The sequence below is a fragment of the Fibrobacter sp. UBA7003 genome, from assembly GCA_002449765.1.
Taxonomy (GTDB): Bacteria; Fibrobacterota; Fibrobacteria; order Fibrobacterales; family Fibrobacteraceae; genus Fibrobacter.
Genome location: DJXN01000004.1, coordinates 1 through 42,855, shown reverse-complemented (window position 1 = coordinate 42,855; position 42,855 = coordinate 1). Strand labels below are relative to the sequence as shown.

The window sequence follows — 42,855 nt, the reverse complement described above, 5'->3', positions numbered from 1 at the left end:
AGGCCCTGCTTCTTGGCGTAGTAGGCCTGAGCGATGGCGGAGTTCAGCTTGTGGGAGCCCGAGGTGTTGTTGCCTTCGAACTTGTAGTAGATGTGTGCCGGAGTGCCGAGGGCCTGTTCGAGGAAGTAGGCGCGGACGAGCGGGGAGGGGCGGTACATCTTGTAGAACGTGAGAATGTCTTCGGGAATTTCGAAGAAGCGGGTGTCGTTGTCGAGTTCCTGCTTGATGAGTTCGTCGCAGAACACGGGCTGAAGGTCTTCGAAAGTCACCGGCTTGCCGGTACCGGGGTTCAGGAGCGGAGCGGGCTTCTTCTTCATGTCGGCACGGACATTGTACCATGCCTTCGGGAGTTCGTTTTCTTCAAGATAAGTCTTGACCGGACCGTCGAGCTTGAGAGAGTTTCTCATTTTTTATTCCTTTCTTTGTTGTAGTTTGCGTCAGTTCCAGGTTCTTTGTCGGGTTTCCAAAATCTTTGCAAAAAAATTGGCTCCCTTTGAGGAGCCTGCGTCTTTTGAAAACCGTACCAAAAATACCAGGCTCCGATTATTGGGCCTGCCACCACCAGAAGTTGATGCTTGCTACGAATTTCATGATAACAAATATACCATTGGACGGCAGCCATGGCAAGGGATGCTTTAGAAAATGTACCAAAAAATGCCGTTTTTTTGTAAAATAATGTTGCCTTTTGCCTTAAAAGACATTATTTTTCAGGATACAAAAAAGAGGTCAGTATGCGCGTTTTTGTCACGGGCGGTACAGGTTTTATCGGACACTATGTAGTCAAGGCTCTTCTCGACAAGGGCCACGAGGTCGTCATCGCAACAAGGCATCCCAACAAGGTTCCTTCGCTGCGCAGCCATTCCGGTGTGAGTTTTGTCGAGGCTTCCCTTACGGATTTCGACAAGATGGGCGAAGGCCTCAAGGGGTGCGACGCCTGTATCCATATTGCGCTTGGGTGGGGCGAAACTCCGAGCACCATGCTCATGAACGATACGCGCGCGACCGTCATGCTTCTGGAAATGGCCGCCAAGGCCGGTTGCAAGAAGTTCATCCAGACGAGCAGCACTGCCGCAATGGGCCGTATGCGCCCGTCCATGCGCGAAGTGACGAGCAATTTGCCGATGGACCTCTACGGTGCGACAAAGGCTGCAGGCGAGGCTTTCGTGCTCGGTTTCCGTCATGGCTATGGCACGAATTTCCCCGAAGTGACAATGCAGAGGAACATCATCCGTCCGGGCTACACTTTCGGGAATCCCGCTTTCCCTGATGGCTGCTCGCAGCCCGACCGCCGCTTCTTCGAGATGGCGCAGGCGGTAAAGGAAGACCGCGACATCCATATCGTCAAGAACGACGGCACGCAGTTCATCCACGCGAGCCAGCAGGCGCAGCTCTACCTCAAGGTTCTCGAGTCGGACAAGAACGAGGAAATTTTCCTCGGGCTCGGTTCCGTCTGGATCAGCTGGAGGGAAATTGCGGAAATGATGCTTTCGCTCCGTCCGGAAAGCAAGACGAAAATTGTCGAGCAGGACCTCGGCTGGGGCGACGAGCCGATGCTCTTCGACGTGCAAAAGATAAAGGACCAGTTCGGCCTTGTCTTTGACGGGCACGACTTCATGATGGACCACGTGAAGTGGACGTTTAGCCAGGTTTAGTTTTTAACTTATCCGCAGCGTGTCTTGGTTGCGTCTGTCCCGATGTAGTCGGGGTAGTCGTTGTCGAAGCATGCCGCGCAGTAGTTCTCGCCTTCGCCGGTGCATTCCTTCATGCCTTCGACACTCAGGTAGCCTAGGCTTTCGACTCCGAGCATCTTCGCAATTTCTTCGGGCGTCATTGAACTTGCGGCAAGTTCTCCCTGGCTCGGGAAATCCATGCCGAAGAAGCAGGGGTGTGCGACGGGGGGCGATGCGATGCGGATGTGGACTTCGAGAGCGCCCGCGTCACGCAGCATGCGGGAGAGAATCTTGAGAGTCGTCCCGCGAACGATGGAATCTTCCACCACGCACACGCGCTTGTTCTTGAGCACACCCTCTATGGGGTTGAACTTGAGCTTGACCTTCTGCTCGCGCACGTTCTGCGTGGGATCGATGAAGGTGCGGCCCACGTAGTGGTTACGCAAGAGGCCGATTTCGAAACGGATGCCGCTTGCCTGCGAGTAGCCGAGTGCGGCCGTCGTCGCGCTGTCGGGCACGGAAATCACGATGTCCGCGTCGACGGGGCATTCCTTCGCAAGCTGCTTGCCCATCTTGCGCCGGATCTTGTCGCAGCTCTGTTCAAAGATCTTGGAATCCGGACGGCTGAAGTAGATGTATTCGAAGATGCAGTGGGCGAGACGGTCCTTGTGCGTGAACCTTTCGGAATGCAGCCCGTTCTGCGTGATGGTGAGGAACTCGCCCGGCTGGATATCGCGGATGTAGTGGGCGCCGAGCAAGTCGAAAGCGCAGGTCTCGGACGCGACGCACCAGGACTTGCCCATGCGGGCGATGGACAGGGGGCGGAACCCGAAACCGTCGCGGGCCACGTACATCGTGTCCTTGCTGATGAATACGAGGCAGAAGCTGCCGGTAAACTTGGTGATGGCCTTCTTGATGGCGTCTCCGAGGTCGTTGGCCTCGGTGCGCGCGATTTCATGCAGGAGGATTTCGGAGTCGGATGTCGTCTGGAAAATGTGCCCTTCGGCTTCCATCTCGGCGCGGAGCTCGTTCGCGTTCGTGATGTTGCCGTTATGGGCGACCGCGATTTGCCCCCACTTGCAGCTCACGAGGATCGGCTGCGCGTTTGCGAGCGTGGATGCTCCCGTGGTACTGTAGCGCACATGCCCGATGCCTGCGAATCCCTGCAGCTCGTCGACATTGTGTTCCCTCAGGAGTGTTGAAACCAGACCCATGGATTTGCGGACGCGGACCTTGTCCCCGTCGGTGACTGCGAACCCAGCGCTTTCCTGGCCACGGTGCTGCAGTGCGTAAAGACCCATGGTGACATTGCGGACGACATTTTCGCCATTGTAAATGCCGATGACTCCGCATTCTTCGTGCAATTCTTCGAGCATAACGCCTCTTCGGAATGTTTTGCTTCCCTTACCTCGGGGTCGTAGCCCACCCATGCGGGTGCAAGCGGGGAAGCGGCCGCGGAAAAATATAGGAATCGGTCGTGGTGCGGAGCAGGTAAAAAAATGACGAAATTTTTTGCAAATTCGCCAGATTCGGCCGATTTCTTTACACTTTTTTTCTAAATGCGGAAAGTGTATTACAGAATATGTAATGTGGTTTATGCGGGAAAATGCTTCTGTCGAAATTCTACAGGCTGCAGATGAGCGCAATGAGGCCTGCGAACATTGCCACCTTCGTGAGCGACTGTGCCCGGCGGTAGTTCTTGCGGTGGGCACTGAATAGGATTACGGCGAATATCGGTGTGAGCGCAATTCCCGTGATAATCAGGAACAGCGGCGGGTAGTTGTGTCCGAACACCTTGTCCATGTAGAATACCGGGAGCGGGAGCGAAATCCAGGTGAAGAGGATGATTGCTCCGGCAAGTTTCCGTGCTGTCGCCGAGCCCGCGATAAGCGGGAACGTCATGATGCCCGCCTTCAGGTCGCCTGTTTCGTCTTCCAGGTCCTTGTAGATTTCACGCGCGGTCGTGAGCAGGAATGCGAACGGAATCGCTGGGATAATCGCCCAGATGTGTTCATGTGCGTAGTCGTTTCCTGGTAGGATGAGATTGGATAGAATGAGATAATCCATCAGGGCGTAGAGCAGGGGTGTCGTGCACAGGAACGCGACTGTCATGTTTTTCAAAAGCGGGATATGCTTGAGCCACTTGTTGTAGGCTATCAGGAGCACCCCGAGTAAAAAGAAGAAGCCGAGCGGAAGGTATTCAAACGGAGAGGAAGAGTTTGAATCGCCAAGTCCGCAGAGGAGCATCAGTACGAACAAGGCAATCCAGGTTATGCGTGCGGCCTTTACCGAAACTTTCCCGGTTACGAGCGGCCTTTCGGGGCGGTTCAACTTGTCGCTTTCCAGGTCCAGGATGTCGTTCTGGATGTTCGCAAACCCGATGGCGAATGCGAACCCGAACGCTTCCACTATAACGGTAGACCAGCCAATCCAATCAAAGTCGGAATTGCAGTCGTCGGGTAAGAAAAGCGAATTGGGAAACCCGAGCAGCATATACCCGACCACGAGCGTGATTATCGCAATCACGATGTTTTTGGGGCGGGTCATCTTGAGGAGTTCGGCAAACATCGGCTACAAATATAAAAAAAGAAAAATCCGGCTTTGAACCGGATTTTTTAGTAGCGGGGGCAGGACTTGAACGCTGCGACCTTCGGGTTATGAGCCCGACGAGCTACCAACTGCTCCACCCCGCGTCGAGGTTGGCTCCATATATAGAAATTTGAGCCTGTTCTGTCAAGGGGACGGGTGCGTTTTTCGCCTAAATAAGCGAAAAAACGCATTTTACACGAATTTCTTGAGAATGTGCTTGCTCGAGACGAAGTAGTCGATTCCGCTGATGATGGTGATGGCGGTGATGATTCCCATGACTATTTTCGGGAAGATGTCCCAGATGTCACCCAGGCCGGGGACGAACGCTCTCACCGGGTCGATGGCGCCGAGGAGGATCGCCACGATGCCGATTCCCTGGAGCGCGGTCTTCCATTTGCCGCTCCTGCGTGCTGGCATGATGAGGCCTTCGCTTGCGGCGAGCGTACGGAGCGTCTCCACGCTGGATTCACGGAAGTAGATGAGCGCCACCATCCAAACGGGGGCGTATCCCGTGGCGATGAAGCACATGAATATCGTCATGTTGGAAATCTTGTCGCTGAACGGGTCGAGGTACTTGCCGAGCGTGCTCACTTCGCCCATGGCGCGGGCGAGTTTCCCGTCCAGAAAATCGGTGAGCATGAACCCAAGAACCATCGCAAGCGCAAGCACCTTGAAAACAAGGCTGTTGTTGCTGTAGTCGAGGTCGTTGTCGTAGAAGAAAACCCAGAGGAAGAACGGGGTCAGCACGATGCGGCTCATCGTGAGCTGGCTTGCAATCGAAAGGGGCTTGCGGTGTGCAGGGTCGCGGTAGTACCAATAGGCGTAGGCGACGGTGGAGGCCGCAATCAGCAGGATGGTCGCCACCATGCAAATTTGTTGGTAATCTTCGAGATTCAACAGATAAACGGCCATCGTTATGGTGGTGGCGATGCTTGCCATCTTGCTCCAACGCTTCTTGCGGGGGAGGGACTTGCCTTCGCGCAGAACTCCGAGCGAGAAGAGCGTGTGGGCGATGAGCCTTGCAAGCAGGACGGCGCAGCCGACGCCCAGGAGCTTTTCGGCATGCTCGTTCTGCATCAAATCTCGCACGAAGATGCTTGTCATCACGGCAAACGACAGGAATCCGTCGATGACATTCAGCCATAGCCTGTAGTAAGGTTTCTCGATTTCCTGGCTACGCAGCTGGTAGAGATTCACCCAGCCCATGATGAGGGCAATCGCGACAAAGGCACAGGCTGTTTTCGCCATGCCGTTCCAGATGAAAAAGATGACGCATACGAAGACCAGCGCCCTGAGGACGCTCCAGACGCGCGAACGGAGTCGAACATCGGATGGCTTTTCGTTCATTGGTTATTCTCCAAAAGTTGTCTTGCGTGTTCCCGAACTGTTTCGGAGTCGCCGCCAAGCATGCGCACCAGCTCTTCGATTCGTCCCTCGCGGTCTAGTTCCCTGACCGACGTGAAGGTTCGACCTTCGATTTCGTCCTTGCTCACTGCTAGCTGGTTCTTGGCCCGGCTTGCCACCTGATGCAGGTGTGTGATGGTAAGGACCTGGTGGTGCTTCCCGAGGCTTCGGAGGGCATCGCCGATGGTGTTGCCGACTTCTCCGCTTATTCCGGAATCCACTTCGTCAAAAATTAGCAAAGGAACCTTGTCGAGGTCGGCCATGACGCTCTTGATTGCAAGTAAAACGCGGCTAAGTTCGCCTCCCGACACGGCCTTCTGCAGACTCTTCTCGCCTTCGCCCGGGTTCGGAGCCAGCATGAACTCGATTTTTTCGGTCCCGTTCGGGCTAAGCGGTTGGGACTCGATGTGGGTCTTGAATACGGCTTTGGGCATCCCGAGGTTCTGGATGGTGGTCTGCACGGCGGAATCGAAACGGCATGCGGCTTCGGCTCGCTTGGCGCTAAGCTCCTTGGCGAGATTCTCCAGTTCGGCGAGGATTTTCTTTTCTTCTTTCGCGAGCTCGGCGAGGTCGGAATCCAGGTTTTCGAGGCTCTCCAGTTCGCTTTTGCGCTTGGCCGTTAGTTCGATGAGGCCCGCTACGTCCGTGCGGTATTTGCGCTTCAGCTTCTGGATGTTTGCAATCCTGGAGTTTGCGCGGTCGATTTCGGCGGGGGAGAGCGATTTTGCGGGAGAGAGCCTGAGCAGGTCCTTGCAAACGCTTTCGAACGGGTCGGCCACCTCGGCGAGCGAGTTCAGGTGTTCCTCGTAATGCGGAATTTTCGAGGCGAGGAATCGCATCCGGGCCTGGAGAATCTGCACCTGGTCGAGGAGCCCGTTGTCACCGCTGAGAATGCCCTGAATCTCATCGAGAATGCGCCTTTCCGCTTCTCCCTTGCTTGCTACGCTCACCTTTTCTTCGAGTTCCTCCTCTTCGCCTTCGCGCAGTGCCGCTTTCGAAAGCTCGTCAAACTGGAATTTGAGAAAGTCCTTCTGGGCGGCGAGGTCTTTGGCATGTTCTTCTGTTTCGCGGATGCGTGCAAGGATATCGTTCCATTTGGCCCATGTTTCGCTATATGCTTCAAGCAGTTTGCCGTTCCCCGCATAGTCGTCGAGCATCTGCGTATGGGTGCGCGTGTCGCGGAGCAACAGCTGCTCGCTCTGCCCGTGCATCTGGATGAGGTGTTCGCCGATTTCCTGCAGGTCGGCCTGGTTGACGACGTTTCCGTTGACGCGCGTGCGGCCCTTGCCGTTCTCGAGAATTTCGCGGCGGATGATGAGTTCGTCGTCGCTGTCGATTCCGAGGTTCTCGATGATTTCTTTGACCTTCGGTTCCTGGCTGATGTCAAAAATGCCTTCGATGACGGCCTTGCTTTCGCCGGCGCGGACCATCGAAGCCTGGGCCTTGTCGCCGCAGACCATGCGGAGAGCCTTGAGCAAAACGGACTTGCCTGCGCCAGTTTCGCCGGTAATGGCGGTAAAGCCGTTGCGGAACGGGACTTCGGCGTGGCTGATAAGCGTGAAACCGCTGATGGATAGTTGCTTTAACATACGTTTACTAAACTAGAAAAAATGCGGTGTCGAAAAATGACATCCCGTCGCAGGGCGTGAAGGCTATTTTTCGAATTCGATGACGCTCCGGTAGATGGGCCTGCCTTCTTTCCGGTATTTGCGCTCGAAGCCGGTTGTGATTCCTTCGGTGGGTTCTGCGGTGTTGCGCTCAATGACCTTGCAGGTGGGGAAGGCGTCGAAGGTCTCGAGTGCAATCTCGTTGTATTCCTTGTGGTCGGTTCCCCAGTAGAACAGACGCTTGCCGGGCTTGAGGCAGCGCGCGACCTCGGTCAAAAAGTCGGGACGCAGCAGGCGGTTCTTGTGGTGGCGTTCCTTGGGCCACGGGTCGGGGAAATACATGTGGAACGCATCGACGGTGCAGTCCTTGACGGCATCGCGCAAGAAATAAAATACGTCTCCTCGCAGCATGGCTGCATTGCCCTGTGCGATGACTCCGCGCTTTTCCATGCGCTCGATGGCAAATGCGGCCCAGGTGTAGTCCCATTCGCTTCCCATGATGAAGTAGTCTGGATGCTTTTGGGCATAGTCTGTCATGAAGTTGCCCTTGCCGCTTCCGATTTCGACTTCGATGTGCCCGTTTTCGTTAGGGAACATGTCCTTCCAGTTGAAGTCGAGCTTGTGGGGGAGGCCGTCTGCGGTCTTGATGGGCTTGCGGTCGCCGTTCGTGCGGAAAACGTAGTGCCAGAGCCCCTTGAGTTCGGGGTCCTCGTTTAAATCGCGGTAGAATTCGGGAATGACGACTTCCCTTTCGCGTTTCTGTCCTTCGTTCCCGCTGGTTTCCATCTTTTCCTGATTATCATCCATCGTTTTCTGTAGCCTTTGTCTTGAACCTTAAATGAATGCGACGACTCTATCCCGGAACCTTTCCGGAATTTCTTTTTCTAGGGTTTCTAGGATATGCTTTTCGGAATACTTCATTGAAAAATGAGTGAGCACGATCTGTTTGCACTTGACTTCGTCTCCCTGTTCGTTCAGGGCTTTTACGATGTTGTTCAGGTGCGTGTGGCCTTTTTTGTGGGCCATGGATTCTTCGTCCTTGTCGAGGAAGGTGCATTCGGTGACGAGGACCTTGGACTTGAATACCTGCGGGTTGTCTCGGAGAGTGTCGCCCATGCAGTCGCCCGTGAAACTCAAGAGGGGGTCGAACACTTCGCGAGTGATTTCAACACCGTTCTTGCGCAGTTCGATAATTTCCGCTGCGGATTTTCCCAGGAACTCGTCCTTCAATTTTTTCTTGTGCAGGTAAAGAGTCGCTCCCATCGCGGGAATGGAATGCCTCACTTCGAAAGCTTCCAGCACGAGATCCTTGCGGTAGCGCAGCGCAATGCGTTCGTGAGCCTTGACCGGGACAATCTCGGGATAGCGGAATTTCTGTTCGCCGACGCCTTCGAACATGGCCTCCGCCTTGATCCACGCTTTCGCTCCTTCGCTGATTTCTTCGGGCAGGTAGTAGACGCTGTCGCGTTCTACACCCATCATCTTGCGTAGGCTGTTGTGGCGCATGAGGCAGCGGGCATGGTCTCCGTGTGCATGCGTGAGGAACACGTGGTCTAGCGGAATGGCGGTAAGGGGGCATTCGCCCATGTCGACGCAGAAATCCAGTTCCGGGAACTGAAGGTAGGTCGCAAGACCCGAAATCGAGAAACCCTGGATAGAGGAACAGGCCGCCTGTAGGTGGTTCTGCCTTAGCGCGTTGTGTATGTTCTTGTTTGTACTTGTCACGATTTTACCGAGTGCAAATCTAGAAAAAAAGCCTCCGCACTATCGGTGCGGAAGCTGGTGATAAACCGTTTTCGCGTTCGGGCTAAAGTCCCCTGGAGGCTTTGTCCGCTGCGATAATATTCTCGAAATCCTCGCAGCTCATGCGTTCGATGTTATTACCCATAGCCCTGTTACGGGTTCTCGCATTGCCCTTCAGTTCGGGGATGCGGAAGCAGAATTCATGCGTACCGCCGAGATCGGTCGGGATTCCCATCTTGAAGATTCGGGTCCTCTCCTTCGATTCCCTGTTGTAGATTTCGTGGTAGTCGTAGTTGTTCTTGATTCTTTCGAGGCGCTTTTCCTGGTTGAAGAGGATCTCGTTTACGATAGGGCCGTCCAGGTAGAGCGGAAGCGAGTTCTGGAAGCGGAGTTCAAGCTTGTTGCCTGTTTTTACAATGGATGTCTCGCTCGGCTTGATGAGGTAGCGCTGTTGCGGGATGTTCTTGTAAGCCTTGTTGTGGGCCTTGCGGACACCGCACATTTCGCGCATGTCCGGGTTCGCTACAAAGTCGATGTCACGGCAGATGGGCGGGAGGTTGGTCGGAACCTCGAGGTCGTCGCCGTTGGACGAACCGGCACAGCCGGAAAAGAATGTCAGGGAAGCGAGAATCGCAGTAAGCTTGATGGCGAAAAATTTCGATTTCATGCTTCAAATATAATTTTTCTAATCAAAAAAACGTCTGTTTTATTTTTTTTCATGAAAAAAAAGCGTTTTTTTCGTTTGTCTGGGGGAAAACGCTTTTTGTGAAAATGAAAATTTACAAAGAAAGACTCGTTTTTTGGGGGCTAATCTGTTTTTTTCCGGAGTGTCATTTTTTCGACCAAATAAAAAATTATCTTTATCTAGGATTGATTTGGGTATAGACGGTACAAGATGAATATATATAGTTGGAATGTGAACGGAATCCGCTCGGCGATAAAGAAGGGGTTTGAAAATTGGTTCAATGCGACCAGCCCTGATATCCTCTGCCTGCAGGAAGTCCGTGCAGACGAAGACCAGGTTCCCGATTCTATTCGCAATCGCGAGGGCTACTTCTCTTACTGGAATCCCTGCCGTCGCAAGAAGGGGTACAGTGGAGTGGCCATATTCACGCAGATTGAACCCGATTCCGTGAATTACGGTTTCGATATTGAGGAGTTTGACGAAGAAGGCCGCGTGCTCCAGCTTGTCTTTCCGGACTGGGTGCTCAACAGCATCTATTTCCCGAACGGAGGGTCCGGCGAGGATCGTCTGGACTACAAGCTCCGCTTTTATGACGCTTTTCTCGAAAACAGCAGGCGCTGGATTGCCGATGGCAAGCACGTGGTCACGGTTGGCGACTACAACACCTGCCATAAGGAAATCGATATCGCGCGCCCGAAAGAAAATGAAAACGTGAGCGGCTTCTTGCCAATCGAACGCGCCTGGATGGACAAGTACGTGGAAAACGGATTTGTCGATTCGTTCCGCAAACTTCACCCCGACGAACGCGACCGCTACTCCTGGTGGTCGAACCGCTTTGGAGCCCGAGCTCGCAACGTGGGATGGCGTATCGATTACGCCTTCGTGGACGAAGGCCTCGCCCCGAACATTGTAAATGCAGACATCCATTCTGAAGTGCAGGGCTCGGACCATTGCCCCATCAGCATAGAACTGGAACCGCCGTTCGCGCCGATCCCGATAAAGCCCACATCTGTAGACGCAGAAATCTAATAGAAAAAGTCGCCCTTTTGAGCGACTTTTCTTAACTTGTCTGTACCGACTACGAGTGCAGGTATTCCACGATGGCGTCGTGAATCGTAGTGAACACTTCGCGAAGTTCCTCTTCGTCTTCTTCCAGGAGCGTCACGCGGAAGCCCTTGAGGTCTGTGCAGAAGCTCGTGCTCGGCACCACGCAGATGCCCTTCGCACCCAGCAGGTAGTACACGAAGCGGTAGTCGAGGTTCGTCGTCTTGCTGCACCATTCTTCCACCTTCTTCTTGATAATCGGGTTGTCGATCTTGAGCGTCTGGTGGCTGTTGAGCGTGCCTTCGCGGAAGATGATGGTGTTGTAGAACGCGCCGTAGGTCGGGTTGAAGTACAGTTCCGGAATGTCGGAAAGGATTTCGTTGATGATGGCACTGCGGCGGCCAATCTTCTCGTTCAGCGCAGTGCGGTGTTCGGCAAAGCGCGGGTCGCCGAGAACACGCGGGATAGTCATCTGCGGGAGCGTGGTCGAGCAGACTTCCACCATCTTCGCGTTGTCGATGGCGCGGCAGAAGGCGTCGAACTGTTCGTCCTTGTCGCGGTTGTAGTATTCAGCCCAGCCGCAACGAGCGCCCGGCCACGGGTATTCTTTGGAAATGCCCTTGAGCGCGATGCCCGGAACGTCACCGATGTATTCGGCGAGAGCGTAGGCGTGGGCTCCATTGTACGTAATCTTGTTGTAGATTTCGTCGCAGATGATGAACAGGTTGTAGCGCTTCGCGATATCCACGATTTTCTTGAGGATGTCGAGCGGGTAGACCATGCCGGTCGGGTTGTCCGGATTCAAAATCAATATGCCTGCGATGCTCGGGTTGTACTTCACCTTGTTTTCCAGTTCTTCCAGGTCCGGATACCAGTGATTTTCGGGCTGGAGGCTGTAGGTGATGGGGGCCGTGTGGGCATGTGCCGCTTCGGCGGAACTGTGGGTGGAGTAGGCCGGGGCAGGTCCGATGATGCGGGTGTTCATCGAGAGCAGGCCGTAGATGGTGGCGATGGCGTCACCGAGGCCGTTGAAGAACAGGATGTCGTCGACGTTGATCTGTGCACCGCCGAGCTTGTTGTTCTCTTTTACCAGGAATTCGCGGGTCTCGAGCATGCCCTTGGAGGGGCAGTAGCCGTAGCTGCGGTTCGTCTTGACGAGGTCGACCACGATTTCCTTGATCCAGTCGGGCAACTGGCACTTCTTTTCGATGGGGTCGCCGATATTTTCCCAGTGGATGGGGAGGCCGAGTGCCTTGAGCTGGTTTGCCTTTTTAACGATCTCGCGGATTTCGTAAGAGAGTTCCTTGGCACCTTCGCTCAAAAGTCTTCTGCGCATTTTATGCTCCTGTATAGGTATCGAAAATTCTTTTTGCGCTGTAATTATAGCATAAAATTATTCAAGAATTTCCGTTGTTCCTTGTGGTTAGTGGTTAAAAAGGGGGTAAATAAAAAAAGCAGCCATTTTCGGGGCTGCCCTTGAAACTTGCTATCTGGATTTTGGCGTTATGCCTTGCAGACTTTGGTTTCTCTGGACAGCCCCATAATAGCTCGGGCTGCTGCCGGGCTTGCTGCCATTGCCGCTGATGCGGTGTTCTGTCCAAAGAATTTGTTCACGGTTCTAAATATAATTCGGGTGGTGTCATCTGTCAAGATTTTTTGCGGCTATATCTGAAAATTGTATCTATCCCGTTGCCGACACGTTAAATTTGTTATTATTGTCAAACATCTATGAAGGCGAAAGGATTGTTCAAGTATATCGCGCTGTTGCCGGTTTTGTTGCTGCTTGGCAGTTGCGGTCTGCTTCCGTGTGGCGATATCGAGGTTGAAAAGGACTTGACCCAGGTGACAAGCCGTACGACTTCAATCGCCTTTATGGATAGCCTGAAACAGGAGGCTTCTTCCGATAAAAAGTGGGCGAAACTCGTATATTCGGCCGAAGTCCTTAATGTTTACGAGGTAGGAGTCCACGGGATTAGCCTTGAACTGGATCTCATCGCTTGCCCGTCGGCGGCCGTATGCGAAAAGGGCGTGGCAAATACCGAAATACTCTCTACGCTCTTTGTGGACTTGTACAACTGTGACAGCTTTGACTGCAAGAACGTGACGAATATCGTCATCCATGACGACTCGTATGGGAACATAAGGGCCTTGGGCAAGGATGAATTCGAAATTGCCGATGGTGACGAGTTTAAGTACGAAACCTTTGGCGATGACTGCGTGCTGACCAAGATTCGTAACTTCAATTTGCGCATAGACGCCGAAGACGTGAAGATTGACTGGGACGTGAAAAACGGCTACATGACGTGCGAAAAGGTAAATCGTTGTAACGAGTCGGGTGGCGGGTCGCCGGGCTTGCCGGGGTTGGACTGATGAAACGTTTTTTGGCTTTTTTCTTTTTGCTGCTTCTGGTTGCTTGCGGAGACGATTCGAGTGTCCGTGAGGTAAATGGCTTTGATGAGGTTGAATCTGAATGGCGCAAAATAGAGGCTTCGCTGGAAGATCTCCTGGTGAAGGGGAAATTTGTCCTGGCAAAAGACTTGATGCCTGTTGGCATTGCTCTGGCCGTGTTGGACGATACGCTGGGCGTCGTGAAGGAAATCGAAGGAAATGTATTCGATTATGGTTGTGATCGTTATGATTTTCCGCGCCGTGATTACGAAACCTCGTATGTCAGGTTCACCTACTCCTGCGAGACAAGTTCGGGCGATACGGTAGAGTTTGTCGAATATGTGGACCTTAGATGGTATGATTGGCCGGACCTGGATATTTGGAGCGCATTTTTGCGGTATAGGGTAGAACACCTGGTTGTCAAGGAGCATTATCCGCTGTTTCTGGCGAAACGCCAGGCATCCAAGAACCTGCTTGATTATTTGTCGGTCGAGTATGAGGATTTCCCGTACGACTGGGGTGAAAAACGGTTCAAAGAGGACTTCTGGTTAAGCAGTTCCCTTTTGCCTCGGGTGACTGTGGAGAATTTTGACGAACAGGCAAGGGAATTTTCAGATAAATTTGCCAATGAAGATTCTGCAGGGGGTGTTGAATGACCCACGGAACGATATACGACCCCATCCGCAGGAAGGATGTCCCCGACACGCCCGAAGAGCACGTGCGCCAGGCGACTGTCCAATTTTTGCTGAACGAAATCAAGGTGCCGGCCCACTTGATTACAGTGGAGTTCGGGCTGTGTGCCATAGACCCGAAGACGGATGACCGCGTGGACATCATCGTCAGCAATTTTCGCGAAGGAGCTGCGCTAGACAAGCCGTGGCTGCTGGTGGAATGCAAGGCTCCCGGCGAATACACCTGGGAGGCGTTGCAGGTGCAGCTCAACCGCTACCTGAAGGTGTTGACCCCGAAGTTCGTGATGCTTGCTCTCGGGGATGCGGTCCGGTATTTTGAACGTGACGATGCGACTGGCCGATTCAAAAAGATAGAGAAACTTCCCGATTTTAAATAAATTATCCATTTCACTAGGGAAATTTTTTGTAAAAATCTATTTTTCGTCCGTTCGCGACCTGAAATTCTATATATATTTTTTGTGTGCATGCGTGTTTAAAGACATTGGTCGGACTGTTGCTCCTCTTGCTTGTTGCGGGCGTGTGTTCGTGCAGGCAGGACCCGGAACCGCAACAGAAAAAGGCTCCGGCAGCGGCCCCCGCTCAAACTACTCCGGACGTTCCGAAGCAGGTGGTCCGGCAGATACCTTTCCCCGTGCCGATGGTTTACCGCGACGGCTCTCTCGACGTGGCTTCCGTCCAGGATTCTGCTTCTGTAGAACCGGAGCGTGATTCTATTCCCGAGTCGTCCTCGTCTTCCGAGCGTAGGGGACCACGTTCGTCTTCTGAGGAATCATCTTCGTCCGAGGCGGCATCGTCGTCGTCGGTTTGTGCGGATGCTTCGGAGGGAACTCTCTGTGACGAACGCGATGGCCGCATCTATAGGCTTGTGGCTATCGGAAGCCAGGTCTGGATGGGACAGAACCTGAACTACCATTCCGAAGACAGCTGGTGCTATGACAACAAGACCGAAAATTGCAATGTTTACGGTAGGCTCTATTCCTGGGTGTCTGCCATGGCTCTTTCGCACGAATACGAGAACAATTCTGCTTCCGGTTTGATTCAGGAGGAGCACCAGGGCGTTTGTCCCGTTGGATTCCATATCCCGACCGATGCCGAAATGAAAACCCTTGTCCGCTTTATCAAGAAGCACAACAAGCATCCCGAAGAAAACACCGGTACCCTGCTCAAGAAAACGGTCTCCTGGAATCGCAGCGAGGACTGGCCTACGGGCATGGATCGCTTTGGATTCGGGGCGCTGGCGGCCGGTTCTCGTAATGCCAAGGGCGAGTTCCGCGACATGGGGAAGGATGCCGACTTCTGGATTGCCGAAGAAAGCAATACGCCGACGCACGCCCCTTACTGGAACCTCTACTACGAGAATGACGAATTCCTGGGCGACTACAGCAAGCAGAAGACCTTCGCCTATTCGGTCCGTTGCCTCAAGAACAAGAAGTCGAACGCGACTGCTGCTGCAGATTCGACAGCGCTGGCGGCTCCGACCGATACGATAGGCAAGTAAATCGTTGCTTAGGGTATAAAAAAACGCATACGCTTTTGCGTATGCGCGAGGCAAGCTGTGCTTGCCGAAGTTTATATCGTATTCCGGGAGGGTTTTAGGGAGGGGGTAACCCTCCCTAGTCGCATAGCACCGAAGGTGCCCACGCAAATAATCCGCGCCCACCACAAGTTCCAAACTTGAAAGACGCGGATTATTAAGTGCCGGGAGGGTCTTAGGGAGGGTGTAACCCTCCCTTGTCGCATTACTTCTTCGGTTCGATCTTCTCAAGCCCACCTTAACGAGCAGGCAAGGTTTCTTGCGAAACCTCGCACTCAGATTTTTCTTGACGAAAAATCTTCACACATGGTTAGGCTTTCGGTTTAATAACCTCAAGCCCACCCATGTACGGCCTCAGCACTTCAGGAATCAACAGCGAGCCGTCCTTCTGCTGGTAGTTGTCGCAGATGCCTACCATCACGCGCGGGGTGGCGAGGCCGGAACCGTTCAGCGTGTGCACGAAGGTGTTCTTGCCGTTAATCTTCGTCTTGATGTTGGCGCGGCGGGCCTGGTAGTCTTCGAAGTTACTGCAGGAGCTCACTTCGAGCCACTTCTTTTCGACCGGGGCGTAGACTTCCAGGTCATAGCACTTGGCGGCACCGAAACCGAGGTCACCCTTGCAGAGGGCCAGACGGTGGTAGGGGAGGCCGAGCTTTTCCAGGAGCTTTTCACCGAAGCGGGTGAGCTCTTCGTGGTCTTCGTAGCTGTGTTCCGGGTGGGCGAAGTAGACCATTTCCACCTTGTTGAACTGGTGCAGGCGGAGGAGTCCGCGGGTATCCTTACCGTAGGAGCCAGCTTCGCGGCGGAAGCAGGCGGAGTAGGCGCAGATACGCTTCGGGAGTTCGGTTTCCGGAATCACTTCACCGGCGTAAAGGTTGGTCAGAGGAACTTCTGCAGTCGGGATAAGGAACAGGTCATCGTCCTTGTCGCAGCGGTACATGTCTTCTTCGAACTTCGGGAGCTGGCCCGTGCCGCGCATGGTATTGCGGGTCACGAGGTACGGCGGCGTGAATTCTTCGAAGCCGTTCTTCATGTGTTCGTCCAAAAAGAACTGGATGAGGGCGCGTTCCAGGCGGGAACCGAGACCGCGGTAGACCGGGAAACCACTACCGGAAATCTTCGCGCCACGTTCAAAGTCAAAAATGCCGAGGCGTTCGCCCAAAGTCTTGTGGTCCACGCGGGCGAAGTCGTCGTTCTTGGTGTAGTAGTCAAACGGAATCGGGCCGTCCTTCTCGACCACGTTGTCCGAACTGTCCTTGCCTTCCGGGGAGCGCGGGGCGATGTTCGGCACGTGCATGAGCATTTCGGTCTGCTTGTAGTCGAGGTCCTTGAGTTTCTTGTCAAGTTCGTCGATCTTGTCGCCGAGGGCGCGCATGGCTGCTACGGCCTCGTCGGCGTTCTCGCCCTTCTTCTTGAGGTCGCCAATCTTCTTGGATTCGGCGTTGCGTTCGCTCTTGAGGCGTTCCACTTCGGTGAGGAGCGGGCGGCGTTCGTTGTCGATGGCGAGCACGTCCTTCAGGCTCACTGTGGTGTACTTCTTTTCGGTTTCAGCAATGTAGTATTCCGGATTTTCGCGGATTTTCTTGATGTCAAGCATGTTATGCCTCGGTTAGGAAATTTTTACGCAAAAAATTTAGCAAATATTTTAAGCAGCCAATTCCAGAACCGTTAAAAAACACTTAAAAAGCCAATGTTTAGGAATTCATCTGTTGTACGTGTTTACACCGCTATTTATGCGGTGACGGTCACACTCCCGTATTATGGATATACATTATAAACGGGTAAGGTTTATGGAGGTAAACACCATGTAAACAAACGGAACATTCAGAGGAGTACAGAGATGAAGTTTCCAATACTTCTGCTAGCTGCGGCTACGCTTTCTTTCGCCCAATGGGGTGGCTGGGGCAATGGTGGCGGCGGAAAATCCCTAAACGATTACCAGAAAAAGTCCGTTTCTGGTCGAGAAATCCACGTCTATGCCCCGTCGGGCCTTAAGGAAAATAGCCCGTTGCTCATTTCGTGCCACGGCATGGACCAAGATCCCAACTACCAACAGTCCAACACCCACTGGGAAACTGTAGCCGATACGGCGGGCTTTGTGGTCGTTTACCCGAGAGGTGGTACGGGCATGAGCACCTGGGATATCCAGGGCGATAAGGATACCAAGTGGATGCTCGAAATCATCGACCAGATGTACACCGACTATAAAATTGATAAAAAGCGCGTGTATCTTTCGGGCTTTTCGATGGGCGGTATGTTCACCTACCATTCCATGAGCAAGATAGCTGACAAGATTGCCGCCTTTGCGCCTACTTCCGGTACAAATGTGTTCGGTGCGTCCAAGGCGATGCGTCCTGTTCCTATCATCCATCCGCATGGAACCAACGACGATGTTTTGCAGTACAACCAGGTTGAAGGCTTCATCAAGAATTACCGTGACCAGTTCCACTGCCCGTCTCAGGCACAGGAAGAAAAGAATTATCCCAATGCCGAAAATTCGGGTGCCACGATGTACACCTGGGGACCCTGCGACAAGGGTGTCTATATCAAGCACCTGAAGCTCCCCGGCCGTGGTCACAGCCCTTCCCATGCAGATGTTTCGGATATCTGGAACTTCGTGAAGCAGTGGAACGTGGACGGCCTTATCAGTGATAAGCCTGAACCGGAATCTTCTTCCAGCGAAGTCGCCTCCTCCTCTGATGTGGCGAAGTCCTCCAGCAGTGCAGCCGCCACGGGAAGTTCTTCCAGCCATCACCACTGGGGTGGAATATCTTCCTCTACGACCGCTTTGCCTGTGGATCCGGGCCTGCTTGCGGTTTCGGTCTACAAGTCCTCTGACAACTACATCGTAGTTGCAGGTGCCCAGGGCATGACCATCACGGTGTTCAATAGCCTCGGCAGCGTCGTGGGCACGACCCGCGCTCTCGGAAACCAACAGAAGGTTTACACCGGAGCCAAGGGCATGTATATCGTGAAGGTCGGCAGCAGGTCGTTCAAGATTTCGCTCTAGGATTTACCGTAACGCCTTTTCGAAAGCACTCCCTGCGGGGAGTGTTTTTGTATTTCTTCTTTTGCCTTGCGTATTTGTTTTTAAATTTGGGATATGCTATCTAGGAATATTTCCCGATTGTTGTTCTTTGTCGCGGCAACCGCTGCGGCCTGTCTTTTGGCGGGCTGCTACAGCTTTACCGCCTCCACGCTTCCGAGCCATATCAAGACTGTCCAGATTCATGATGTCGATGACAAGGCGCTTGACCCGTTGCTGGCAAACAACATCCATACGGCTGTTGTCGACATGTTCAAGAAAAATGCGGGCGGGATCCGCATGGTGAACGAAGAGGCCAACGCCGATTTCGAGATAACGCTTTTGAGCTACACGAACAAGCCCGAAAACTACAACAGCAACAGCGATGTGGAAACCTATCGTGTGACCATACGTGTGAGCGTCAAGTTCTACGACAACGTCAAGGATCGAATCATCTACGAGAACAAGTCACTGTCGGCGGATGGCGTCTACGATATCCAGAAAAACGAGACCGAGGACCGCCACGGCCAGACTCGCGCCATCGAGAAACTGCAGGACCTGATTATCGCGAATGCGCTGGCGAAGTGGTAACCTTGTCGCTATCTCATTGCTGATTTAATTTATACAAAATCCGAAACGGAAACCGGAACTTCGTTCAGGAGCGCCTCGGTGAGTGTGCTGCCTACGTAGGTCAGCTTGAGCGAGAAAAACGGTTCTCCGCGTTCCAGAAGTGAGAGGAAAATCAGGTCGCCGTCCCAGTGGGGGAGTTCTTTCACCTTCCGCTTGTCCACCCATTCGAGGACGCCCTCGTCACATTCCTTGATGCTTCCTGCATATTCTGTCGCGGTAAACAGGTGCATGAATTCTGTCTCCTGCATTCCGTTGCTGATAAAGGTGACGATGCCGCGGTATTTCGGGTGCACAAGCGAAAGCCCGGTCTCTTCCATGACCTCGCGGCGGATGCAGTCTTCGGGGGATTCCTTTTCTTCGAACTTTCCGCCGATGCCGATCCACTTGTCCTTGTTGATGTCGTTCTTTTTCTTGACGCGGTGGAGCAACAGGTATTTGCCGTCTTGCTCGATGTAGCAGAGGGTCGTGTTTATCATTTTGTTTCGGATGCGGGAGGCGTCGTGTCGAACTGGAGGAACCGGACGCCACTGGTGTTGAGATGCTTGTATTTTGGATCCTGCGGCAGCTTTGTGCCGAACCCCTTGGCCTGGATGCGGTTCTTGCGGATTCCCTTGCTCACAATGTAGTCCGCGATTGCCTGTGCCTGTTGCTCGGCGATTTCTTCTCCGGCGGGGCTGCTGCATTGGATCTCGAGGACGAAGTCGAATCGCCTCATGAGGTAGATGACGTCGTTCAGTACGGTGTAGGTGGAGTTCAGCAGTTCGCCGGAATTGCCCTTGAAGCGGACCTTGGACGCGAGCGCGTTCAGGTTGTTCTTGGGTTTCAGCGGGCATCCGTCCTTGCCGACAATTATGTTCGGGAATGTCCCGGGGCATTTGTCCATGTAGTCGAGAACTTCGTCCCCGTCGGAATCGATGGGGCAGCCGATGGAATCGACGGGGGCTGCGGCCGGGGTGTTGGGGCACTTGTCGAGGGCATCTACGACACCGTCCTTGTCGTGGTCGGTGGGGCAACCGTTCTGGTCGACGGGGAATCCCCTCGGCGTCTCGAGACATTGGTCCTTGCTGTCAGGGACGCCGTCCCGGTCGTAGTCGGCGGGACAGCCGTCCTCGTTGACGAGTTCCCCTTCGGGACTGTTGGGACACATGTCCACATCGTTGGGAATACCGTCGTTGTCGAAGTCTAGCGGGCAGCCGAACCTGTCGACGGAGTATCCGCGCGGGGTCTCGGGGCACGAATCGAGATCGTTGAGGACGCCATCGTGGTCGTCGTCGAGGGGGCAGCCGTCGTCGTCTACCTTGTCGCTGGAAAGGGAATTGGGGCAGCGGTCGTGGTAGTCGTCTATGCCGTCATGGTCGGTGTCCTGCATGCATCCTGTGGAGTCGACTGCGGTCCCGTGCTTCGTGTCTTTGCACATGTCCAGGTAGTCGGGAACGCCGTCCTTGTCCGTGTCCACAGGGCAGCCGCTGTAGTCTACAACGACTCCGCGCGGCGTCTCGGGGCACAGGTCCATGATGTTGATGATACCGTCCTGGTCGAGGTCCACGGGGCAGCCGCGAGAGTTCACCTTCGCTCCCAGTTCCGTCTTGGGGCACAGGTCCTCGCGGTCGATGACGCCATCGTTGTCGCTATCCTTGCGGCTGAAATCTATGACCTTGGTAGCGGCGAGCAGAAGCGTGAATTCTGGGGTGCCGCGGATGTTGTACTGGATGTGGCTGTCGTCGCCGAGGGCTCGGCGGACGTTGACGCTGTTCTCGAGGGTTGGGTCCCTGACGAAGTCGATGCCGACATCCAAGCCTAGCGTAAGCGCGAGCATGTTCGGGAGGTGAATCTTTACGGCAGGGGTTACACGCAGCACGTGGTCGGTCAGTGCGTCGATAAAGTCACCTTCGAACAGTCCTGTTTCGCCTGAAATTTCAAGAATCCCGGAAACAGTCTTGTGCGGCAACAGCTCGATTCCCGTGCCCCAGACGAGGTCGTTGTTTTCTCCGTTTATCAGGTGGAGGAACCCAAAGAAAGTGTTCCAGTAGAGGATGTCCGAAAAGGTGACGGAAACGATTCCGGATCCTGCCATGGCCCATTTTTTTGCGCTGTAGGCATAGGATTTCTTGTCGTCGTGGATATACCACTGGTGCCTCGGCCGGAATCCGATGTCCTTTGCGCCGGTGGGGACGAAGAGTTCTCCCGAGAAGGCGAGCGTGACGGGGGCAAGTTCCAGGGGGTACGAGTACTTGAAGTAGGCCTGTAGGTCGCCCGCTCCGAATCCGTCCAGGTCGGTACCGGTGATTTCGCCGTCGTAGTAGAAGGGGAGGGACAAGCCGATTTCCAGAATGTCGGAAAGGCCGAACCCGACCGATATTCCTCCTCCCGAAGAGGGGGCGTCGTTGTCAATCAGGGTGACGGTCCCGTCGGGCGTGGAGTACCCGTTCATGGACAGGGCTCGGCCGTCGCTCACCGTTTCGTAGGTGGCGGACATGAACAGATAACCCTCGCCGAGCGTCTTGGCCGTCGGCACCCTGATGCCTTCCAGGCCGCGTCCGAGGCCGATCTGGGCATATAGGATTGAGGCCAGAGCCATCCATGTGAGCAGGATTTTTTTCATATCCTTAAAAAATTTAACTTTTTTTTCGTTTTTTTTATTGTTTTGCAAAGAATATGTATATATTTGCATCTCGTGAGACAAGTATCGACACCGAAATCAGAAATACCCTCCTGGCATCGCAAGGCGCAGAAGGCGTACCGCCTGAACCGGATTATTATCTTGTTGCAGGTAATCGCCGCTTTCGTGATGTGCGGGGTAATCCTGTACGGGGTGGAGAAAGTCGCCTACTGAACGTTGAGGTAATATGTTGAGTTACGCTTATCATTGTGGCCGCCGTCCCAAGGGGGATGGATTTGACGCTCCGGTTCCTTTTGCCAGCGAGGAAGAAGAGGAAGAGGAAATTGAGGAAGAGGAAGAAGTCGACGAAGAAGTCGATTTCGACCAGCCGTCCTTTAAGCGCGACCAGATTTGGTCTGACTACGCAGAAGACCTGGATTACGATCAGTGATCCGTGGGTCGGTCTTTTGGGGCTATGCTGTAGCCCTTCTGGCATCAATCGTCCTGCTCGCCTGTTCTCCCAAGCAGGCTGCTTCGTCGTTGACTGACGTGCAGGTGGTGGAACCGCCTGCGAATGATTCCGTATCTTTTGCCGAATGGTCGCTCAAGTTTTCCGTCTCGGATTCCTTGGCCATCCGTCCTTCTTGGTCCAACTACCAGTATGCCCTGCAGGCGATGGAAAACCAGGAATGGAACCTGGCGAGACACTACCTTGAAAAGTCTCTGCGTCACCTTGTGACAGAACATTACGATTCCCTCTATGCGAATGTGAGTCCCAAGGAGGATTCCGTCTACAGGTTCCAGATGTCGGTGCGGCTGGTGCGCGCGCTTGACGAGGTTTTCCCGAACGAAGTGGTCGGTGCAGACAGCTCCAATGCGTTTGCGCAGAATGAAGTTTCCATCGAGGGTGTGGACGGCGAAGATGAAATGCTTGCCGACAGCGCCGCGCTTTCAAGTCTCGGCGGCTTCCTCGATACCATGGACGTAAGCGAGTTTACGTTGCCCGTGCAGTTCAACGAGCGCGTGCTGCAGGAAATCTATTACCTCACGACCAAGGCCAAGGGCTTTATCGAGGGCTCGCTGAGCCGCAAGACCGCCTATGACTCGCTGATTTATGCGAAGCTCGAAGAGCACAAGCTCCCGAAGGACCTTATCTACCTGTCCCTCGTGGAATCGGGATTCAAGGTGAAGGCCTATAGCCGTGCGAAGGCGTCGGGCCTTTGGCAGTTTATTCCGGAGACGGGCAAGCGCTATGGCCTCAATGTGGATTTCTGGGTCGACATGCGTCGTAATCCCGAGATGGCCACGGAAGCCGCAATCGGGTATCTTTCGTACCTCTACAGCGAATTCAACGACTGGCTCCTCGCGATGGCCGCCTACAACTGTGGCGAAGGCCGCATCCGCAAGCTGCTTCGCGAAATGAGGGCCGATACTACGCGCGATACCTCGCAGGCGATTACTTACTGGGATCTCCAGTTGCCCAACGAGACCATGCACTACGTGCCGAGAATCCTCGCCGCGATGGTCATTGGTCATTACCCGGAGCAGTACGAGCTCAAGGTAAAGCAGACCTACCGCCCCGTATTCGATACGGTCACCGTTTTCGATTCGTTCCCGCTGGAAGAAGTGGCCAAGCTGCTCAAGGTTCCCGAGGATACGCTCCGCACGCTCAACATGGAACTCGTGAAATGGTGTACGCCTCCGAATGTCGATTCCTACGTTCTTCGCCTGCCGCTCGGTAAGCGCGCCGTGTTCGTAGAAGGTTACGACCGGATGCAGAAAAACAACTTCTCCAGCTGGCACCATCACAAGGTGAAGAAGGGGGAAAACCTGGGGAGCATCGCACGCCAGTACGGCATTTCCGTTTCGGAACTCAAACAGGCGAACGACATGAAGAATGACCGCATCCGCCAGGGCAAGTCGCTCCTGATCCCGATCAAGGTGACCCCGCGCAGGTCCTCGGGCAAGAAGCCGACGAAAGTGCGCACCTATGTGGTAAAACTCGGCGACAACCTGGCCTCCATAGCCCGGCAGTTCGGCATCTCCCAGGAGAGCCTCCGCGTTTGGAATTCCATGGATGCCGCATCTGTCGTGAAACTGGGCGATACGATTTTCGTGTCTAAGCCGGAACTCAAGCCTTCTGCAGAAGACAGGAAAATCGTGCTGAAGAAGGGAGAACGTTATGTTGTCGTTTCGGGGGATACTTATGCGAATATTGCGGCCGCGCTAAAGATTCCCGCCGCTCTCCTGATGGAAGCAAACGGCGGCTTTGTGAAGCGCCTTTCCGTGGGGGATTCCCTTGTAATTCCGGCTTATGTGCCGCCTAAAAAGCCCCGGTTTGTTCCGTCGGAAAAGTCGTCTTCGAAGTCGGACGCAGCATCCAGGTCCGACAAGGGCCGTTCGGGCCGCGAATCGAAAAGCGCACCCGCAAAGGGCAATACCTACGTGGTAAAGTCGGGAGACAACCTCTATGGCATTTCGCTCAAGTTTAACTGCACCGTCGAAGACCTCAAGGCCTGGAACAAGCTCAAGGGCGACGGCATTTTCCCGGGGGATACCCTGATTGTCCGCGGCAAGCCTACGGCAAAGCAGGCGAATGCAGAGAGCAAGACCGAAGCGGCTCCGAAGGGGTTCGTCTTCTATACGGTGAAGCAGGGCGATTCGCTCTTTGATATCGCAAAGAGCTACAAGACGACCATCGATAGCCTCGTCAAGTGGAACGGCCTTAAGGATACCAAGATCAAGGCCGGTGACAAACTGAAAATCAAGAAGCCCTAGCGTAGGGTCTTAGGGAGGGTGGAACCCTCCCTTGTCGCATTAGAATAACGCTATGCTTAGGTTTATGAACGGCTGGAAGTAGGCGTCGAAATCCAGCATGAATTCGTCTCCGTCCTTGGTGTCGGAAATGGGGCGTTCATAGTAGGTGTGGAAGTATTCGTGCGAGTTGCGGACGCCGCCGGAGAGCGTCACGGAATGGAACGCGATGCGAAGCCCGGCGCTGTAGCCGTAGCCCCAGAGGGCGGGCGCGAGGAACTTGGAATCGTTCTGGAAGAAAGTCTTTCCGGTAATGACGCCGCCGGCGAGGAAGAGCTTGGTCATGAACTGGTAGTTGTAGCTCGCGATGAGCGGGACTCCGACGTCGAAACCGAACTGGATGAGAACGATGTGCATCTGGTGGCGGCCCTTGATGTCGGAGACTTCGACGGGGACGTTCCAGCCGTCGTATTCGATTTCCAGGGCTTCCTGTGCCTTGTAGGCGCGTTCAAGGTCGCGGTCCTCGTAGTGGATGCCTAGGTACTGGTAGGCTGCGATGGCGTAGAATCCGAACCAGTCGTTGAGGGGGAGGTTGCCCGCGGCGCCGTAGAGGTAGGTGTTGTCGACGCTGATGTCGTATTTGCGATTGTTGACCTTGTAGCTGTAGTTGACGTTATCGGCCTTGACGTCCATGAATTCGACGTAAGGACCGACGGATACGCGTTCTTCGTATTTCTCGGTGTCGCTTCGGGTGGCTGCGGCCATGGAGTTGTCGATATAGACGGTGTCGGCGATGGCGGCAACGGAGGATGCCATAATTATGGATAATAAAAATTTACTCATGGATACAAATTTAATTTTTTTTAGAAAAAAATTTTTTTTTGTGAATAAAATGGTGAAAAAAGTGTAATTTTAGTGGCATAAGAACAAAAAACACCTTTTGGAGTATAAAATGAAGAAAACATTACTCGGACTTTGTGGCCTTGGCCTCGCTCTTTCCATGGTCGCCTGTGGCGACGACGTCAACTTCAAGGACCCGGCTTCCGTGCAGGCATTCCTCGCCAAGAGTGACCCGCAGGCTGTTCGCAAGGCTTTGACCAAGCACCAGATAGCCTTTACGCCGGGAAACTTCGTTAATTACGCCTTCAATAGCGACACCCTGATGATGACTGTGTTCCTGAAGGCTTCTTTTGAGATTGATGCTCTCGCCGATAACGGCAACAATGCCGTGGCTATCGCTGCGAACAAGGGCAACGTGATGGTGCTTAACTACCTCTTCGACCATGGTGCCAAGGCCGATGTGCGCAACAGCGCTGGCGAAACGGTGCTTGATAACGCCGTGATGATGGGCAACAAGGACGTTGTCACGCTCCTCCTCCAGCAGCTCAAGAAGGAAGGTGCCGATCCGGCTTCGCTCGGTACCGCTGTTCTTATCGCTGCCAAGGCCGGTAAGGTCGACATGCTCCAGGTGCTCGCCGATGCAGGCGCCCCGCTCGAGAACCGTGGCCCGGATGGCTACCTCCCGATTCACTGGACCGTGAAGAACGGCAACTACGACGCCATGATGTTCCTCATCGACAAGAAGGTCGACGTGAACGCCAAGTGCGGCCAGGGTTACTCCGTGCTCGACTGGGCCACGAACGAAGGCTACACACGCCTGATCAAGGCCCTCAAGAAGGCGGGTGCCAAGAACACCGCGCAGTACTTCAAGGATTCCAAGAAGTAAGCGTCGATTCTCCACTTTTTCGCTTGGAACCGTGGTCTAGGGGCCGCGGTTCTTTGTATTTTTTGGCCTATGAAATTTCATTTGTTTTCTAAGATATTCCTTAGTTTGTGCCTAGCTGGAGTGTTCTCCCAGGCGCAGGAGACGGTGGAAAGCGTACGCCGCCAGATAAAGGCGGTCGAGGCGGAAACCGCCCGCGAAAAGAACATGCACGATGCCGAAAAGAAGCGTCATGCGGAATTCGTCGAAGTCGGACGCAAGAAGGTCCAGGCGATTTCGGCGCAGAGCAAGGCTCTCAAGGCCGAAATGGATTCCCTGAAGGCGGAACTCAAGCATATTTCTGAAATTCGCCAGAAGACGATGGGCACAATCCGTTGGTACGAGAGTCGCAAGGGCAAGTACAACGAATCTTTCGCTAAGGTTATCGATTCCCTGGTGCCGGTTTTCGAATCGGACTTCCCCTACCGGAACGAGGAAACTGTGAAGAGCGTGAAAGAAATCGCAGAACAGTTGCACAAGGGAGTTATCGAGGCGGACGACGCATTGAACCGAACCCTCGAAGTGTTTTATGACCGCATCCGTCTTGGCTATACGACCGAAGTGTGGAAGGGGTTCTTGCAGGTGGATACCCGCAGCGTACCCGGAACCTTTTTGCGCTATGGCGCTGTGGCATCCATATTCGTGAGCAACGACGGCAACGACGTGCTTTGGCTTGCCCGTACCGCCGATGGTGGATACGTCTGGAATAACGTATCGGATGACCTCGCGATGCGCACCGTATTGAAAGACGTGATGAAGGTCGCCGAAGGGAAGACTGCCCCGAGGCTCGTGACCATACCGGTCGTTTTTCCGAAGGAGGGTGAATGATGATTAGACAGTTTACCCTTGCTTTTGCCGTAACGGCAGTCCTTTCGCTTTCGTCGATTGCTGTGGCTCAGCAGCCATCCGATATCGATGCTGTGAAGAAGCGCGCCGAGCTCAATAGTGCGAAGGCCGATTTGGAAGAAGCCCGCAAGAAGCGTGACATGGCTGTCGCCGCCCGCTGGAAGGACCGCGAGACGGCAAACCAGGAACGCGAGATGTTCAATGAAAAGTATCAGGAGAGCAAGGAGAAGGTCGACGCCCTGATGTCGGAGCGCGCCCGCCTGTTCGAGGATGTGCGAGTCGCCCGCGAAGATTTGGCACAGGTGAAACTCCAGGCCGAGAAGGCGCGTGCCGAATTTCTCTCGCTTGCGGCCGGCCCCGAACGTCTGGAAACTCTCTCGAAGTTTCAGGAACAGGGCGTGCAGTTCAAGGTGGCCGAACGCGTAGAGATCCAGAACAAGGTTAAGAAGGAAATGTCGCTTTACCGCGACGACCCGCTCCGGATTGCGAAGGGCGTGCTCGATGCCGCGCGTGCCGAGTTGGCCTTTACACGCGAAATGAATGTGGAAAAGGCGGAACTCGTGTTCGGCACTGCCGTTGCGCAGGGCGACCGCATGCGCCTTGGCGGCCTTTTCGCGATGCAGATGGCGAACGCTGTCGATATCAACGGGTTGCATCCGGCTGCCTTGATGCTCCCTGTCGCGGGTGAAAAGAAACGCGTGTATAACTGGCAGGAGAATTTGACTCCCGATACAAAGAAGGATGTTGCGAAGGTGTTTGCGAACGTGAACGATTCCGCGTTCGTGATGGTGCCGGTCGACGTGCTCCTGAGTACGGAACTTTCGTCTGAACTCGCGAACCACCAGGAAACTACCTGGAAGGACAAGCTCAGGCAGTTCTTCAAGGACGGCGGCATTATCATGTACCCGATTGTTGCGCTGTTTGCCATCGGCCTGCTTATAGCCCTCTGGCGCTTTGTGTGGCTCATGGTGAGGGGCTTCGGCGGTATCGCGAACAGGCGCGTGCTGAAGGCACTCAAGGCGGGCGACATCGATACGGCACGCTCGCTTGCGGCAAAGACGCACGGCGAAGTGGGGAAGGTGCTGCGCACCGTACTTTCCAAGAACTACGCCGGCCGCGAGGGTGCCGAGAAGGCGCTCGAGGAACTCTTCTCCGCCGATGTCCCGAAACTGGAATCCGGACTCACTTGGATTTCCGTGATTGCGGCGACCGCCCCGCTGCTTGGGCTCCTGGGTACCGTGATGGGCATGATTGAACTCTTCGACGTGATTACGATGCACGGCACAAGCGATCCGAAGCTCCTTGCCGGCGGTATCTCGATTGCCCTCGTGACCACGGAAGCGGGCCTGATTGCGGCGATTCCCTTGCAACTGCTCCATACCTTCCTCGTGAACCGCGCCGACGCCGTTCGCAGCCGTATGGAAAGTGCCGGGCTCGCCGTGCTGAATGCGCTCTGGATCAAGGAAAAGTAAGCGGGAATCCCTGTGGAAACCGTAAGCGAAATATCTGTAATCGAAGCCGCCATGGCCGTGCTCTTCCGCGGAGGATGGGTGCTTGCGCCCATATTCGTTATCGGGTGGTTCGGCTGGTTCCTGATGCTCGAGCGCTACGGCTACTACTTCATGCTCAAGGGCGGCAGCGTGAACGGCGTGTTCGGCGGGTTCTGGAATAACCTGAAAAAGAAGGGCGAGGATGTCGCGTTCGCGAAACTTGCCCGCAGGCCCTACGGCTACTTTTACGCGCTTGCATGCGACGTGCGCGACCACCGGGCGGAAGGCCCCGTTGCCGTGCGTAACGCGATGGAAGAGACGCGCCACCGCATATCCGTGAACCTCTCGCGCTCGCTCAAGACGATTTCTACATGCGCGGCACTGGCCCCGATGCTCGGCCTGCTCGGTACGGTCTCGGGCATGGCGCATACATTCGATACCATCAAGCTTTTCGGGTTCGGAAACCCGACACTCCTGGCTGACGGCATCTCCGAGGCCATGCTTACCACGCAGGCGGGCCTGCTCGTGGCGTTCCCGCTGATGCTTGCCTACAACTTCCTCTCGGGTTGCGTTGAGAAGGTCGAAAAGCAGGCGTGGAGCGAAGCGCTCAAGTACGAATCCTTTGTGTTTGAAAATCCCGCTTCAAATGAAATTGCAGGGGAGGAAAAATGAGTTTCATACGTAAACGTTCTAGCGATTCCGGCAAGATAGACATTTCCCCGATGCTCGACATCGTTTTCATCTTGCTCATCTTCTTCGTGGTAACGTCGACCTTCACGCGCGAAACCGGCGTGGATGTGACGAAGCCGAAGGCAAGCTCCGCGAAGGAACTCGCGAAGGAAAGCATCTTGATTGGCGTAACGCGCCAGGGGACAATCCACATCAACGAGACACAGGTGAACCTCTCGACCCTGAATACGGTATTGCGCCAGATGATGGCCGAAGCGCCCGACCGCCCCGTGATTATCGTGAGCGACCGCGACGCCCCCAACGGCGTGGTGGTGGACATTCTCGACGAATGCAATTTGGCTAAAGTCCGCAAGGTTTCCATTTCCGCGAACAAAGAGGAATAGTGCTCGACTTTCTCGCTAAATATTTCCGGTTCCCGGCGGCTTTCGTGCTCTCCTTTGCAGTGAGCGCGGTGTTCTTCCTTGCCGTGCCGGTGCTGAACGCGCTGTTCTTCGACAGGGGCGTAAAGACGGAGAAGGAACTCGACACCGTGACGGAAGTCGAGGTGCTCGTGAGCGAGAAAAAGCCCGAGGTGAAGCAGAAGGTTATACGCACCATCGTGAACCCGAACCCGTTCAAGATTTCCTCGAACATGGGTGTAAGCCGCAGCCAGAATTTCCAGATGGACCTTTCGCTTGCGCGCGGTGCCGCGGGTGACGGCGTGGCCGTGGGTACGGGCTCGATGGAAAACGTAGTGTACGAGGCGGGCGAGGTGGACGAACAGGCGCAGGTCTTGAAGGAAGTTCAGCCGACGTACCCGGCACGCGCCAAGAAACTCGGCATTTCGGGCTACGTGAAGGTAATGGTTGTCATCGACGTGTATGGCGACGTGGCGCAGGCGAACGTGATGAGCCTCGACCCGCCGGGTTACGGCTTCGAGAACGAGGCCCTGAAGGCAGTTCGCCAGTGGAAATTCAGTCCCGCACAGCTAGGCGGATATCCCGTGGCACAGAAGGCCACAAAGGAGTTCCGCTTTGTTAAGTAGGTTGTTGTGTTTGCTGTTGCTTGCCGTGCCGCTTTTCGCTGCCGAGGATTATTTCTTCAAGGCGAACGAGCTTTACGACCAGGGAAAATATAAGGAAGCGGTCCCGCTCTACCGTGCAGCCATCGACGAGGGCCGTTACGAGCCTTTCGCATGGTTCAACCTGGGCAACGCGCTGGTGCAACTCGACCGCAAGCAGGTCGCGATGGTGGCCTACAAGCGCACCGTAGAACTCCTGCCGAATTTCGAGAAGGCATGGATGTTACTCGGCGATCTCTACTACCTTGCGGATTCCCCGGGCGATGCGATTGCGGCCTACAAGCGCGCCATCGAACTCGGGGTGGAATCGGACCACGTGCACTTTGCGCTTGCGGAATGCTACCTGAAGGGCCGCGACTGGACGCTCGCGCAGAAGAACTTCGAGCGGGCGCTGCAGCTGAACCCCGACCGCATGGATGCCTGGTACGGGCTTGCCGAAGTCTACGAGAAGCTCGGCGACTACGAGTACGCCATCAAGACCTTGCAGAATGCGCTCCAGATGACAGCTACCGCGGGTGCCGACGTGCATTTCACGCTTGCCTATTACTACCGCAGCATGGATTCCACGCGCCAGTCCCTGAACGAGATGGAAAACGGCCTGCTGATGGACCCCGAAAACGTTTCTGCCCGCCGCTACCTCGCGCAGATGTACGTGCAGAACAATTCCCCGTGGATGGCAATCTTCACGCTGGAAGAAGGCCTGCGGCACAACAAGGGCAAGGGCGACCTCAACCTGGATTTGGGGCAGATCTACTTCAACCAGAAGCGCTACGACGAAGCGTTCGAATGCTACATGAAGGCCTGGCTTGCGGGCAGTTCGCAGGGCCGCATCGGTGCCGAGAACGTGGGCCACGTGTTCTCGAACGCGGGCGATACCGAGAAGGCCGAAAGCCTGTACAAGCGGATTCGGGAAAAGAAGTAGACGGAAAAAGTTCTAACGTTAGGGGATATATGAACATTTGCAAGTGCGTTGTTGGTTTATTTGCTGTTCTTGTTCTTTTTGCCTGCGGTGATGATTCGTCAGGAACCAAGGAACCAGATTCTCCGCGAAAAGAGGTCATTAGTTCGATAACCGATCCTAGGGATGGGCGCGTCTATCAAACGACGCAGATTGGGACTCAGGTCTGGTTTGCGGAAAACTTGCAGTATGAAACGGATTCCAGCTGGTGTTACGGCGATGATGTTTCCAATTGCGAAAACTTGGGCCGCTTGTATGCTGGCGGGACCGAAAATCTCTGTCCGGCGGGTTTCCACATTCCGTCGCAGCATGAGTGGGAAGAACTGATAGACTATGTCGCCGCTGTAGAGCCCGACATCCCGCCGGCCAAGAGCCTGCAGGGATATGGACAGACGTGGTACGTATCCGGAAATAATGCGTTTTCCTTTGGCGTTCCGGGGGCAGGCTACCGTTCTGTAGATGGTTCCTATCGGGAAAGGATGGTAAATGCTTACCTTGCAACATCAAGGGCGGGCTGTTATCAGGCTTTTATCTCAAACTACCATCTGAACTTCCTGTGTGACGATTCGATTGCGGGGGCTTCGGTACGCTGCCTTAAGGACAGTTCCAATGCCGAAGATGTCCTGCCCGTCTGCGATAAGCTGAACCTATACGAAATCGTCTATGAAGGCAACGGGTATTACACTTGCGACAAAGATGGATGGCGTGCTTCGAATTATGCGGAATACAATGCTTACGGGAACGAGTGCGTTGAAAATAAGATTATCAAGGGGAATTTTACAGGCTTTGCCTATTTTATACGCTTCATTTGCGATAATGGTCGCTGGCGAGAGGCGACAGAAATCGAGAGGAATACAATCGACAAGGATTGCTCGAAGGCGACAAATGAAATTATCCAGGGACCCGTGGAGTTCTACAAGTACTACATCTGTTCGGATTCTGGCTGGAGAGTAACGAACATGTGGGATTTCCAGAAGGACGACTACTTCAATCCGGACGTTGAATATGGCACCCTGGCAGACCCGCGTGACCAGAAAACGTACAGGACGGTGACAATCGGGGCCCAGGTGTGGATGGCGGAGAACCTGAACTACGCCGATAGCGTGAATACTCCGAACCTGAAGGGAAATAGCTGGTGCTATATGGACAATCCGCAGAACTGCGAAAAGGCGGGGCGTTTCTACACATTCCTGGCGGCTATGGATCAGGATACTTCCTTTGCAGACAATAACATCGAGATGCCCTTGGGATCGGTCACTCAGGGAATTTGCCCTGAAGGGTGGCATATCCCGTCTGAATTGGACTGGAACGCGCTCCTTTCGTATGTAATCGAAAGGTACGCTCAGGAGTCTGCTGTTGCTCTTTATGCTGGATTGGTGGAGGGCGCTTCGGTTAGTGAAATTTTCACCTATACCTATGCGTTTAAATCCGTTGTCGCATGGGATTTCGATTACTGGCGCGTCGCGAGCAATGCATCCGGTTTTTCCACTGTTCCTATGGGCCGCAGAGATCCTGACGGTAGCTTTGTGAATACGCAGGATAATTTTAATATCTGGCTTGCTTCGGAGAAACTTGTCCAGATGTTTATTGCGGGAGCGCCGGCAGGGGAAGATATTGCGAGCTCGGATTATTATCCGGTTATTTCTGCATATAACACATCGATTCCCGCGAGCTTGCTTCAGCAACCAGATGCTCGCAAATATGGTTATCCGGTCCGCTGTATCAAGGATTAACTTTCTACATTTGTAATCATGGCAAAGAAAAAGAAATTCTGGAAATCGAATAGTGGAGCTGCCGCATTCCGTGGCAAGGAAGACCGCATCCGCGAAACGCTCTCGCAGGTCATCAGTGGAGAAAGCAGGCTCCTGCACCGCCCGGATGAACTGTACGAGACTATCGCGAAGACGATTGACGATATCGAGGATTTCAAGGATGTCGGCCTGCAGCTCGAACTGCTTGCCTGGACGCTCCGCACGGACTTTCTCTCGTTCAAGGCAGACGACGAGGAACGCGACGACTGGGAAAGCCTCTTCTACGACGCGGGAACCTTCTTCGTGGAACTTGCAAGCCAGTACGATGACAAGGACTACATTGCCGACCTGATTCACGACCTGGCGCTCCGTCACGTGGGTGGGGAAGGCCGTTCCGTCGTTTTCCTCTCCCTAAACGAAGTCCTGCCTGACGAACGCGCGAAGGCGCTCATTGATGAACTTATCGCGACGGTTACGGAGGTCGAACTCCAGAACCGCGAAGACATCATCGATGCCATTACCGACATGGCAGATGCGCTCGGCGATTGCGAACGCTATACGAAGGCCGCCCTCCTCAAGGACCCGGACAAGAGCAACGCGACGCTAATCGATATCGCGAACGAGTACTTTGTCGCAGGCAACATCGAGCTTGCTAAGCAGTGGCTCGGCGACGTGCGCGACCCCGGTGCCGAAGACGAAGAAGCCTATCTCGACCTCATGGCGGCTATTGCCGACAAGGAAGGCCGCAAGTCCGATTGCCTCAAGATTGCAAATCTTTTGTACGAAAAATTCCCGAAGGTCATCAACCTAGCTCGCCTTTGCCAGCTGGTTGATGAAAAACAGGCCGATACGCTCCTCAGCGAACATTCCAGCTTCCGCAGCGGCGGCAATGTCGATACCGAATTCATGCAGTTGCTTCTCGGCATGAAGCGCTACGCGCTTCTCGAAAAGTATATCGACATGTACGAGAAGGACTTGCCTGCAGAGGATGCAGAAGTCCTGAACGGAATTTCGGATGAACTAGAAAAGGCCGGCCAGAAAGAACTGGCCGACCACATTCGAGAGTGGACCGTCGAGGAACCCGAGGATGCTCAGGCCTTCGACGACCGCGACAATTAATTACTTCAGGGCTGCAATGATAGCATCACCCATGCCAGTGGTGCCCACCTTGGTGCAGCCTTCCTGGTAGATGTCGCCAGTGCGGAAGCCCTGGGCGATGACCTTTTCGCAGGCAGCTTCGATAGCCTTGGCCGCTTCTTCTTCCTTGAAGGTGTAGCGAAGCATCAAAGCCACGGAGAGAATCTGTGCGAGCGGGTTAGCGATACCCTTGCCTGCGATGTCCGGAGCGGAACCACCGGCCGGTTCGTACAGACCGAAGGAACCTTCGGCGATAGAAGCGGACGGGAGGAGGCCCATGGAACCGGTGAGCATGGCGCATTCGTCGGTGAGGATGTCGCCGAAGAGGTTCGGGCAGAGGAGCACGTCGAATTCACGCGGGCGCTTCAGGAGCTGCATGGCGGCATTGTCCACGTAGAGGTGTTCGAGAGTCAGTTCCGGGTAGTCCTTGATGACTTCGTTCACGACTTCGCGCCAGAGCACGCTCGTGGTGAGCACGTTGGCCTTGTCGATGCTGGCGACCTTCTTGTTGCGGAGCATGGCGGCGTCAAAGGCGAAGCGGGCAATGCGTTCGACTTCGTAGCGGCTGTACTTCATGGTGTCGAAACCGATTTCTTCCTTGGAGCCCGGAACGCCTTCGCGGCCCTTCGGCTGGCCAAAGTAAACGTCACCCGTCAGTTCGCGGACGGTGAGGATGTTGAAACCGTCACCCACGATGTCGGCACGGAGCGGGCAAGCGCCTGCGAGTTCCTTGTAGACGCGGGCCGGGCGGAGGTTGCAGAAAAGCTTGAAGTGCTTACGGAGCGGGAGGAGGGCACCGCGTTCCGGCTGCAGGTTCGGGGGGAGGTGTTCCCACTTCGGGCCACCCACGGAACCGAAAAGAATACAGTCAGAAGCTTCGCCCAGCTTGAGGGTGCTTTCCGGCAGCGGGGAACCGCTTTCGTCGTAGGCGGCACCACCGACGTTTGCCCATTCGGCGTTCACGTCGAAGCCGAACTTCTTGGAAACCACGTCCAGCACGCGGACAGCTTCTTTCATCACTTCGGGGCCGATACCGTCGCCCGGAAGCACTGCAATCTTGTAATTCTTGCTCATTGTTAATCCTTGGTTTATAATTTGAACGGCTCAAAAATAGTAAATTGTAAGGTGTTCAAGGTTTTTTTTCGAGGTCTGAAGTGTTTTTTAGAATGTTAATTCTTGGTGTTTTGATGGTTTTTGTTGGCTGTGGTACAAATGAGAACCCAAAGCCTGTATCCGTTACGACTTATAGTGTTTTAGATTCAGTTCTTTTTAAAAAGTTTTTTGATGACAGAAACGCCGAGTTTGGTAATGAAATTAGTAAAATATTTGAAGATATTGAAAAGCTCAATGTAAGGCAAAAGTCTGATAGTGCAAAACAGCAATGTACTTATAAGGTTTGCTTTTCAGACGTTGACGGAGTCATAACTCGTCATCCTTGTTCCTTAGATTCTGCACTGCTTGTGAATGTGGTGAAGAAAATGAATGGTGAAGACTCTCTGAAGGGACTTCGTTTTAAACTGCAATCCATAAGCTACGCGCAATCTGTCATTGAAGACTTTCCGACAATGTCAAAAATAATTCTCAATGAGGATGGTTCTCTTGAAGCGACCTGTGCTTCAAAAGAAGGAAAGACTTGCAATCATCTTTATGCTCAAGTGGTTGTATCCAAGAAGTTTTCAATAGAGCGATTCCTAGAAGAAGAAGGTTCGACTTGGGTGCCGGAAAGTTACTATGTTAGCATCGATGAAAATAATTTCGCCAAAGATTTTGAAATGGCTTTACTGCTGGCCTCTATTTTTGAAAGGAGTCTTAAGCACTTCTATAGGGGAAATGAGGTTGATTCCTTGATTCCCTTTGAAATGTGTTATGAAAATGGTTTTGCGGTTCCCTGCGGATTGTCCCCAAAGGAGCGTGACATTGTGAAGAAAACAGTTGAGAATTATGGGGATACTTTAATTGCTGTTACTTACCAAAAAAGTCTAACAATGAATGCTTTTGCTTATGATGGAATGACTAGCAAGCATTTTTGCAAATCCCAGGACGGAATTCATTGCAGTGAATTGTATGCGCTAGTGAGGGAGAAAAATGAAGAATTAGAGAAGTTCTGTAAAATGCTTGAAGAAAAAAATGTAAAACATACATGTGCCGGAGCGATGGATTTGTGTTACGCTGTAGGTTCTAGAATGGCTTTGTATCGCTTTAGCACGAAGGATTTATATGCGGCAAAAGAAGAACTGTCGCATGGAGATATAATGCCGAGCAGCGATGGGATGTTGTACAAAAAAGACGGAACATACCTAGGTTTCGAAAAAAACTCATCGCTGATGTGACAAATCGAAAAGACGGCACTTTTGTAGCCCGAGAAAAAACAATCAAAAATTAACGTGCAATCCGCACTTGCTTTACTGTGCCGTTCTTCACGGAGCGGAGCATGTAGACGCCCTGGACCTTGATGTCGCTTGTATTCTGGAGCACTGAAACGGCGTCGTCGATGGTGTAGGCGCGCAGGCGGCCGAGTCGGACGCCGTTCAGGTCGAATACGTCGTACGCCTGGAGGGTATTCGCCTGCAGGTGGAGGCTGCTGCCGATTGCAATCGTGGAATCGGCAATAGTCGAATCCCTTGCGGTGGTATCTTCCTGGAAATTGAAATATTCCTTGAGCCATGTCATTGCCGGGCGGTCTTCACCATCCCTGATGAGGCCGCAACAGTTAATCCCTGGGTTTGTGATGCATTGCATTAAGGATTGCCCATAGAGATAGCCCCATAGGGTGACTCCTACTACATATTCGGTTTCCATGAAAACAGGAATATGTTCCGCGAAGCAGTTTTTTTGAATACTGTCTATTTCATTGCTGATGTTGTATTCAGAAATGAGTAGAGGCGTTTCTGTTTTCTCGTAAATCTCCTGAAGGGCGTTCTTGAGCAAGTCTGGATTGTAGCATTTCATGGGGCCGGTTCCCATCACAATCAAATCGTTGCCTTCAAGTCCGTAGGCGTCAACTGGGGCCCCGTTGTTCTTGATCGTATTGATTAGGTCGATCCCTTCATTTCTTTCCCACTGGATTGTGTTGTAGTCGTTGTAAATGAGGATTGCTTGGGGCCAGCGTTCGCGGGCCATCTTGAATGCGGTGGTTATGAATTTATAGTCTTCGTTGTCGCCGCCAAGGGCTTCGATAATTTTGTTGTTGCTGCCTATTTGTGAATGGATTCGCCTGGCTTCACTGACCACGTTGATGTATTCTAGATCCGGATAACGCTCCGCAACGGCATCGAACCACGCGGTAATGGCTTCTTTTGTTTCGTCCGCACTAAGGTCTCTAAGCCAAGAAGGGTTTCCCGAAGCCCATAATAGGGCATGAAATTTGAATGTAGCCTTGTTCTTTTTTGCCCAGTTGTAGGGGATGTCGCATTCGGAAAAATCGAAGGTGCCGCGAGTTTGTTCGACGGTTCGCCAAGTGCATTGCCTTTCTGGGGTAATCTGATTCCAATAAGTCCCGAAGTCAGAAGGGACAGGCCCTTCGACAGTTGTACTGCCGAGGAACTTTGCCGCACCGTCGGCAAGGCCAAGGGCGAAAACGCTACTCACGGCCACGCACAAAAGGGCCACAGGCGCAATTTTTAAAATTCTAGAAGTCATAGCTATCCATTATAAACATATATTCCCTTTAGGGATAAATTCCCAGGGTTGCGCTGTTTGTCGTGGATAATACGTCAATATGCAAAAAGGAACCTTGCGGTTCCTTTCTGCTTGAAATGTCGATGAAATTAATCGTCGTTTTCGTTGCCCGAGGGCTTAGCGCAGCGGTCTCTCGACCAGTTGGTCTGCTTGAAGCAGGCGCTTCTGGTGTAGCAACATCCGTTGGCGTTGCTAGCTGTTTTTTCGCATTCGCAAGCAATACCGTCGTTGTTGCCATCAGCGTCAACAAGTTCGCCGCTAGCGCAGACCACCATAAATCCCTCACCATGGTAAACATTGTTGATGCAGGTCTGCAGGGTGTTGTGGCATAAGCCGAAGTAGGTTCCCAGGGCGTTGCACGATACGCGGCGCGTCTCGTTAGTAAGGTCGAATTCAAAATCTTCCACGCGTTCTTCAGGAGCGGAGACTGGTTTGTGATTCGTCCAGTTGTAGCCGTGAACTTCTTTCGCTGCCATTTTTTTACTAGGAATCAGGTCCTTCCATTTCTGTTTCGTCTCGAAACTCCTGAACGGCGGGTAGTCGGGGTCTTCGTCCTTGAGAATTTGTTTGCAACGTTCCTCGTTGTAGCAGGGGTTTGGATTGGAAGGCGCTCCGCCCATTGGCTCACCCCAGCAGGGATCACAATTCGAACATTGATCCGTGTCGCATTCGTTCTCCATCTTCTGTGGATCGGTGCCTTCTCTACAAGCGACGGGGCATTGGTAATACTCCTTGTCGAGCGGGTCGAACTTGTTATGGAGCCTTTCCCATTGCCCGTCGACGCACCTGTACATGATGGCGTTGTTGTTGATGTCGTTGTCGCACCTCAGTTCGCCGTTAAGACATTCGCCACAGATAGCCTTGTCGGCACGGCACGACTTGTTGCCGCATATGGAAACGGCCTTCTTGGCTTCGCCTGCAACACACTCGTAGACGGTTCCCTTTCCTTCGTCATCGTTGGTGCATGTGTGTTCGTAGTTCGTGCACTCGCCGCAACCGTTGTCGCGCGGGTCGCAGGATTTCCCGTCACAACTTTCAGTTATTTTCTTGCCCTTTTCGCAGCGGGTGACCGTCGCCTTGAACTTCTTGTCCTCGGTACAGGTCTGCACGTCGTCGAGGCATTCGCCACAGTCCGTGCCCTCTTCGTTACAAGAGACTGTGCCGCACGAGCGGTTCACGACGATTCCTTTTATGCATTCCTTGACAATGCCGATGCCCATGGGGCTGTTGGAGCAGGAGTTCTTGTAGCTGTCGTCGCATTCGCTTTCGGCTGTGCTGATGGGGTTCGCGCATTTCTTGGTCATGGTGTTGCAGACAGAACCGACATCGCAGATTTCTTCGCTACAGACGCAGATACCGTCCTTTTCCTTGCCGCCCGAAGCTTCGCATAGCTTAGCGAAGTTCTTGAGGTCTTCCTCCGAAGCGGACGACGAACTGCTTTTGCCTTTTGCCGACGATGAAGAACTCTTCTTTACGCTGCTCGACGAACTAGACGTGTCTGCGATTTCGACGCGATGCCACTTGCTGTCGTCGCAGAAATACTCCGTCTCCTGCTCCTTGGCATACACGGTGTCGCCCTGGTTGCTTTCACCGCAAGTTCCGAGTTCGTAAATCGAATTGACTTCGGTGATGATCTTACGGCCGGAGGAATCGTCGTCGCCGCAGGCGCTAAGTGTTATTGCGGCTCCGACAGCAGCCACAAGGAAAAAAGAGAAAAAAGTTTTTCCCATATAAGACTCCTTTGTTTTCCCATACAAGGCTAAGTATAGTTTTTTGGCCGGAAGTCTATGGCGGTTTCTTGGGGACTTTGACTATATAACCCCCTATTTTGGGGTGCCAGTCCGTTCTTCAATCTCGCGCGGGTGGAACAGCCGGTGTTCCTGCTTGATGAATTCCTTGTCGATGTGCGTATAGATTTGCGTGGTGCTGATGTCGGCGTGGCCTAGCAGTTCCTGCAGAACGCGCAGGTCCATGCCCGCCTCCAGGCAGTGGGTAGCAAAGCTGTGGCGGAAGGTGTGGGGCGACACCTGCTTGGTCAGGTGGGCCGTGTGCTGTTGCACGATTTTCCAGGCTCCCATGCGGGTCATGGGCTTGCCGCGGGAATTCAATATAACGTTGTCTGTAGTCGGGTGGGTGAGGGGGCGGCCTTCTTCGATCCAAGCCCGCAGGTTTTCCTTCGCCTTGCTCCCGAGGGGCACCAGACGCTGCTTGTTGCCCTTCCCGATGGGGATGAGCCACTCGTTATCGAGATCCAACTGCGAAAGCTTGATTCCGAGCGTTTCCGAGATGCGTAGCCCCGCGCTGTACATGAGTTCGAAAAGCGCCGTATCCCTCAGCGGGTTCTTGCCGTTTGCCGCACTCTCGAACACGCTGTCGACCTCCTCGCGGGTGAGGTACTGGGGGAGGTAGTGTCCGAGCTTGGGACGTTCGAGCATCGATTCGGTGCTGTAGTCGTATTCGCCCTCCTTCTGCATGTACTTAAGGAACCCGCGCAGGCTCGAAAAATGCCTCGCGATGGATGTGGGGGAGTATTCCACCTGCCCGGCAGTGAATGTCAGGAACTCGTCCAGCTTTTCGGGGGTCAGTTCCTTCAGATCGAGCCCGATTTCGTCGAGCCAGCCTACAAAATGCCGCAAATCCTCCTGATAGCTCTGGATGGTGGCCGGAGAAAGGTTCCGTTCCACCCCCAAAAACGCCAGGTAGGCATCTACGCGGTTCGAATTGAGGCTCATGTAGTGGAATTTAGCTTTTTTTTCTAAAAAATCCCCTTGACAGCCCTTTTTTTCTTTTCTATAATTGACCCCGTCCTAAGCGACTATGGATGATTAGCTCAGTTGGTAGAGCAGCTGACTCTTAATCAGCGGGTCGCAGGTTCGACCCCTGCATCATCCACGAAAACCTCTCCCCAGCGGAGAGGTTTTTCTTTTTTTTGGGGTAAATAAGCAGAATATAGGGGGATGCTACAAAATGTTGTAGATTTTATATTAAGCCATGATGAATAAAAAGAATTGCAAGGTCTTTTTTGTGTTGCCCTGGGCTTGATAGAACACCCGACTTTGAGAATTTCTCCGAGGAATACGTAAGCACGGGCGACGGAAACTATTGTACCAAGGGCGGGAGTACCAGTTGTGGCGACATGATTCTTGAGAAGGGTTATCTCCATTATGATGCCTACCGGCATGCCGACCTCGTTCCTTATCATTATACTTGTGGAAATTTCCGTTCCAAAACGGGAGCCAAGGGAGATTGGTCCAATCCGGTCTACTACACTCCGGGGATGGTTCAAAAGAATCTTGTGTTCGCTCCGACGCCCGATGGCCGTTTAGATATGTATGATGGTGTCTTTATCCAGAAGGCAAATGACCTCTGCGACAATTCCAACTTCCACCAGTGGTATTCGGCTTAGCCTGCCTGTCTCGGACAAGCCGGGGTATTTCCTGGTTGACTATGATTATGGCAACGGGGGGGGGGCTTCCCGCTGGACTCCATCGTCGGTGAACGGCGTGTCGGTTTTGGTTTCTGCCACTCCGAAGCCAACAAGGAAACGAACCCGACCTGTTCGCAGTGGCTTCTACGGCGAACTTATGCAAGAACTGGCTCAATAATGGTGGGCCTAGGGCCACGGACGCCGCTGCTGTTGCGGCAACCGCTTCCCCCGAGGGTATTAGGTTCCTCCGCACGAACCTTGCCGAAATCGCCCCGCCAAGATATAGTCAGAAATAAACACGGCGTTCCATGTTGTAATTCCTTTTTTTGGACGAAAAAAAGGAATTTGTGCCGGCGAAATCACGCTTTTTTGCATTTTTTGGGTGTGCTTGTCATACAATGGATGGTAAATGTGTTCTCTTGTGGACAAATTTACTACAAATTACTATCTTTGCTCACTAGTATGTTTGAGAAGGGTTCAATTAAGTAAGGATATTTTTATGAAAATAGTTTTGCCTGTTGCTGGTAATGGACTCCGCCTTCGTCCCTACACGGAAGACCGCCCCAAGTGCCTTTTGCCGCTTGCTGGCAAGACCATCATCGACTGGATTGTCGAGGATGCTTCATGCCTTAAACCTTCCGAAACCATCTTTATTACGGGCTACAAGGCCGAAAAGATGGACGAATACCTAAAGACTAAACCCGAATGGGGGAACGTCCGCACGGTGCTCCAGTCAAATCCGCAGGGCCTGGGCGAGGCGATTAGCCTTGCGCTTCCTTACGTAAACGACGATGAGCCGCTCCTGATTATCTTGGGCGACACGCTTTTCGAGGCTGACCTCTCCATCTTGAACGGCGCTCAGGAAAACATCCTCTACACCTACAAGGTCGAAGACCCCAAGCGTTTCGGTGTCGCGGTGGTGGGCGAGAACGGCCTGATTGACCGTCTAGTCGAAAAACCGCAGGAATTCGTGAGCGACGAGGCGATTGTCGGCATCTACTACATCAAGGACGTGAAGGCCCTGAAGGATGCGCTCAAGTATTTGATGGACAACGATATCCGCACCAAGAACGAATTCCAGCTTACGGATGCGCTCGAAATGATGATCGAGCAGGGCTGCAAGTTCAGGACTGCCCCCGTTTCGCGCTGGCTCGACTGTGGCCTTGTCGAAACCTTGCTCGATACGAACGCGCATATCCTCAAGAGGAACGACAATTCCAAGGAAATGGCCGCTCCTGGTGTTGAAATCATTCCGCCCTGCTTTATCGGCAAGGGTGCGAAGATTCACGGCTGCAAGATTGGTCCGTTTGTCGCCATCGGCGAGGGCTGCGAACTTTCGGGAGTCGAAATCCGCGATGCTATCGTCTGGAACGGCGTGAAGATTTCGAACGGAGTAGTCAAGAACACGGTCGTCCACAAGTAAAACGGCAAATTTTTGGAACAAAAGCCCCGGCTTTGATGTGAACCCCGAAAGTTGGACACAACTTTCGGGATTTTCATATATGAAATACACAAAAGAAGAATGGGATAAAGTCCTTGAACTCTATCAAAAAGGGAATGGATCCATCCTCATCTCAAAGATTACAGGCATAAACGAACGATACATCCGACACCGATGCAGGCAATATGACCTTACTGGTACCTGGTGCACGGAAAGGAAAGTTGGCGTTCGCCCAAATGCGGAACTTAAAA

40 protein-coding genes, 2 tRNA genes and 1 pseudogene are annotated in these 42,855 nt (G+C 53.5%); 25 read left to right on the top strand and 18 right to left on the bottom strand.

The genetic code is table 11. The features are described from left to right. Nucleotides 1–407, bottom strand: a pseudogene (locus tag B2952_RS02755) (TrpB-like pyridoxal-phosphate dependent enzyme); the annotation flags it as partial. A 324-nt stretch (nt 408–731) separates the two neighbouring features. On the opposite strand from B2952_RS02755, the gene B2952_RS02750 reads away from it, so the two are divergent. Continuing rightward, nucleotides 732–1,652, top strand: a complete 921-nt coding sequence (locus B2952_RS02750; RefSeq protein WP_290733903.1) for an NAD-dependent epimerase/dehydratase family protein — start codon at nt 732–734, stop codon at nt 1,650–1,652. 8 nt (nt 1,653–1,660) lie between these two features. On the opposite strand, the gene purF is transcribed toward B2952_RS02750, so the two are convergent. The 8 genes from purF to B2952_RS02710 form a co-directional block, all read right to left on the bottom strand. Further along, complete coding sequence (purF, locus tag B2952_RS02745) at nt 1,661–3,046, bottom strand: amidophosphoribosyltransferase (protein WP_290733905.1); 1,386 nt, start codon at nt 3,044–3,046, stop codon at nt 1,661–1,663. A 247-nt stretch (nt 3,047–3,293) separates the two neighbouring features. Then, entirely contained in the window at nt 3,294–4,238 is a 945-nt protein-coding gene (locus B2952_RS02740) for a geranylgeranylglycerol-phosphate geranylgeranyltransferase (protein ID WP_290730693.1), read from the bottom strand. 51 nt (nt 4,239–4,289) lie between these two features. Continuing rightward, a tRNA-Met gene (locus B2952_RS02735) sits at nt 4,290–4,363 on the bottom strand. A gap of 88 nt (nt 4,364–4,451) precedes the next feature. Next, complete coding sequence (locus tag B2952_RS02730) at nt 4,452–5,606, bottom strand: CDP-alcohol phosphatidyltransferase family protein (protein WP_290730695.1); 1,155 nt, start codon at nt 5,604–5,606, stop codon at nt 4,452–4,454. Then, nucleotides 5,603–7,252 carry a DNA repair protein RecN gene (gene recN, locus B2952_RS02725; RefSeq protein WP_173381797.1) on the bottom strand — a complete coding sequence of 550 codons (1,650 nt, stop codon included), beginning with the start codon at nt 7,250–7,252 and terminating at the stop codon, nt 5,603–5,605. Before recN ends, B2952_RS02730 begins: the two co-directional genes overlap by 4 nt. Nucleotides 7,253–7,315: 63 nt before the next feature. After that, complete coding sequence (gene trmB, locus B2952_RS02720) at nt 7,316–8,077, bottom strand: tRNA (guanine(46)-N(7))-methyltransferase TrmB (protein ID WP_290730700.1); 762 nt, start codon at nt 8,075–8,077, stop codon at nt 7,316–7,318. Between the two features lie 27 nt (nt 8,078–8,104). Beyond that, nucleotides 8,105–8,995 (bottom strand): MBL fold metallo-hydrolase, encoded by an 891-nt coding sequence (locus B2952_RS02715; protein ID WP_173366158.1) that lies wholly within the window; start codon nt 8,993–8,995, stop codon nt 8,105–8,107. An 82-nt stretch (nt 8,996–9,077) separates the two neighbouring features. Next, entirely contained in the window at nt 9,078–9,680 is a 603-nt protein-coding gene (locus B2952_RS02710; protein ID WP_290724532.1) for a hypothetical protein, read from the bottom strand. Between the two features lie 228 nt (nt 9,681–9,908). Between B2952_RS02710 and B2952_RS02705 the strand changes: the two genes are divergently transcribed. Next, a complete protein-coding gene (locus B2952_RS02705) occupies nt 9,909–10,727 on the top strand; it encodes an exodeoxyribonuclease III (protein WP_173381795.1) in 819 nt (272 codons plus the stop codon). A 49-nt stretch (nt 10,728–10,776) separates the two neighbouring features. Here B2952_RS02705 and B2952_RS02700 read toward each other — a convergent pair whose 3' ends face one another. Continuing rightward, complete coding sequence (locus B2952_RS02700) at nt 10,777–12,078, bottom strand: pyridoxal phosphate-dependent aminotransferase (protein WP_290724527.1); 1,302 nt, start codon at nt 12,076–12,078, stop codon at nt 10,777–10,779. 392 nt (nt 12,079–12,470) lie between these two features. On the opposite strand from B2952_RS02700, the gene B2952_RS02695 reads away from it, so the two are divergent. The 4 genes from B2952_RS02695 to B2952_RS02680 all read left to right on the top strand — a co-directional run bounded on the left by B2952_RS02695 (nt 12,471) and on the right by B2952_RS02680 (nt 15,320). After that, complete coding sequence (locus tag B2952_RS02695) at nt 12,471–13,112, top strand: hypothetical protein (protein ID WP_290724525.1); 642 nt, start codon at nt 12,471–12,473, stop codon at nt 13,110–13,112. Then, the gene (locus B2952_RS02690; protein ID WP_290733907.1) at nt 13,112–13,786 is read left to right on the top strand and encodes a hypothetical protein; all 675 of its coding nucleotides are present in this window, start codon (nt 13,112–13,114) and stop codon (nt 13,784–13,786) included. Before B2952_RS02695 ends, B2952_RS02690 begins: the two co-directional genes overlap by 1 nt. After that, a complete protein-coding gene (locus B2952_RS02685; RefSeq protein WP_290730708.1) occupies nt 13,783–14,199 on the top strand; it encodes a type I restriction enzyme HsdR N-terminal domain-containing protein in 417 nt (138 codons plus the stop codon). The genes B2952_RS02690 and B2952_RS02685 overlap by 4 nt, the downstream gene beginning before the upstream one ends. 83 nt (nt 14,200–14,282) lie before the next feature. Continuing rightward, the gene (locus B2952_RS02680) at nt 14,283–15,320 is read left to right on the top strand and encodes a fibrobacter succinogenes major paralogous domain-containing protein (protein ID WP_290733909.1); all 1,038 of its coding nucleotides are present in this window, start codon (nt 14,283–14,285) and stop codon (nt 15,318–15,320) included. 346 nt (nt 15,321–15,666) lie between these two features. On the opposite strand, the gene serS is transcribed toward B2952_RS02680, so the two are convergent. Next, nucleotides 15,667–16,953, bottom strand: a complete 1,287-nt coding sequence (gene serS, locus B2952_RS02675; RefSeq protein ID WP_290724519.1) for a serine--tRNA ligase — start codon at nt 16,951–16,953, stop codon at nt 15,667–15,669. 243 nt (nt 16,954–17,196) lie between these two features. Here serS and B2952_RS02670 point away from each other — a divergent pair, with 243 nt between their 5' ends. Together B2952_RS02670 and lptE are read left to right on the top strand one after the other, a co-directional pair. Continuing rightward, nucleotides 17,197–18,366 carry a PHB depolymerase family esterase gene (locus B2952_RS02670; protein WP_290730717.1) on the top strand — a complete coding sequence of 390 codons (1,170 nt, stop codon included), beginning with the start codon at nt 17,197–17,199 and terminating at the stop codon, nt 18,364–18,366. Between the two features lie 93 nt (nt 18,367–18,459). Further along, a complete protein-coding gene (gene lptE / locus B2952_RS02665; protein ID WP_173365524.1) occupies nt 18,460–18,972 on the top strand; it encodes an LPS assembly lipoprotein LptE in 513 nt (170 codons plus the stop codon). 29 nt (nt 18,973–19,001) lie between these two features. Here lptE and B2952_RS02660 read toward each other — a convergent pair whose 3' ends face one another. Together B2952_RS02660 and B2952_RS02655 are read right to left on the bottom strand one after the other, a co-directional pair. Then, complete coding sequence (locus tag B2952_RS02660) at nt 19,002–19,487, bottom strand: NUDIX hydrolase (RefSeq protein WP_290730720.1); 486 nt, start codon at nt 19,485–19,487, stop codon at nt 19,002–19,004. After that, nucleotides 19,484–21,613: a thrombospondin type 3 repeat-containing protein gene (locus tag B2952_RS02655; RefSeq protein ID WP_290730723.1), complete on the bottom strand. Its 2,130-nt coding sequence runs from the start codon at nt 21,611–21,613 to the stop codon at nt 19,484–19,486. The genes B2952_RS02660 and B2952_RS02655 overlap by 4 nt, the downstream gene beginning before the upstream one ends. 72 nt (nt 21,614–21,685) lie before the next feature. Between B2952_RS02655 and B2952_RS02650 the strand changes: the two genes are divergently transcribed. Genes B2952_RS02650 through B2952_RS02640 form a run of 3 tightly spaced genes read left to right on the top strand, consistent with a single transcriptional unit; the run spans nt 21,686 to nt 24,388 of the window. Then, on the top strand, nt 21,686–21,844 hold the full coding sequence (locus tag B2952_RS02650) for a hypothetical protein (protein WP_173365521.1): 159 nt from the start codon (nt 21,686–21,688) through the stop codon (nt 21,842–21,844). Between the two features lie 13 nt (nt 21,845–21,857). Next, a complete protein-coding gene (locus B2952_RS02645; protein WP_173365520.1) occupies nt 21,858–22,061 on the top strand; it encodes a hypothetical protein in 204 nt (67 codons plus the stop codon). Next, nucleotides 22,058–24,388 (top strand): LysM peptidoglycan-binding domain-containing protein, encoded by a 2,331-nt coding sequence (locus B2952_RS02640; RefSeq protein ID WP_173381785.1) that lies wholly within the window; start codon nt 22,058–22,060, stop codon nt 24,386–24,388. The genes B2952_RS02645 and B2952_RS02640 overlap by 4 nt, the downstream gene beginning before the upstream one ends. Before the next feature lie 39 nt (nt 24,389–24,427). Here B2952_RS02640 and B2952_RS02635 read toward each other — a convergent pair whose 3' ends face one another. Next, nucleotides 24,428–25,180, bottom strand: coding sequence for a hypothetical protein (locus B2952_RS02635; protein WP_173381784.1), 753 nt, complete (start codon nt 25,178–25,180; stop codon nt 24,428–24,430). Nucleotides 25,181–25,316: 136 nt separating this feature from the next. Between B2952_RS02635 and B2952_RS02630 the strand changes: the two genes are divergently transcribed. From B2952_RS02630 to B2952_RS02590, 9 genes are all read left to right on the top strand, one after another. Continuing rightward, a complete protein-coding gene (locus tag B2952_RS02630) occupies nt 25,317–26,090 on the top strand; it encodes an ankyrin repeat domain-containing protein (protein ID WP_173381783.1) in 774 nt (257 codons plus the stop codon). A 105-nt stretch (nt 26,091–26,195) separates the two neighbouring features. After that, complete coding sequence (locus B2952_RS02625) at nt 26,196–26,954, top strand: DUF3450 family protein (protein ID WP_290730729.1); 759 nt, start codon at nt 26,196–26,198, stop codon at nt 26,952–26,954. Beyond that, entirely contained in the window at nt 26,951–28,444 is a 1,494-nt protein-coding gene (locus B2952_RS02620) for a MotA/TolQ/ExbB proton channel family protein (RefSeq protein ID WP_290733912.1), read from the top strand. The genes B2952_RS02625 and B2952_RS02620 overlap by 4 nt, the downstream gene beginning before the upstream one ends. 12 nt (nt 28,445–28,456) lie before the next feature. Further along, nucleotides 28,457–29,134 (top strand): MotA/TolQ/ExbB proton channel family protein, encoded by a 678-nt coding sequence (locus tag B2952_RS02615; RefSeq protein WP_255370545.1) that lies wholly within the window; start codon nt 28,457–28,459, stop codon nt 29,132–29,134. Further along, complete coding sequence (locus B2952_RS02610) at nt 29,131–29,535, top strand: ExbD/TolR family protein (protein ID WP_072812130.1); 405 nt, start codon at nt 29,131–29,133, stop codon at nt 29,533–29,535. Before B2952_RS02615 ends, B2952_RS02610 begins: the two co-directional genes overlap by 4 nt. Continuing rightward, on the top strand, nt 29,535–30,176 hold the full coding sequence (locus B2952_RS02605; RefSeq protein ID WP_173365514.1) for an energy transducer TonB: 642 nt from the start codon (nt 29,535–29,537) through the stop codon (nt 30,174–30,176). Before B2952_RS02610 ends, B2952_RS02605 begins: the two co-directional genes overlap by 1 nt. After that, nucleotides 30,166–31,134 (top strand): tetratricopeptide repeat protein, encoded by a 969-nt coding sequence (locus tag B2952_RS02600; RefSeq protein ID WP_290733917.1) that lies wholly within the window; start codon nt 30,166–30,168, stop codon nt 31,132–31,134. The genes B2952_RS02605 and B2952_RS02600 overlap by 11 nt, the downstream gene beginning before the upstream one ends. 29 nt (nt 31,135–31,163) lie before the next feature. Then, a complete protein-coding gene (locus B2952_RS02595; protein WP_290733919.1) occupies nt 31,164–32,903 on the top strand; it encodes an FISUMP domain-containing protein in 1,740 nt (579 codons plus the stop codon). Nucleotides 32,904–32,921: 18 nt separating this feature from the next. Further along, nucleotides 32,922–34,040, top strand: a complete 1,119-nt coding sequence (locus B2952_RS02590) for a hypothetical protein (RefSeq protein ID WP_290733921.1) — start codon at nt 32,922–32,924, stop codon at nt 34,038–34,040. On the opposite strand, the gene leuB is transcribed toward B2952_RS02590, so the two are convergent. Next, nucleotides 34,041–35,132 carry a 3-isopropylmalate dehydrogenase gene (leuB, locus tag B2952_RS02585; RefSeq protein ID WP_290730745.1) on the bottom strand — a complete coding sequence of 364 codons (1,092 nt, stop codon included), beginning with the start codon at nt 35,130–35,132 and terminating at the stop codon, nt 34,041–34,043. Nucleotides 35,133–35,224: 92 nt separating this feature from the next. Between leuB and B2952_RS02580 the strand changes: the two genes are divergently transcribed. Beyond that, on the top strand, nt 35,225–36,388 hold the full coding sequence (locus B2952_RS02580) for a hypothetical protein (RefSeq protein WP_074208239.1): 1,164 nt from the start codon (nt 35,225–35,227) through the stop codon (nt 36,386–36,388). Between the two features lie 49 nt (nt 36,389–36,437). Here the strand turns inward: B2952_RS02580 and B2952_RS02575 are convergent, their stop codons facing one another. From B2952_RS02575 to B2952_RS02565, 3 genes are all read right to left on the bottom strand, one after another. Then, nucleotides 36,438–37,667, bottom strand: a complete 1,230-nt coding sequence (locus tag B2952_RS02575; protein ID WP_290781491.1) for an endo-1,4-beta-xylanase — start codon at nt 37,665–37,667, stop codon at nt 36,438–36,440. Between the two features lie 158 nt (nt 37,668–37,825). Next, the gene (locus B2952_RS02570) at nt 37,826–39,466 is read right to left on the bottom strand and encodes a hypothetical protein (RefSeq protein WP_290733928.1); all 1,641 of its coding nucleotides are present in this window, start codon (nt 39,464–39,466) and stop codon (nt 37,826–37,828) included. Between the two features lie 93 nt (nt 39,467–39,559). Beyond that, on the bottom strand, nt 39,560–40,468 hold the full coding sequence (locus B2952_RS02565; RefSeq protein ID WP_290733930.1) for a tyrosine recombinase: 909 nt from the start codon (nt 40,466–40,468) through the stop codon (nt 39,560–39,562). An 87-nt stretch (nt 40,469–40,555) separates the two neighbouring features. Between B2952_RS02565 and B2952_RS02560 the strand changes: the two genes are divergently transcribed. The 4 genes from B2952_RS02560 to B2952_RS02545 form a co-directional block, all read left to right on the top strand. Next, nucleotides 40,556–40,628, top strand: a tRNA-Lys gene (locus B2952_RS02560). 244 nt (nt 40,629–40,872) lie between these two features. After that, a complete protein-coding gene (locus B2952_RS02555) occupies nt 40,873–41,142 on the top strand; it encodes a hypothetical protein (RefSeq protein WP_290733932.1) in 270 nt (89 codons plus the stop codon). 520 nt (nt 41,143–41,662) lie between these two features. Next, a complete protein-coding gene (locus B2952_RS02550) occupies nt 41,663–42,586 on the top strand; it encodes a sugar phosphate nucleotidyltransferase (protein WP_290724476.1) in 924 nt (307 codons plus the stop codon). 79 nt (nt 42,587–42,665) lie between these two features. Beyond that, a partial coding sequence (locus B2952_RS02545; RefSeq protein ID WP_290781489.1) for a hypothetical protein occupies nt 42,666–42,855 on the top strand: 190 nt, incomplete at its 3' end.

Excerpts from the sequence above, each read along its gene's own strand:
- B2952_RS02750 (WP_290733903.1), top strand. The coding sequence starts at position 732 with ATGCGCGTTTTTGTCACGGGCGGTACAGGTTTTATCGGACACTATGTA.
- purF (WP_290733905.1), bottom strand. The coding sequence starts at position 3,046 with ATGCTCGAAGAATTGCACGAAGAATGCGGAGTCATCGGCATTTACAAT.
- B2952_RS02740 (WP_290730693.1), bottom strand. The coding sequence starts at position 4,238 with ATGTTTGCCGAACTCCTCAAGATGACCCGCCCCAAAAACATCGTGATT.
- B2952_RS02730 (WP_290730695.1), bottom strand. The coding sequence starts at position 5,606 with ATGAACGAAAAGCCATCCGATGTTCGACTCCGTTCGCGCGTCTGGAGC.
- recN (WP_173381797.1), bottom strand. The coding sequence starts at position 7,252 with ATGTTAAAGCAACTATCCATCAGCGGTTTCACGCTTATCAGCCACGCC.
- trmB (WP_290730700.1), bottom strand. The coding sequence starts at position 8,077 with ATGGATGATAATCAGGAAAAGATGGAAACCAGCGGGAACGAAGGACAG.
- B2952_RS02710 (WP_290724532.1), bottom strand. The coding sequence starts at position 9,680 with ATGAAATCGAAATTTTTCGCCATCAAGCTTACTGCGATTCTCGCTTCC.
- B2952_RS02705 (WP_173381795.1), top strand. The coding sequence starts at position 9,909 with ATGAATATATATAGTTGGAATGTGAACGGAATCCGCTCGGCGATAAAG.
- B2952_RS02700 (WP_290724527.1), bottom strand. The coding sequence starts at position 12,078 with ATGCGCAGAAGACTTTTGAGCGAAGGTGCCAAGGAACTCTCTTACGAA.
- B2952_RS02695 (WP_290724525.1), top strand. The coding sequence starts at position 12,471 with ATGAAGGCGAAAGGATTGTTCAAGTATATCGCGCTGTTGCCGGTTTTG.
- B2952_RS02690 (WP_290733907.1), top strand. The coding sequence starts at position 13,112 with ATGAAACGTTTTTTGGCTTTTTTCTTTTTGCTGCTTCTGGTTGCTTGC.
- B2952_RS02685 (WP_290730708.1), top strand. The coding sequence starts at position 13,783 with ATGACCCACGGAACGATATACGACCCCATCCGCAGGAAGGATGTCCCC.
- serS (WP_290724519.1), bottom strand. The coding sequence starts at position 16,953 with ATGCTTGACATCAAGAAAATCCGCGAAAATCCGGAATACTACATTGCT.
- B2952_RS02670 (WP_290730717.1), top strand. The coding sequence starts at position 17,197 with ATGAAGTTTCCAATACTTCTGCTAGCTGCGGCTACGCTTTCTTTCGCC.
- lptE (WP_173365524.1), top strand. The coding sequence starts at position 18,460 with ATGCTATCTAGGAATATTTCCCGATTGTTGTTCTTTGTCGCGGCAACC.
- B2952_RS02660 (WP_290730720.1), bottom strand. The coding sequence starts at position 19,487 with ATGATAAACACGACCCTCTGCTACATCGAGCAAGACGGCAAATACCTG.
- B2952_RS02655 (WP_290730723.1), bottom strand. The coding sequence starts at position 21,613 with ATGAAAAAAATCCTGCTCACATGGATGGCTCTGGCCTCAATCCTATAT.
- B2952_RS02645 (WP_173365520.1), top strand. The coding sequence starts at position 21,858 with ATGTTGAGTTACGCTTATCATTGTGGCCGCCGTCCCAAGGGGGATGGA.
- B2952_RS02635 (WP_173381784.1), bottom strand. The coding sequence starts at position 25,180 with ATGGCATCCTCCGTTGCCGCCATCGCCGACACCGTCTATATCGACAAC.
- B2952_RS02630 (WP_173381783.1), top strand. The coding sequence starts at position 25,317 with ATGAAGAAAACATTACTCGGACTTTGTGGCCTTGGCCTCGCTCTTTCC.
- B2952_RS02620 (WP_290733912.1), top strand. The coding sequence starts at position 26,951 with ATGATGATTAGACAGTTTACCCTTGCTTTTGCCGTAACGGCAGTCCTT.
- B2952_RS02610 (WP_072812130.1), top strand. The coding sequence starts at position 29,131 with ATGAGTTTCATACGTAAACGTTCTAGCGATTCCGGCAAGATAGACATT.
- B2952_RS02595 (WP_290733919.1), top strand. The coding sequence starts at position 31,164 with ATGAACATTTGCAAGTGCGTTGTTGGTTTATTTGCTGTTCTTGTTCTT.
- B2952_RS02590 (WP_290733921.1), top strand. The coding sequence starts at position 32,922 with ATGGCAAAGAAAAAGAAATTCTGGAAATCGAATAGTGGAGCTGCCGCA.
- leuB (WP_290730745.1), bottom strand. The coding sequence starts at position 35,132 with ATGAGCAAGAATTACAAGATTGCAGTGCTTCCGGGCGACGGTATCGGC.
- B2952_RS02580 (WP_074208239.1), top strand. The coding sequence starts at position 35,225 with ATGTTAATTCTTGGTGTTTTGATGGTTTTTGTTGGCTGTGGTACAAAT.
- B2952_RS02570 (WP_290733928.1), bottom strand. The coding sequence starts at position 39,466 with ATGGGAAAAACTTTTTTCTCTTTTTTCCTTGTGGCTGCTGTCGGAGCC.
- B2952_RS02565 (WP_290733930.1), bottom strand. The coding sequence starts at position 40,468 with ATGAGCCTCAATTCGAACCGCGTAGATGCCTACCTGGCGTTTTTGGGG.
- B2952_RS02555 (WP_290733932.1), top strand. The coding sequence starts at position 40,873 with ATGATTCTTGAGAAGGGTTATCTCCATTATGATGCCTACCGGCATGCC.
- B2952_RS02550 (WP_290724476.1), top strand. The coding sequence starts at position 41,663 with ATGAAAATAGTTTTGCCTGTTGCTGGTAATGGACTCCGCCTTCGTCCC.